Genomic DNA, 56,934 nt, shown 5'->3' with positions numbered 1-56,934 from the left:
GGGCCGCCGGACTCGGGCTCATCCAGAGCCGGGAGGTCGTCCGGTGCGAGGAGGGCGAAGAGGCTGGAGGCGGAGCTCGTCCGGGGGATCCAAGTCTGCGGCGGGCCCGGGAGGACGGCGGTCTGGACCCGTTGATGGGCGAGCAGGGTGTGCAGGGCCTTGATCCCCTCGCGGGTGGGAATGGTCTCGTATCCGCGATCGGCGAAATCGGTGGCCTGCCCCGTCTCGCCCCAAGGACCCCAGTTGACTGCCAGCGTGGGCAGGCCGCCCCGGGTGCGCCAGGTGGCGAAGGCGTCGAGCCAGGCGTTGGCGGCTGCGTACGTTCCCTGTCCGGCGTTGCCGAGCAGGGAGCTCATGGATGAGTACAGGACGAAGAAGTCCAGGGATTGTGCGGCTGTGGCCTGGTGGAGGTTCCAGGCCCCGGTGACCTTGGGGGCCCACACCCGCTTGAGCTGGTAGTCGCTGATGGTGCTCAGGGCGGCGTCGCTGAGGACCATGGCGCAGTGCACAACCCCACGCAGCGGCATACCGCCTTCGGTGGCGGCCTTGACGAGTCGTTCGGCGGTGTCGGACCGGGAGATGTCGCCGAGTACGATCGTGGTACCGGGCAGGTCCATGACGACGCGCGCGGTTTCCAGCGAAGGTGGCCGGCGGCCGTTGAGGACGACCCGGCCCGCTCCCTGCTCCGCGAGCCAGCGTGCCGTGGCCAGCCCGAGACCGCCGAGACCGCCGGTGACGATGTATGCGCTGTCGGGGCGTACGACGGGAGGCCCGTCCGGCAGGATGGCGGTGGTCTCTCCCCGATCGGGGACGGTCAACACCATTTTGCCGATGTGCCGGGCGCCGGCCATCGTGTGGAAGGCATCCGCGGCCAGATCCAGCGGATAGGGGGTGCACAGCAGCGGTTTGAGGCGCCCTGCGGTGATGTGGTCCGCGACCTCCTGCAGAAGCGTGCCGAACAACTTCGGTCGCTGCTGCTGGAGCCCGATGAGGTCGACCGTGGCAAAGGTGATGTTGTGGCGCAGCGGGGCGAGTCTGAGGGCGGCGTCGGCCATGATGTCGCGTACGCCGAGTTCGACGAAGCGGCCGAACGGGCGCAGTGCTTCGAGCCCGGCGCGGACGGCGGGGCCGGCGAGGGAGTTCAGGACGACGTCGACTCCCTCGCCGCCGGTCGCCTGGCGGGTCTGATCGGTGAAGTCCAGGGTGCGGGAGTCCATGACGCAGCGGATTCCGGTGCCGCGCAAGTAGCGTCGTTTCTCCTCGGTGCCGGCTGTGGCCAGGACGTCCGCGCCCAGCAGGCGGGCGACGGCGATGGCGGCCAGGCCGGTGCCGCCGCTGGCCGAGTGCACGAGGACGCGTTCACCGGGGGCCAGCCGTGCGACGTGGTGGAGTGCGTACCAGGCGGTGAGGAATGCCGTGGGCAGTCCTGCTGCCGTCTCGGGGGTGAGGGCGGGCGGGACGGGGACGACGGCGGTGGCGGGAACGGTGATGAAGGAGCCGAAGGTGCCGCCTTGGAGCTGGACGGCAAGGACGGTGTCTCCGGGGCGGACGTGGTCCACGCCCGCTCCCACGGCGGTAACCTCCCCCGCGCACTCGAAACCGATGCGGTAAGGGGTGGCAGGCTCTGAACCGAGCATGCCGAGGGTTGTGAGGACGTCGCGGAAGTTGAGCCCGGAGGCCTGGACGCGCACCTCGACCTCTCCCTCGCCGGGGTGACGACGGCCTGTTACAACCAGTTCGAGGCTGTCGAGATCGCCGAGACGTCCGACGCGTAGGCGGAACCCGTCCTCGCCGTATCGGACGACCCGGGTGGTACTGGCGGTGCGTTCGGCGTGGGTGACGGGGGCCCGGTCGATGCGTGCCACGTATCGGGTGCCGTCCCGCAGTGCGACTTCGTCTTCGGGGGCGTCGGCGAGGAGTTCATCGGCCAGCGCGCGCAGCCCGTGCGCTCCGGGATCGGTGTCGACAAGGGTGGGCCGTAGGCGCGGGTGCTCGATCGCAAGGACACGTGCGACGCCGCGTACGGTGCTGTGGGCGGGGTGACCGGCTTCGTCCGCGGTGACCGCACGGGCGTGCCGGGTGGCGGTGTACAGGCGCCACGTTCCGTTGTGGTCTTCGGCGGCCTGGGCGAAGGCGAGCAGTCGCCTGGCACGTTGCTGTGCGCCGTGAGTGGGGTCGCTGTCGTCGGCGGACGGCGTGCCGCACAACACGACGACGGCGCGCCAGGGTCCCGTTCCGGCGGCCAGGTGGTTGCGGAAGACGTCGGCCAGTGTGGCGAGCCCCTCCCGGCTCAGGGGTGTCTCCCGAACCTCCGCGTGGGCACCGGCGTCCCGCAGGAGTGCCGCCAGGCGTTCGGCCTCGCCGTCGCCCTCACCCACGATGAGCCAGTTCCCGGGCGGTGTCTGCCGGGCGTGGGAGCGGGGCGCTTGGTGCCACCCGAGTTCCATGAACCACTGGTCGACGGCCGTGTCGTGTGCAGGTGCGCGGCGGGCGAAGCGCGCGCCGTCGAGGGCCAGGACCGGTCGGCCGCCGGTGTCCAGGACACGGACCTGTCCGGCCAGGGTCGTCGCGGTGTTCTCTGTGACCCAGGCGTGCGCGTGGACAGCCTGTGAGAGGTCGCCCAGGATCCGCAGAGCGCCGATCTGGACGGGCAGGATGGGCGCGGGTGCGCTGTCGTCGCCGGCTCCGGCGACCAGCAGTTGGAGACACAGGTCGAGCAGGACGGGATGGAAGCTCAGGGCGTGCTCGGGAGTACGGGCGGTGGGTGGAAGTTCGATGCGAGCCCAGAAACTGTTCCTCTGGTTGTTCGTGTGAAGCCTGGTGATGCCGGTGAAGGCCGGTCCGTGTTCGAGGCCGCAGGCACGCAACCCGGCGTAGAGGGCGGCCGGATCCATTGTGACGGGGTGCTTGCGGTCGAGCGCCGGGATTGAGGCCGCACGGGGGGGCTGGGGTGTGGGCACACCGCGGGCAATTGCCGAGGCGTGCAGCTGCCAGGACCCGCCGGGCTCGCGGGAGTGGATTTCGCCGGTGGCCTGCTGGGAGGCGGCAAGGGTGAGCGTAGTGCTGATTTCCGTGTCGTCGGTGAGGCGCAGCAGGTCGTGGAAGGCGATGTCGGTGATCTCGATGTCCGCGACGTCACCGTTGAGTGCGGTCCGGGCCGCGGTGTGCAGAAGGGCGCAGAATGCGGCGCCGGGCAGGACGGCAGTGCCGTGGACGCGGTGGTCGTTGAGCCAGGGCAGATGGCGAGTGGGGGTGCTGGCGCTCCAGGTGTGGCGGGGCGGCTCGCCGGGGATCTCCGTGTGCCGGCCGGGCAGGGCTCCCGCGTCGGTCAGCTGTGGCTCGCCGGAGGTCCAGTGGCGGGTGCGGTCGAAGGTGATGGTGGGAGCGTCTGTCAAGCAGCCATCGCCGCACAGGGGGGTCCAGTCGACGGTGCCGCCATCGCAGTGGACGGCAGCGAGCTGGGTCCGCAAGGTGGCGGTTTCGTCCTGTCCGCGGCGCAGTGAGGGCAGGACCAGCGCCTCCGGGGTCAGTTCGGCCAGGCTCTCCGTGAGGGACTGGGTGATCACGGGATGGGGCGAGATCTCGATGTAGATCTGGTGGCGGTCCTGGGCGGCGGCGGCGACGGCGGCATGGAAGCGGACGGGCTGGCGCAGATTGTTGCACCAATAGGCAGCGTCCAGGAGAGGGCTGTGCCGCGGGTCCTCGGTCACGGTGGAGTAGAAGGGGATGCGGGGCGCACGGGGGCTCAGATCGAGGAGAGCTTCGTGCAGATCGGGCAGGAGAGGGTCGACGTGGGGGCTGTGGGAGGCGACGTCGACCGCGATCGGCAGGGCGAGGATCCCGCGCTTCCCCCATTCCGCGATCAGGCGGGCGATCTGGTCGGCGTCGCCGGAGACGACCGTGGTGCGGGGCGCGGCCAGGACCGCCACGCAGACGGCGTCGGCGCCGGCGTCAGCGAGGTCGGCCTCCACGGTGGCCTGGTCCAGGGCGACGCTGGCCATCGCGCCCGACCCGGTGATCCGCTCCAGCAGTGCCGAGCGGCGGCAGATGACGCGGACCCCGTCGCTGAGTGTGAGCGCTCCGGCCACGACGGCCGCTGCTGCCTCTCCCATGGAGTGCCCGATGACGGCAGCGGGCTGGACGCCATGCGCCTGCCAGGCCGCGGCCAGCGCGATTTGCATGGCGAAGAGCACTGGCTGGATCCGCGGGCCTACGGATACGGGTTCATCCGCGCGGATCAGCTCCAAGACGGAGAACCCCGCCTCCTGCCGGATGAGGGCGTCGACCTCAGTCAGAGCCTTCGCGAAGGGCGCATTACACGCGAGGAGTTGGCGGCCCATTCCGGACCACTGGGAGCCCTGTCCGGAGAAGACCCATACCGGCTGGTGAGGAGCGGTGACATCGGCCGTGCCCGAGACGAGGGCCGGATGGGGCAGGCCCGCGACGAACAGCCGGAGTGCCTCCAGGGTTTCGGCGCGGGTACGGGCCACGACCGCGAGGCGCCCACGTCCGGGGCTGCGGCGCAGGGCCAGGGTGTGGGCCACGTCCCGCAGCGGGACGCGCGCACCGGCTCCTTCCAGCCAGTCGGCCAGGCGACCGGCCGCGGCTGGCAGGGCGCGGTGGGATCCGGCCGCGACCAGGATCACCTCGGGTGGCGCGTTCTCCGGCCGGCGCGGGGCAGGCAGTGCGGCGCGGCGGCTGGGCCGCGGTGGCTGCTGAAGGATCACGTGGGCGTTGGTGCCCGAGAAGCCGAATGAGGAGACCGCAGCCAGCCTGACCGGCTGCCGCCCGGGCCACTGGGTGGGTTCGACCGGGATGAAGAAGCGGGTGGCGTCAGCGGTGATGGCCGGGTGCCAGCCGGTGAAGTGCAGGTTGGGAGGGATGACCCCCTGCTGCAGGCACAGGACGGTCTTGATCAGTCCGGTGATGCCGGCGGCGGGCTCCAGGTGGCCGAGGTTCGTCTTGACCGAGCCAAGGGCGCACGGGGAGAGTCCGTTGCCGTACACGGCTGCCAGGCTGGTGAACTCGACCGGGTCGCCCACCGGGGTGCCCGTACCGTGGGCTTCGATCATTGAGATCTGCGCCGGGTCGACGCTGGCCTGGGCGAGTGCCGTGCGGTAGAGGGCCTGCTGGGCAGTGGGCGAGGGGGCGGCAAGGCCGTCGGAGCGGCCGTCTTGGTTCACGGCGGACCCGCGGACGACGGCGAGAATACGGTCGCCGTCCTTGCGGGCGTCGGCCAGGCGTTTGAGGACGACGGCACCACAGCCCTCGCCGCGGACGAATCCGTCCGCGGCGGCGTCGAAGGTGTGGCAGCGTCCGGTCGGGGACAGCATGCCCATCCTGGCGAAGGACTGGGTGGTGCGTGGGGTGAGCATGAGGTTGACGCCGGCAGCCAGCGCCAGATCGCACTCCTCGCGGAGCAGTGCTTGGCAGGCGAGGTGGAAGGCGACCAGTGAGGACGAGCAGGCGGTGTCCAGGGCGATGCTGGGGCCATGCAGGCCCAGGAGGTAGGAGATGCGCCCTGCGGCCACACAGTGACCGTTCGTCAGGATGGAACCTTCCAGTTCCTGGGGCGAACCGACGAGCTGGTCCATGTAGTCGTTGTAGCTCAGACCGGTGTAAACACCCGTGCGGGAGCCGACGAGCCGGTCGGGAGGCAGACCGGCGTGTTCCAGGGCCTCCCAGACGACCTCCAGCAGGAGCCGGTGTTGGGGGTCGAGGACGTCGGCTTCTCTCCCGGAGACGCCGAAGAAGTCCGCGTCGAACCGCGAAACGTCGGTCAGGTACCCGCCCCGCCGGTGCAGGGCCTGAGCGTCGGCTGACATCCTGGCTGCCGGTGCGGGCGCATCGCGGCCGGGCGGAGGGGCGCCCACCGCCTCACGGCCCTCCATCAGCAGATTCCACAAGGCGGCCGGTGAGTCAATGTCTCCGGGAAGCCGACAGCCCATGCCGATGACGGCGATGGGCCCGTGCGCGGGGCGAGAGGGTTGCTTGTCCATGGCCACCACGGGAGTCTCCTTGTGAGAAGAGCGGATGCATGTGGTTCGAGGAGCTTGGGGAGTTGGAGGAGAAGGAGGTGTGCCACACGGCTGGGCGCGGTGAAAACGCGAGCCCGCAGGCGGAGACGTCCCTCCGGGCCGCGTCTGCGCGGAATCACGGGGAACTGACAGGACCTCGTGCTCCCGCGGGGCCGCCGCCGGCTTCGGATCGGTGACGGGCCCGCGAGCAGCTCAGTGGGTCTGGCCGGGAAGCCCTCAGACCTCGGGACTGCCCAACAGGATGGCGCTCTTCACTCCGCCGACCTGGTAGTTGAAGCTCAGGGCATAGTCGAAGTCGAGGGAACGAGTAGCCGTCCCCGGCACCGGGTCGAACGTGAGGTTGTCCGCAGGTTCCTCGCAGTTGGCGGTGGGACATACCTGGCCGTGGTTCATCATCAGCAGGGTGAGGGCCACCCCGAGGCAGCCCGCGGGTGCACCGTTGTGGCCGAAGCAGCCTTCCTGGGAGGACATGAGCAGATCACGTGACGCGGGACCGTACAGCTCCCTGATGGCGTTGGCCTCGAACGTCGTGACCACCGCGTTGCCGTCGCTGCCGCCGTGGACATAGGGCACCTGGTCGATCTCCCAGGTGTCGCCGAGGCACCGCCGCACCGCGGACACCAGCGCCTTTCCGGTGTCGTCGCAGGCCAGCGGATTGGCCAGCCCGTCCCGGGTGGTTGCCTGAGCAAGGACTTGGCCGTAGAGGCGAGCGTCCCGTGCGAAGGCGTGGTCTCGGCTCTCAAGGACGATGGTCGCGGACCCTTCGCCATGGTTGATGCAGTCGGCGCGCCGGTCGTAAGGACGCATCAGGGATTCGAATGACGGCAGGAGGGCGGGCATGTCCTGGGACCGCATGGCGTCGTACGTCTGCTGGGCTCCGCTCAGCAGACGCTGGATGTTGTGGATGAGGGGAACGCTGAAGACGTCCACCCCGGTCACCACGGCGATCTCGGTCTCACCCGAGGCGATCATGCGTTGGGCATTGCCGATCTGAAGGGCGGAGGACGCGCAGCCACACGACACGGTAAAGTTGGCGCCCTTGGACCGCGTGAGCGCGCCCTGGACCAGAGCCACGTCCGAGGGGGTGACCGACTGCTCCGCCGCGACGAACATCTCCATCGCCTCGGCAACGGGGAGGGTCGCGGGGTCGGCCCGTAGGACGGCGAGGTAGCTGTCGATGTTTGCATCCACACCCCCGCGGCCGACCAGGACGGCGGCCGTTTCGAGATCGCGGTGCACATCAAGCCCCGCGTCCGCACACGCCTGTGCTAGCGACACCAGCCCGAAGCGATGGGCGTTCGTGTAATGGCGGGAGAAGAAGTCGGGAACGCCGACCACTCGTTCCTCAAACGTTTCTTTCGACAGGTTCACGCTGCCGTAGTAGACGCCCTTTTTGACAAGGCACGACGTTCCGGTACTGGCCACCTCCCAGAGTTCGTCGGCGGTGAGGACCGGGGACTGGGTGCCTGGAAGGCAAAGTCCGATTCCGGTGACTACGGCGTCCCGCCCGCGTCGCCTGTTCCGCCTGGTCATGAGTCACTCGCAGGTGACAATGGATTCTTCATCGGGATTCCCCTTCAGGATCAGTCAAGGGCGGCTATGATGGGTCACCGTGCCGGAGCTCGGCCCGTTGATCTTCCTCGCCGGCCAGCCGGCCTATTCGGCCACATAGGTGCGGCAGCACCAGCGGTACACCGGCCGCTGCTCACCTTCACGTCCGGCGCAGGATCCTGAGAACTCGAAATGCTCGTAGGCATTCCCGCACAGGATTTTGACCTTCGGCTCGTCTTCCACTGACTGAACTTCCCAGACCTCGGGAGCCCAGTCCGGCCCTCCGGTAAGCATCACGCTTATCATTTCAGGCATATCCGGCTCCTGTGTCGAGGTGGCGGCCCGGGGTGAACGCACTCCTGCCCGGCTTCTACTGTTGTCGGCTCTGAGCTTCGTGGCCGCACATTCCGCCGCACGTGGCGGCTTCTACTCCTTCATCGCGGACGGAAGAAAGCACGTCCGGGAATCAGGCACCGGGAGACCAGGAAACAGGTCCTGGACAGGGACCTGTAGAAATGGGAAACCAGCATTGTGACCTCGTCGTGTGAGGAAAGGAGCCAAGCGTCGCCCCCGGAACCGAATTCCCCGCGCTCTGTCCGTGGACCGACCGCGGTTGCCTACGCCTCTCGGTACCTCTGGTATGAGGGGCGCGCTCGCCGCGTCGCCCGCGCCGGCCACCCCCGCCCGGGGAGACGGAGACGGCGGGTGGCCGGCTGGAAGGGACGCCTTGTGGTCCGGCGACGGCGGAGTCCCGCCGCCGCCGGGGTGGAGAGGCAGGCCGCCCTGCTCAGTGGTTCCGGCCTGCGATCCGTCAGGTCGCGACAGCCAGCGCCTGGGTGAGCGCGGACGCGGTCGCCTGCTCGGAGGCCAGAGCCGCTCCCGAGGCGCCCAGCAGGTTGTACACGAGGGCGACCGCGTTGCTCGCGGAGGCGGTGAGGACGTTGGCTCCCACCACTGGCGGCTGCCCGGCGCAGTCGCCCATTGCCGCGACGAGCGAGGTGGCGGTGGCCAGGTTGTAGGTGCGGGCGGTCGCCGTGTCGTTGACCTGGTCGGCAGCGATCGCCGCGTCGTTGGTCGCCTGGGCGGCCTCGAGGTCGTTGACACAGGCCGAGGCGGCCGCGGCGGCGGGAGCCGCAGCGGCAAGGGGGGCGATGCCCACCGCGGCAGCCAACGCCATGGCAGCAGTGACAGTAGCGGCGGCAAGGCGGGAACGGTTCATGATGAACTCCCTGGAGGGTGATGAACGCGCCTGATTGCAGGGGCGACCGACGGGAGTGGCACCCCGCTCTGTCCAGAAGCTGCTGTGGGAACTGGAACTCGCCCTGATCGTCCAGCAGTTCACATGCTGGGAATAACGAACGGAACGGGTCGCAACCGAGCTCCCGGAGATGGGATGGGCGACCCGCCGGTTCGCAATTAGTAAGCACCCACGTCGGACGGCATCTCTAGGGGTGCTCCCCCCACATCACCCGAATGGACGCACCGGCAGGCCTCCCACGCAGCAGGTGCACCTGTAGAAACACGTGCAGCACCTTCGTGCCCCGTTCGCGACGTACATGCGGTCACGCTCCGTAGTCCCGGACGGGGGCCGCGTAGGCCCGGTCGGCCCTGGGGTGCCGCTCGAGCCGATGGACGTTGTTTGGTGCTGGCCCGAGCCCCGAGCTCGGGCGAGCACGCCCCAGTAGAGTCGCCGCGATTGCCGTCACCCGCCGTCGGTTGCGACCGCCGTGGGCGTCGCGCTCATGCTTGCGCGCCGCGGCCGCGGGTGGGGCTACAGCGCAGAGTACGTCCGTCGCGACGTCAAGCCGGGCGGACCTGCCCCTGAACGTGGCGGGCGCGGTAGTGGTCGGCCCACGAGGTGGCCGGCCGAGACCGAGCCCCGCAGTTCGACGAGCAGATCGTGGAAGCTGCGGCGTTGCCTCCCGTCCAGCGTCGTACGCAAACCTCGATCACCTCGTCCGCACAGCGGGGGCGCGTCGTGGCGGCGAACGCTACCCGGTGGCACGCGACGAGGTCGGCGCACGCTCGAGCGCGTACCGAGGAGGCACACCTGGACAACGCGTACAGGCGGACGGTGGGGATGGCTATGTCCCCAGCGGGGGCGCCGGGTCAGTGAACTCGACGGACCGGTCGAGCCTCTGGGCTTTCGGGGCTCGAGCCCCGCATAGTGCCCAGGTTCTCTCCCCCTTGTGAGAGGACGACGGACGCTCCAGCGGAATAGAAGGCCCCACGACGTCAGAGCGAGGGGCAGCAACGCCCCGGCCGCCGCACCACCCGATCGGTGTGACGCCGGGTGCGGCACGACCTCACGAGCGCCAACTTCACACCCCGGGTGCTCTTGCCACGCCCGCCTGCGTCGACCCCGCAGCCCCATGGGTATCCGGACAAACAGCCCAACGAGCCGAACTACGCCATCCGGGTGATAGTCGTTTGTCCACTGTTGCGGTCATATGCCAGTCCAGCGGATAACGGAGTGTATCCAACCGGTGGGCCGCCCAGCCTCTCCGGGGGGAGCGGCTGCGCGCGTCGGCCACTGCCGGCCGCTGTGGTGGGCGTGGGCTGCCGCGATGGGTACCCCCTGGGAGAGGGCATTGGATCCGTCAGCCGGTACCGGCCAGCACCGGCTGACGCGGGCCCTTTTGGCTCGACGCGCGACTTCCCCATCACATCGGAGCACGTGCCCGCTCGCGGCACCGTTACCTCGCCGACAGCACACGAGCAGCCTGACATACCACCGCTCACCGAAGACGCAGTGGTTTCGCCGGCTCCCAACCGCGAAGGCGGATCGGAGCAACTCCCCGGCCGGGCCGAACACAACCGGGACTGCCAGGTAGGCGCCGCGCATGAAGAGACCCTGAAAGCAAGGGACCGACCGCCGAGGGCACCGGTGACGCTCACGACGCTCACCCGAGGCTGGCGCGCTCACCTCCGATAGCGATCGGTCGAGCCTGAGCGCCCGGGTGCTCACCTGCGACCCTCACCCTGTCAGCGCGCCACGGCGGTGAAGACGCTCATCAGGCGGACGGCCTCGTATGTGCAGCAAGGACGCGCCTACCGATCACCGCCATGCCCGTATTTGTCGGGCTGCGGAGACGACGGCATCGCCGCGCGTCGCAGCACCCTCCACACAGCGCGCTGGTGATCCCCAGAGCCAGATCACATTTCACCCGGAGCTTTGGCCCGGCCCCACTGGCGTGAAGGACGCCGCGTTCGCCCCGGTCTCCCCCGTTGACAAAGGCCGGGGTGGTCGCGGCAGTCCGCACCACCAAAGATCGAGAGGAGCTGGACGTCATGCACCCGCGCATCCATGTGGTCGACGTCCCCATACACGACACCACCGACCCGGCCCGGCGCGGCTTACACGTCTTCACTGGGGTCGCCGACTCCCCGGCCGCGGCTCTGCGTCGCGCGCAGGAGGTCTACGACGCCGCGCTCGCCGCGCACGCGGCGGGACTCGAGATCCCAGACGCGCAGCCGGACGGCTGGGGAGCACGCGGGCTTCGGCTTGGATGGCAGATGGACTGGCCCGCCGCCAAGGCCGATCTCTGGCGCAACCCCGTCAGCTGGACCCGCCGCAGCGACTTCGCCCTGTAGACCGGCCAGAGACGGCTGCCAACGTCCAACTCAGTCCGCCCGCCCGCCGATCCCGCCATCTCGAGACGCTGGAGGGAGATCACCGTCTGGCCTCCGTTCTGCGCAGACAGGCTGGCACTCGGTCCCGTCCACGCTTGTGTTCAGCGCCGTCCTACCCCTCTGCTGTTGGACTTTGGCGCCGTGCAACTCAGCCGCAATCTTCCGGGCTGCCGTGACGGCGCGCTCTCCGAAGCGGGTCAGCTTCATGGTCGTGCCACGTTGAGCATTGCGGGGAGGTCTGCGGGCCCGGTCGGAGGTGCGGAGAGCGGTGTAGTGGCTGGCTCCGCTGTGGGTATGGGCCCATCGGGCCCTGTTCGCGGTGCTCATGCCGGTCTCCCCGGCGAGGTCGGGCAGGGTTCGGCAGTTCGGCGGCGGTGGACATAATACTCGATCAGCCAGTCCCGTTCGGGGATCCCTCGGTGCCTGTAGTCCTGTTGGGCCGTTTCGGAGGGCGATGCCCCGTGAGCCCACGGTGTCAGCGAGTTTTCCACCAGGGCACCAGCATCGGAGCCCAATCACCCATACGAAGAGCGGCTTGACCTGCCAGTCTCAGATTCGTGTCAGATAGGTCATCGCTTGGCCATCGCTGATGAGATTTGGCCACGAAATTTGAGACCCTAAACGAAAATGTAGGATCTCGCGCTTCGCTGCATACACCGAGGCCGTGACCTGCGGCTTCTCGCGGTGTCTCACGACGCTTCATCTGCGGCTGTCTCAGCGGCTGGTGCATTTCCTCCGGGGCACCGATGCCCCGCCGGACCGGGCAGGCCAGTGACCTGCGGTGTCTCACGGCCCGCTTCATAGAGTGCAGTCGATATGAAGCGGGCGGTGAGATTATGAAGCTGGATTTGAGACGCTACACAAGACTTATTCGGTACTACGGGTCATGTCCCGCAGGCGGGAGTAGTGGAACTGGTGCGCGACAGTGATCGAACAGGTGGGGCCATTGCGATTCTTGGCGAGGATCAGATCGCTCTCCCCTGCGCGGGGACTGTCGGGCTCGTATGCGTCCTCGCGGTGTAGCAGGACGATGCCGCTGGCATCCTGCTCGAGCTGCCCTGAGTCACGCAAGTCGAACACCTGCGGCTTCTTGCCGTCCCGGTGTTCCGAGCCGCGGTTGAGATGGGCGCAGCAGATGATGACAGCACCGGTCTCCTCGGCGATGATCTTCAATTCGCGGCTCACTTCGCTGACACGTTCATAGGGGCTCTGCCGGGTGGTGCGTTGGTCGGTGTACATGAGCTGGACGTAGTCCACAATGACCAGGGGTGCTTGACCCGTCTGCCGGGACAGGGCCTTGATGCGGGTGCGGATCAGGCCTGGGGTGACGCGGGGGGTGTAGTCCATCCACAGCGGCAGTGCCGATAGGCCGGGGAGGCGCAGGGCGATGCGCGTCCAGTCGTCGTCGGTAACGGCCGGCCCGCCCTCCATGAGGCGGTGCAGGTTGACGCGGGCCCGGTTGGCGAGCACCCGGTTGGTGACCTCGTTGCGGCCCATCTCCAGGCTGTGCACGAGGGTGGTCCTACCGGAATGGGAATTGGCCAGCGCGATGCCCAGTGTTATCGCCGATTTGCCCATGGCCGGCCGCCCGGCCACCACGACGATGTTCCCTGGCTGCATCTTGAGGGCCTGGTCGAGTTCGGTGAGTCCGGTGACGGCCGCCGCCTCAATCGCGGTCTCCAGGCTGGTCAGGTGCTGTTGCAGACAGTCGCCGAACCGTTCGAAGAGCCCCTTGTCGACGCTTTGGTCGGCGGCGAGGTGCTCCAGCTCGGCCTGGTGCGCGGTGATCGCGTCGGTTACGGCAGCAGGGTCGGTCTGACGGGCCGTCTGCATTCCGCGCAATAGGGCCTGCTGATAGCGGCGCAGGCGGGCATAGCCGTGGACGAGTTCAGCATAGTGCGCTGCCTCGACAGAAGTGCACGCCTGGGTGGCGATCTCCGACAACCGAACGGCTCCACCGATGCGTTCCAGGTCACCGCTCCGGCGCAACTCGGCCTCGACCATCGGCACACCGGTGGGTTTGCTTTGGCCATGCAGGGCCAGAATCGCCCGCCAGATCGTCTCGTGGTGAGGGTGGTACCAGTCACCGCCGTCACTCAGGACGGATGCGGCGGCCGCCACTGGGTCGTAGGCCGGCGTAGCCGTCAGGCAGGCGCCCAGTACAGCCGTTTCGGCCTCAGTGCTCGCGGCCATGGATCCGTCCGGCTGCCGCGCGGGAACGTCCAGGTCGAAAGCGTTCACCGCAGCTCCTTGATGGTGCCGACCGTGATGCCCGGATGACTGCAACGGCGCATCGGGCCGTCGTCGTCGCCGTCCACGGCCCAGCCGTACTGATCGCATGCCGGGCAGACCGCCCGCAGCCCAGCGAGGTCCTGCGGCGCCGGTCCCGGCTGTGTAGCTGGTGCTGGGGCCGGAGCGCGGTAGCGGCGCAGGTCCGCCACCCACAAGGGCAGACACTTCACCCACGAAGCCGCACCGGTGGTGTTCTTGAAGATCTCGTCCTCCAGCATCCGGCGCTGGCAGTCGTCCATGGCCGTCAGCGCCGGCCAGCCCTGCGCTCGCATCGCCGACAGCAGCTTCGGAGCGCTCTTGCGCGCAGTCGCCAGCCCTGCCTGCCACTGCTGCATCTGCTGCAGGAAGTCCTCAGCAGACCGGATCTCCTCAAGGGAGAACTCCTGCGCTTCCTTCCGCTGCGATGGCAGGGACCCCGCGGTGAGGGGGTAGGGGGGGGAGGAATCCTCCTCCCCCGGGGGGAGTGGGGGGTGGACGTCGAATCGCGGGTTTCCCGCAATCCGCCTCCGAGCAGGCGAAACGCGGGTTTCCAGATCGCGGGTTTTCCGCCATCCGGATCCGGATGGCGGGTTTCCCGTATTCCGCCTCGGAGCAGGCGAAACGCGGGTTTCCAGCGGTTCGGGTTCCGCCTCCGGCCCCGGATCGCTGGTTTCCCGCTTTGCGGCGCTTACCTGCAAGGATACGGTGAGGCCGAGATCGATGTACTGCTGGTTGTTGGCCGGGTTTCGGTAGACCCGAGTGATCCAGGTCGGGCGCTGGGCGACCTCGTCGTACACGGAGATCCGGGCGAGCTGGCCGGCCTTGGTCAGTCGGCCCGCGATCGCGTTGTACCGGTCCTTACCCATCTTCCAGCCCCGGGCTTGGAGGTCCTTGCGGATCGCCTCCATGGTCGATGGAAGACGAGGGTCCCGGAGCAGCAACTCCGCCAGCACGCCAAGATCCTCCGGCTGCAGGCCCGGCGTGCGCACCAACTCACGCCGAAGGATCACGTCTTCCGGGGCCTCCCAGGAGCGCTCCAGATAACTGCTCCCGAAGTCATCATTCACTGGCCACCACCACCCACAGAGCCCAACGAACCCGGAGCTGTGCTGCCGACGGCATGCTAGGGCGTGTAGTTGTGTGTCGTTTCCGCCCCAGAAGACCTATCTGCAGAGACAAAAGGTTTTCGGCCGGGGGCTCTGCTCTTGTAAAGCAGACAGGAATCTTCGAGGGGGTCCCGCTGAGCCGGGCGTGGGCGCCGGTAGGCCAGACCGGGGCGTTCGAGGCCGAGAAGGTGGTCACACCTACAAGTCGACGGCGGAGGCGCGTCTGGTGATGCATCGGGCGGATCTTCCCTGTTAGGGGAGTCGAGAGCAGAGATGTAGCCAGACATGCATGAAAAGTATGTCCTGTGCTGGCTATCCTGACGAGGTTCCCTATCCTGGGGTGGTGACCACGCAAACCCAACGTTCACGGGTGTAACCACAGAGGTCACTTCGCTGTTCACGACTCGGGTTCTTGGAAGGTTCTGCGAGTCGATCGCCAGGGAGCGGTCCCCGTTGTGGCGACGGAGACCGCTCCACGCGTTTACGGCGGCATCTCGACACTCTTATCGGCAGAGGCTGCGAGGGCTGCAGGGTAAAGAGCGGACAGTTCCGCAAGTAGCCGAGCGTACGCCTCGCGACGCTGGCCCCGAGGCTCTGCATCACCCGATTCCCACCGGGTCACCGCGAGTCGCTTCACCTCAAGTGCTTCGGCTAGTTGTGTCTGAGTGAGGCCGTGGGCTTTTCGGAGCCGCCCCCGCACCGCTGGTGGCGGCAAGACGGTACGGGGCGCGCGGAGTAGCACGTCCACTGAGGCCGGTAGGTCGGTCATCGTTACCCCTCCTGTCGCTCAGAAAGTACATGTGAAGATGCATCGGGGCAGGGCTTATCACGACATGTCACCTACAAAGGTTGTATGAACGATTCTGCTCACAGAGGGATCCCGTGTCGTCGTCCTGCACGCATTCACCTTCGTCGTTGTGCGAGGCAGAGGCAGAGGCAGAGGCGGTGCGAAGAGGGGAGTCATGAAGGCGTCGATCTTCAACTCGCGGTACGAAGACCGGGACCCGCAGCCTGATCGAAGCGTTCTGCTGAATACCAGAGAGACTGGCGAGGGCTCGAGTGCCTTAATCGGCTCTGTGCCAGCGAACGAACCGGCACCCCCACATGGGCGAACACTGGCCCCGGCGGGTCTCTTCCGCAGCGCCGGCTCAATCCGCCGCGTGGTCAGCAGCCACCGCCTGCGGCGCACAAACGCGATCCGGACCGGAATCCGGCCGGACCGCCCCGGCCAGTCCCGCGGACGGCTGGTCGTCGCTCATTACCGGGGTCAAGGAAGGGAGTTCGCCACCTGAGTCCCGGCAGCACGTCCAGTGCTGGGCCCCCCGTCACCCGGCGGGGCGCCGCCGTCGTAGGGGCATGGGGCCGGGGGCGGCACGCGCCACCGACATACGCTACGCCATCCGAGCTAACCCGGTCGTCGGCCATAGCGCGGCGTCCCGCCGTTCCCTTCAATCGGTGTTAACGACGGTGGGGTGCCCATCCCCTGTCGGGGGACCATGGACGGCTGTCGGCGTGATGCGCCACTTCGCCGTGCTCTTCAGGGCACCCCCGACAGGTGCGAGCGCTCGGACGGCTCCCTGTCCTCCCGGGTGCAGCAGCTCCCCACGTCCTTCACGGAGCCTTCGAAAGGGGCTGTCCAACATGGCACTCGCTCTCACTCTCACCCCCGCAACCGTCGCGGTGGGCCAGACCTTCACAGCTGCCGTCACCGGTGCCGCACCCGGAGAACTGATCACTTTTACCTACGACGCGGTGGCCCCGCAGACGGCAACCGCAGACGCCCTCGGCGATGCGAGCGTCACTTTCACAGCGACGACAACGGGCCCGGTAATTGCTGCCGGTGCCATAAGCGGCGTCGCCACGGCGACCGTGACCGTCACGGCCGCGGCGGACTGCGTGGTCACCCTGTCGTCCTCGCCGGCCAACCCGGCCGCAGGCCAGCCGGTGACCCTCACCGCCACCATCACCTGCGGCGGTGTTCCGGTCCCGGGCGCGACCGTACTGTTCGCCACCACCAGCGGCTCCCTGGGAGTCGGGGTCACCACCGCAGCGGGCCAGGCCACCGCCACCACCAGTGCGCTGCCCGTCGGCAGCACCGTCGTCACAGCCACCGTGCTCGCCGCGACCACCACCTGCACCTGCATCGGTGTCGCCGCCACGGCGACCGTGACCGTCACGGCCGCGGCGGACTGCGTGGTCACCCTGTCGTCCTCGCCGGCCAACCCGGCCGCAGGCCAGCCGGTGACCCTCACCGCCACCATCACCTGCGGCGGTGTTCCGGTCCCGGGCGCGACCGTACTGTTCGCCACCACCAGCGGCCCGCTCGGCGTCGGCGTCACCACCGCAGCGGGCCAGGCCACCGCCACCACCAGTGCGCTGCCCGTCGGCAGCACCGTCGTCACAGCCACCGTGCTCGCCGCGACCACCACCTGCACCTGCATCGGTGTCGCCGCCACGGCGACCGTGACCGTCACGGCCGCGGCGGACTGCGTGGTCACCCTGTCGTCCTCGCCGGCCAACCCGGCCGCAGGCCAGCCGGTGACCCTCACCGCCACCATCACCTGCGGCGGTGTTCCGGTCCCGGGCGCGACCGTACTGTTCGCCACCACCAGCGGCCCGCTCGGCGTCGGCGTCACCACCGCAGCGGGCCAGGCCACCGCCACCACCAGTGCGCTGCCCGTCGGCAGCACCGTCGTCACAGCCACCGTGCTCGCCGCGACCACCACCTGCACCTGCATCGGTGTCGCCGCCACGACGACCGTGACCGTCACGGCCGCGGCGGACTGCGTGGTCACCCTGTCGTCCTCGCCGGCCAACCCGGCCGCAGGCCAGCCGGTGACCCTCACCGCCACCATCACCTGCGGCGGTGTTCCGGTCCCGGGCGCGACCGTACTGTTCGCCACCACCAGCGGCCCGCTCGGCGTCGGCGTCACCACCGCAGCGGGCCAGGCCACCGCCACCACCAGTGCGCTGCCCGTCGGCAGCACCGTCGTCACAGCCACCGTGCTCGCCGCGACCACCACCTGCACCTGCATCGGTGTCGCCGCCACGACGACCGTGACCGTGGGAGCGGCGACGGGGCTCACAGCACACCCCGCCTGCTACCGGCTCAACATCCCCCCGCTGCCCTGGGCCTTCGCCACCGCCACCTTCAGCGCGAGTGGCGCGACTCCCGGCGCTACGGTCACCTTCCACCTGGACGGCCCCGCTGGCCCTGTGGTGTGCACCGCCGTCGCCAACGCGAGCGGCAATGCCAGCTGCACAGCCACCCTCACCATCGGGCAGGTGCTGTTCTCCGGCTACACCGCGACCAGCGGGGGCGTCTCCTCGTCCAGCACCCTGTCCATCTGCTTCCCCTGAGGCTCGGCTCCGGCTCGCGCACTGCGGCCGCAGAGGTTACGGGACTTCACGTGAACCGGGCTTGCCGGCAGATGAGTTGACGAGCGACCCGGAAGAGCAGTCGTCTCCCGTAGTGCAAGTACGGGAGACGACTGCTGGAGCACAAGGATAGGCGGGGCGGTACGGCGGCACGCCGACCGGCCCGCCGCCCCTCACCGCAGGAGTCACACAAGGAGCGGAACATGGCCTGCAATTGCGGCGGCGGTGCCCGCCCGACCGTCGTCATCTACCAGCTGAACCTGCCCGACGGCACCGTGCGCCAGTACTACACCGGGCAAGAAGCCGACGCGGCCAACCAACGCACGGGCGGCCTTGGCATCACCAATCAGTAGCGACCGTCCGGGTGCCCTCACGGTGACGGGGTGGATCTCATGACCCTTGTGGAGTTTCTCCTTTCCCTCGGCACGACGTGCCGCATCACCAGATTCATCACCAAGGACACACTCGCGGCGGGGTTCCGCTCCTGGGTGGCCGGCCGTTTCGGCGACGATTCCAAACTCGCCAGCTTGGTCGGCTGCAGCTGGTGTTCGAGCATCTGGGTGGCTTCCGCCACGGCCTTGTCTGCCCACTGGGCCGGAGGGACCATCGGATTCCAGATCACCGCGACAGCGTTGTCCCTCTCCTACCTCGCCGGGTTGGCTTCCCGGTGGCTCGATTGAGTCCGGAGTGCCGTGTCCACCATGATCTCGGCGACCTGCGTGGGATCGACCAGCACGACCTCGAGCGGGGTGCGCGACCCCCATGAGGTCGTGAACCGCACGCCCTCCCACGGATGCCCGGGCCATGCCAGCGTCAGCCGCTCGGCCAGGTCGCGCGCCGCATCTGGCCGAAGCTGCGTACTGCGGCCGACCGGCCGCAGCGCCCCGGTCTCGTCGAGGCGGCCCAGCACGAGCGTCTGCGGTCCTCGCACGGTGCCGTAAGGGATGTGCAGCAGCTCCTGGCCGTCGATCTGAAGGATGTCGAAGACGATGAAGTGTGCCGACGCCTCTGCGGCGAGGCGGGCGGCGGTGCGGCCGCCGGAGACCGCTCGCCGTTGGAGAGCCTCGAACGGCATCTGGCCCTCAGCCCACACGATCAGCTCGCCATCGAGGACCGGTCCGTCGGGCAGGTCTGCGGCCGCGGCCACGAGATCAGGGAAGCGGCTGTGCAGGAGGCTGCCGCGGCGGGACTGCACCAGCAGCAGGCCGGGCGCCGGCCACGGTGTGAAGACGATCGCCCGGCAGCCGTCGAACTTCTGCTGGAACCGCAGCTCACCGGGCAGCGCGCCAGGCGCGGGCACCATGTCGCGGGCCTGCGCCAGCATCGGTTCCACCGGCGGCCGAAGCACCTTACGTCCGGTCTACGGGCTGCCCGGTGCCCCCGCGACCTGGCACGGCCAGCGGTGTCGCGGGCGTCATCATGTGATCAGCGCGCACGACCTTGCGCGGTCACATCTCGTTGGGCGGAACATGAAGCTGACGACCGAGCCGGGCCACGTGGAGGTGCTGGCGGAGGAGGCCGTCGTCGCGGCGTGCACGCTGGCCGACGCCGCCGACCCCGTCGCGGTGGAGCGTGGGCGCGGTGGAGGACGTGGCCGCCGCCCTCGGGATCCTGGCCGGTGCGCTCGCCCAGCTCGACCCTGAGTGCGCGGAGATCCTCGCGGTCGTGCCTGTGGCGGCGGCCGCCGTCGTGGAGCGCGCCGAACAGGCCGGGGCCGGAACCAAGCCGGGCGACGCCGCCGGTGGCAGAGCGGCGGCCGGAGCGAGTGCGGCGCTGCGCCAGGCGCCCACTGCCCGTGGTCTGACCCGGCACCGTGTCCACCAGTTCGGGGCCGCCCTGGTGACCGTCACGCTGAACGCGGCTGCCGCCCAGGCCCTCGCCGTGCTCCTCGCCGCCCGCCTCGGACTCCCTCGCCAGGCACCCGCAGCCGAGGACGAACCCGCTGGGGTGCAGGGCCGGCCGAGACGGCCGCGGCCTCACTCGCGGTGGCCCTGGCCGCCTGCGGGCCTGGAACGTACGCCCGGGTCCTCGCCTCCGGACGGGTCACCGTCAGCCTCACCCTGAGGGCCTCCGTGTTGCGCGCTGCGCAGCCGGTTCCTAGGAGCGTTCGCGGATACCACGCAGGCCCTTGGTCGGCCCCTGGAGCTATCTGAGGAGTCCGTTTGCGATCTGCTCCAGGATGACGGCGAGTGAGCTTCGATCCTCGACGGTCAGCGTGCCCCTCATGTCCTCGATGACCGCGTCGACCCCACTGCTGACCTGGAAGTAGCGGAGGATGAACTTGCTGCGTTCAGACGGGGAAAGGCGCTCGACGGCGGCGTCCATCAACGCAGCGCCGCTGTGCCATGGGCCGTCTGATGTCACCCCCGCAGTCGCAACTTCGTGCCCAGCGGGCCGGGGGTCAGGTACGCGGTTCTGGTGCGTCGATTCGTCCGATGCTCGGGGTCCCGCTCCCTCACCGCCTGAGTTGATGGGTGCTGGCTGCGCCGCTACTTGAGGTACGCCTGGGGCGGTACCAGTCGAGACAGTTTTACGGCCGTAAAACTGATCGGCCTCCTGCTCGGTCCCGGCAGGCTTCACGCCGGTCAGCGGCTTGGGAATGGCAGACGCCTTGCTGGCCTTCTTGGCTGCCGATCGTTCGGCAGATGTGGTCGCCCGCTGCTTCTGCTCGTCTTCCCACCATGAGAGCTGCTTCGGGCCGTCCCAGGCGTTGTCTCTGGCCAGCTTGCCCAGCGACCGCGCGGCGTCGAGCGGCATGGCTTTCGTCCGGACCAGGTCTTGGGCTTCGGGGGCCAGGTGGGTGAGGAGTATGCGCTGGGTGACCCAGCCGTCGACCCGTTCGAAGTGCTGGGCTACAGCGCGGTTGGAGCCGAACTCGGCAACCAGGGATTGGACTGCGTATGCCTCTTCTATGGGGTTGAAGTTCTGCCGGTCGACGTTTTCGGAGACCACGGCCTCCATGAACGTCTTGCGGTCTTTGGCCAAGCCGTCGTCGACAACACAGTTCAAGGTGGGGCTGCCGGCGGCCGTGGCTCCACGGTATCGGCGCTCACCGGTGACGAGGACGTAGTCGACGTCACCGATCCGCTCCGCGTGGTCGGACCACAGTTTCAGGTAGGCGCTGCGGCTGACGGCGGGGCATGCCTGGATCTGGCGGCGCAGCAGGCTCTTGCCGAGGTCGATCAGCTCGGCTTCGGTCCCGAAGTCGATACGCGGATTGACCAGGTTGGGGGCAAGCCGGCGGAGGGGGACGCGGAGCAGGCGGCCGTCGGCTCGGGTGTCGACGACTGGGGTGTCATCTTCGTCGCCGAAGAAGTCGTCGAACTCATCGTGCTTGGCCATCACCGGCCTCCTGTGTACTTCTGGCGGCGGAGCTGGTGTTCCAGGGCGAGGGACACGAAGTCCTGCTTGGCCTTGGTGGCGATGTGGTTGGACTCGTACTGGGTGCAGAACCGCCCGTTGGTGATGCCGCGGGTGTGCGGCTTGTAGTGACGGACGGTGGCGTTGAACAGCTCCCAGCCTCTGCGCTGAGCGAGGCTGATGGTGCGGTCGCGGTCTGCGGTGCCGTCTCGGGGGTCCCAGTTGTTGACGACGACCCCATAGGGGATCTGGCGGGGAATGAGGACGCGCTCCACGGTGACCCTGGTCGGGGTGAAGGCGGATCCCTCTGCTTCAAGGGGGACGATGACGTCGTCGGCGACATCGAGGACCGCCCGGAGCGAGTCTCCGGTGGTTCCGTCACCGAGAGGATCGATGGACTCGTCCTCTTCGTCCTCTGCCTTCAGCGGCATGAAGCCGGGGGTGTCGACGATGATGATGTCGGCCTTGGCGCTGCGCAGACGGCGCAGCTTCTCGAGGCTCTGGCTGGCATCGACCACGCGGAAGGGGACGGGCCTGCCGGCCTTCCTCACCTTCTCGGCATGTTCGATGCTGGTGCCCTGGGGGTCTATTGAGACGACCGCTACGGACGGGCCAGCTGCGGTCTCGGCGCCATCGCAGCCGAGGATGTCTGCGTAGACCGCAGCGAGGTTGACCGACAAGAGTGACTTGCCGACCCCGCCCTTACGGTTCAAGAGCACGGTGATGTAGGGCATGTACTTCTCTCCGACTACTTCCCGGGAACCCGGTACTTCGGATGGACGGGAAGCATCCTCTCAGATGATCAGAGAGCATCCATCAGGGCGTGCGGAGCGCCGTGGTTTTACGGCCGTAAAACCTCGTGCGGTGGGCGACGGCCTGACTGCCCCAGGGGGCGGTCGCGCTCGGCGAGTTTTACGGCCGTAAAACATGCGGGGCTCGCCGTCCCAAGGTGACCTCTTCGAATGCGCAGCAAGTCGGGATGCTCATCCCGTCTTTCGCGCGCTCCGGCAGGGGCCCGACTCGTCGTGAAACACATGAAGGCCCGGCTCCCCCGCAGGTGATCACGGAGGAGTCGGGCCTTCATGTCAGGCCGCCCAGGTCGCGGGCGCGCCATGGTCAGGGTTAGGGATGCCGGCGGCGGTCGCCTGTGCGGCGGGGTGCCACAGGGCGGTTACCGGCACAGCCCCGGGTTCGGTTTCGGGTGTCCAGACCATGCGCCAGGTGTCGTCCCACTCGCATCCGCAGCCGTGGTCCGGGTGCGGGTGCCGTAAGAAGACGCCGTGGGTGTGGACCGCGCGGGGAATGAGGGGGATGAGTACGGAGGGGTCGTCGCCGGGGTAGAGGTGAAGGTTCCGCCAGCCGTGGGTCCGGGCCATGTACGCGGCGGCGGCCTCGATGACGTCGGTCCACCGCTGGTGTCCGAGCGCGAGGAACGCGACGGGTAGAGGTGGTCGTCGGTGGGGTTGTCGATCCCGGTGATGCGGAGGTCGCGGTGGGCGATGAACCCGCTGTCGGCTGCGTCGTCGGCGCAGGGAGTCCATATCTGTTCGACGGGGTGCGGGGTGCCGTCGTCGCCCTCGCTGGTCGCGATCTCGTACAGGTCGGTGGTGGTCACTCGCTCACCCCCGCGACGGCGGCGGCGAGGAGCGCGGTGACGTCGGCGCCGTGCGGGTCGGTGTAGCTCTCGTGGTCGCTGACGTCGAACGCGGCGTTCTGCGCGGTGACGGTGAAGCCGGGGATGACGAGGGCGGCGCGGCCTGCCAGTTCGGTGTTGAGGCGGTCGGCGTCGCGGGCCTTCTTGCGCAGGTTCACCTTCGGAGCCGTACCGGCCCCGGTGGTGCCGGGCTTGGGCTTCTTCGTGAGGCTGACCTTCGGCTCCGGCTTACGGATCTCCAGGTCGCCCGAGACCGCGACGCCGTCGACCAGGTCAGCGAGGCCAGTCGCTGTGAGTTTCGCGCGCTGGATGTCGCTGGCACCGTTGGTGACGATGCCGACCGTCCACCCGGACGCTCGCAGATGGGCCAGGCCCTCGAGGACTTCGGGACGGCAGGAGCTGGCAGCCGCCATAAGTCCGACGTACTCCTGCCACAGCTGCGCCGCGGACACCTCCAGGGCGAAGGTCGCTCGCAGTCGGGCGAAGTCGGCGACATTCGCTCGGTCGGCCAGTTCAGTGCGCAGCCATTGCTCCGCGCCCGCAGTAAGGGCATGGGTGCGGCGCAGGCGGGTCACGGCGTCGCTGAGTGCCGACTGCCGGTCGGCCAGCGTGCCGTCCAGATCGAAGAGTGCGAGGCGGGGCATGAGCACGGACCCTACCGGGCCAGCTGCAGAAGCCAGTTCGCGGCAACAGCGCATCCCGAATCTAGATCACGTGGTGTATCTTTTCACGATACGCTGCCTGAGATGGAGGCTGGAATGCCGGATCCGATGCGTCGAATCGATGCCTTGGTGGATGCCGACACGCTTCCCCCTCCTCGCGTGCGACAGCAGCTTCGCGTCGCCGGGGGCCTCACTCAGGCGGAAGTCGCTGAGGCCATCGGTGTCCAGCGTGTCGCCGTCGCACGGTGGGAGGCAGGGCTCACCCAGCCCCACCGCAACAATCGTCTGAAGTACGCCAGTTTCCTTCGTCAGCTGGCCCAAGACCACCCGGCTGCCGTAGAGGAGGCGCCAGGTGAGCACTGACCTCGTGCTCGGTTTCGGGCACGCCGACTCCGCCTTCGGTTTCGAGGGGGTCGGGGTGACGTGACGCCACCGGCCGCGCGCCAGAAGAGCGGACTGACAATCCACTCGGCCTCGCGCGGCCCTTCTCTCCGACCGGGCTTGACACCCCGGATCGGCTGCTCGGTCCCGGCTTGAGACCCGGTTCCGAGCTTCGGCTCATCGAGCCACTTCTCCACTAGCACTACCCCGCCTTTGACAAGCGGGTCGGCCCCTTTGACAAGGGCCACCACCTAGCGAGACCCCGGTCGCTGACAACGGCCGACGTCCTGCCCACGAACCGCGGGGCCCTGTGACAGGGGCTCTGCGGTTCACCAGAACCGAGACGAGAGGACGAATCCCCCCACCACTGGCCTGAGGGCCGTGGTGGTGCCGGTCCTGTGTGCGCCCGCTCCTCACGGAGGGGGCGCGCCCACCCATCTGCTGAGAGAGGTCGCCGTGGGCGGTGGACCAGGTGACGTCCTCGACCTGGTGGCCGGTGAACTCGGGGATGACGCGGCGCAGGTACTCCTCCCGTACGGCCTCGCGGGCCGCCGGCGGCGGGACGCTAGCAAGGGCGCCCAAGGCCGCCGTCATCTCCTTCCACCACACCTCGGGAAGGCCGGGATCCTCATCGAGGACGGGGCGCGGGGAGACGATCGGGTCCGGGGCGAAGCCGTACAGCTCGGCGCGGTAGGCGTAGCCCTCGGTGGTCCAGTCCCGGATGCGGAACAGGTCGGGGCGCGGCACCGACGCGGGGAGGGTGCGGGAGGTGGACGGGCCGTTCCACAGGGTGCCGCCCTCGGTGCCGGCCGCGGCGCAGACCACGCGGAGCCAGTGCGGGCCGGCGGCCGACGACAGGGTCCGGCCCCGGTACCCCCACACCCGGCGGCCGGTGGCGCGCAGGCCGAACTGGTCGGCGGCGTTCCGCTGGGCGGCCAGCATCCGGTCCACGGTGGCGGGGGCGGGGGCCTCGAACATGGCGGGTCCTACCTCGGGTGGGAGACGGGCCGCGTCCTTGGAAACCAGGTTGGTAGCCAGGGCCGCGGCCTGTTTCACGGTGAGGCCCGCCCGTTCGGCCAGGTTCCCGAACGTCAAGCGGGCGCCGGAGGATGTTGGAAGGCCCGTCAGCGAGGGCCTTCTCCCGGGCGTCAGTCCTCGGCGATACCGGTGTGTCCGAGTCCGTCGTCCAGGGTGATGCGGATGGTCTCCCCGGAGCCGGTGGCGCCGGCGAGTTCGGCGGCAATCCGGTTGTAGGCGGTGGTGGCGAGTGCCCAGTCGGCTTCCAGGACGGTGGCTGTGGTCCGGGTGTTCCAGAGTTCGATCAGCACGGCGATGAGGGAGCGTCCCGAGAGGGCGGCCTGGATGCGGCCCTCTTTGACGTCCTCCACGGCGGGCGGGGTACGGAAGTGGCCGTGGTCGACGGCCAGAGCGGAGAGGAACTCCCAGGTGTCGCGGTGCAGGACGAGTTCGGCAGAGGCTACGCCGGCGGCCTTCAGCAGCAGGACGCCGTGTGCGACCTTCGGGTCCTCGGGCTGCGATGCGGAGGTCTGCCCGGAGATGGCGGGCGCAGGTGCGTTTTTGGTGCCCGTGCCGCGGTAGGCGGCCTCGATGGCGGCTTTCAGACCGTCCTCCGCCACCTCGTTGCCGGTCGGCTTCCTTAGATCCTGGCCCTTGGTTTGCTCCATGTTCTCCCCCTGGTCCTCACGTTCGCGCGCGGTCTGCCACTTGGGCGGTTCGGCGGTGTCCTCCTCGCCGTTCTGGCTGGCCTCGGCTGCGCCAGTCTGTCGTGGGTCTGGCTGCTGCGGGACGGCAGCCGGGGCTTCGGCGAAGCCGCGAAGGAGGTCGGCGAGCGCGCGTAGCTGCTGTATCTCCTCCCGTGCTTCCTCCCGGCCCTCCTGGAGGTCGGCGATCATCTTGTCCTGGCGGCGGCGCAGCTCCCGATTTTCCTCGCGTAGACCGGTGACGCCGTTCTGTACGAGTTCCTGGATCTTCATGCGGGCCTGGGAGAGTTCGCCGTGCAACGCTGGGAGACCCACGGTCGGGTCGTCCAGGCGCTCCAGCTGTTTGCGTGTCTCCCTCAGTTGCCCCATCGCTTCATCGAACGCCTGTGTCCACTTCACGCGACTCCTTGACTACGTTCCGTTACGACCGCTCGTATCTCCCCATAAGCGGCTCAACCGACACGGCGTTTTCCGGCCCTTCCCCGGATGGGGAGGCCGAGGCCCCGGGCCCGCTGCTCTGCGCCGGGGCCCGCGCGGAGGGTGCCGGTACCACCCGGGTCATCCCGCAGCTGAGGCGGACAACGTGACACGGGAGGAAGCGGCCCTGGCCTACGTCTTCCCACGGGACTGCGGACGAGAGCCCTGCGCCTGGTCCACACTGGTGAAGTAGACGATGAGGAGGTGAAGGGGACATGAGCATTGCCAGCCTTGCCCAGCACCACGGGCCCTGGACCGTCGACGCGGTCCTGGCCCTGGCCGAAGACCGTTCGCACCGCTACGAACTTGTTGGTGAGTCGCTCGTGATGTCCCCCGCTCCCGGCCTGCGTCACCAGCGGGCGTCCTTCCGTCTCCACGTTGCGATCGACGCGGCGGCCCAGGCCGTCGGCGCTCCGGTGGAGGTGCTGGAGGCAATCAACGTGATCCTGCCGTCCGGGCTGGTCGTGCCGGACATCGTCGTCGCCGACGCCGGCGCGACCGCCGAGGACGGCGTCAGCATCGACGCCGAAGCGGTGCAGCTGATCGTCGAGCTGGTCTCGCCCGGCAACAAAACCATGGACCGCAAGTTCAAGCCCATGCTGTACGCCGAGGCGGGCATCGAGCACTACTGGCGACTCGAGTTCGATCCGGCCCCGCGCCTGATCGTCAACGAGCTCGCCGAAGGCCGGTACGTCGAGAAGACGATCGCCCTCCCCGGTGCCACGACCCGTGTCGAGGCGCCGTTCCCCTTCGAGATCGACCCGGCCGGGCTCACCCAGCCCAAACGGCGAGGCTAGAGGCAGGCCGCTGCCGTTTCCATTGGAAACGGCAGCACTGGAGCAGCTTTCATCGGCAGCACTCGGTCCTCAGTTGTTGCTGTCCTCGCTGGCCTGGTCGGTGGCCCGAGCGGGTGCCTGGTGGAGATCAAGGGGCCTCCGCGGACTGAGAGCACGGTCGGCCGGTCCGTCGTCTTGAGGACCTGGCTGCGATACCCCGGGCCTGTCCCGTACTTCCGGGCCTCTACACCGTGCGGATTCTTGTCCCATTCATCCAAGTGCTGGGCCACGGCGTTCAGGAGGTCCTGCTCCGCCGGGGATGCCTCACGGCTTGTGCTGCTCTCCTGCAGGACGGCGACGATGGTGACGGCCGTGGGTCCTACGTCACCGGTTCGGCGCAGCGCCATCGCGCGGATGAGCGGAAGCAGGCAACCGCAGTTGACGGCCGGCTCATCGCGCGGGCGCTTGCTGGGTGACCGGGGCTGCCTGCTTGTTCGGGCCACGCATCTTCGCCGCGGCCGCCGGAGGCCGACTGCCCGCTCTATCGCCTCGGCGCGTTCGAGGGGACTACGCGTGGTCGGGCTGACGCGTAGCCCTTCGCGCAACAGTGCTGGTCCGGTGCCCACGCGTATTCGTGGACAGTGATCGGCCGGATCCGGCCACTGTTCAGGAAGATCCAGCGGGGTGTGACGGTGGCCGGTAATTTCGGTCCGATTTGAGACCTCCGATCACGGTGGTGGACGGGCTGGGCAGCGCGGGTGAGGGAGCTGTGGGCAATACGGAGCGCGAGCTGAACCAAGAACATCAGGCCTTGCGTCGGACGCTCAGCGAGCGGCACGCGCGGGTGGTCCGGCTGGACCAGGACGACCTCGAGTTCGATGCGGAGTACGAGCAGCTGGTGGCGGAGGCCGCTCGGCTCATCGACTTCGAGAACCAGTTGCCGGCCCGGCTTGCCGAGCCGAAACGCGAGCGTAGCGAGCGGTTCGTGCGGTGGTCGTGGCGCGCGGAGGCGGCGGTGTCCGCCGTCTTGATCGCGGCTGTGTTCCTCCTGGGGGACACGGCGTGGTGGCTGGTGGTCCTTGTTCCGCATCTGCTGGCCACCCTGGGAGGCTGCGCGATCAAGGTCACCGCCGCCCGGCACGCGACCCAGGTCAAGGTCGCGGCCGCTCTGCACGCGCTGTGCCTGCTGGTCGCGCTCGCGAGTCTGGGCGTGCTGTCCGCGTGGTTCATCATCGCCATCCTGGCCGGCTGGTTCGTGATCGGTGTGGCATCGGACGGCACCGAGGCAGCCAAGGGACGGACCCTGTGACCGGCGAATACGACCACCAGATCCGGGACCTGGACCACAGGATCGACTCCCTGGATAGCGACCTGAGCAGCCTCAGCGGGAAGTTCGGCGATACCGAGGATCTCGGCTACGAGCTCCGTGACATCCGCAGCGATGTCAGCAGCGCGGAGACCAAGCTCGAGGAACTCGAAACCGAGCTGCAGGACCACGTCGGGGAAACCGATCGGGCGGTGAAGCGGCTGGTCGGCCAGGTACGGCTCCTGGAGGGACAGCTGCTGGCCGCGGGCGGGGCTCAGCGCGCTGATCTGGATTCGTTCTCCGCTGAGCAGCGGAAGCTGGCCCGGGCGGTCAGCCTCGGCTGGGAGGCCCGCGCTGCTCTGCTCAGTGAGTACGAGCAGTCGGCGTATCGCCAGCGGGTGCAGAGATTCGGGGCTTCGATCGTTCAGCATCAGGAGCATCGTGCGGAGGTGATCGACGCGGTAGGAAGGCTGGTCGGTACCGGTACTGCCCGCGAGCGTGCGGCAGCGGTGACGGAGCTCGGGCAGGCTCTGGGGCAGGAGCGGCGGTTGAGCCAGGACCTGGACCGGCAGGCCGATCCGGCGGCGGAGGCGAAGCGGGCCCTAGCCGCCGATGCGAGGGTCCGTGCGGAGAAGCAGGGCGTGATCGCGGCGGGGGAGAAGGCCGAGCAGAAGCTGATGCTGGCGCTGCGCAGCCGGCTGAGTGACGCGTTCAGCGCGCGGGCTCTGCCGCCGGTGTGGTTCGCGACGGTCCTCGGATCGGTTCCGCCGGCGGCCAGGACCCAGAAGTGGGTGGAGGCGGCGACCGGGGTGCTGCTGTACCGGCTGACCTACGGCATCACGGACTCCGTGGTGGCTCTCGGGAACAAGCCGGCCGGGCGTACGGGGCGGCGTGCGGAGTGGTACAAGCAGCTGGCCCAGGACCTGCGGTACTGGTAGCGAAGGGTCGGAATGTCCGTGCGGAGTGACAGGCGACAGATCCAGACGGCGGTGCTGGACGCCGCGCTCCACCGCATCATCGGCGTCGGCGCCGCCGTGGTCACCACCTGGCTGACAACCGCAGCCGCTGACCAGACCGTTCCGGATACCGGACCGACCTCACCGACGAAGAAGAAGACGATGAGCGCACAGACCCCGGAAGAGCTGATGGAGGCCCTGCGCAAGCAGGCCGAGGCACAGGAAGCCGCCGAGAAGGCGCTCGCCGACACCCTGTTCAAGCTCTCGCAGCAGCCCGAGAACCAGTAGCGCCGCTGCGTGAACGCCTCGGGCACCGTCGAATTTGCTGGCGGCATCAGAAGACGAGCCTTGGATTGATCGTGCGCCTATATCTTATGGGCATCATCGAAATATGGGGGTGTGATGCGGGTTCAGGTCAGCATCGAATCGGGCGATAGCGGCATAGCGGTCACTGATCTGTATCGCTGGCTGCGCCAAGACGACCAACTGCGCCGCGATGCCGAGGTGCGGCTGCTGCCACCGTCGCAGACCAACGGCTCCATGAACGCCGTCGAGATCATCGAACTGGTCATAGGCCAGGCTGTCGCCATGGCCAACTTCGCCGTTGCTTACGCCGCTTGGCGGCAAGGGCGCAGAGCGACAGCGCCTGTCACGATCACGGTCGGCGAGCTGTCGGTCACGGTGACGGACGGTTCGGAGGAAGCGATTCGGCGGATCGTAGACCTCTTGCAGCCCGAGAGCGATCAATGACCCTTCCCGATCCTGCGAGGTCTCGTGCGGTCTTAATCGGGTGCGACCGCTATCGTCACCTGGCAGACCTTCCTGCTGTGGGAAATAACGTCCGCGAGCTCGCCACCTTGCTGATGGAGCCTGGCCTCTGGGGTCTGGACCCGGAGCGTTGTGTGGTGCTGAACAATCCTTCCTCCGTTGACGCCGTACTGAACGCGGTTCACGATGCGGCGGCTCAAGCGTCGGACTGTCTTGTGGTGTACTTCGCAGGCCACGGACTCTTGTCTCCCGACGCCGATCTGCTGCTTGCTCTGCCTGAGTCCGACAACGAGCGGCTGTATCGGAGCATTCCCTACAGCCTGCTCCGCCATGAACTGGTCGACACATGCACGGCTCCTAGCCGCGTGGTCATATTGGACTGCTGCTACAGCGGAATGGCGCTGCAGGGCCACATGGCCACATCAGCCGAAGTGGCGGATCGAGCTGGCGCCGAGGGCACGTACGTGATGACTGCTTCGTCCGAGACCAAGCTGGCCTGGTCCCCAGAGGGCGAGGAATTCACAGCCTTCTCGGGCGAACTGCTGAGGGCGCTGGCCGAAGGAGTGCCCGATGCACCAGACCCACTGGAAATGGGCGCACTGTTCCAGCATGTGCGCAGGGAACTGGTCGCGAAAGGGCGCCCTGTGCCGCAGCAGCGAGCCCGCAACAGCGGACACAACATCGCGCTGACCCGTAACCGCTGGACGACGCCGATACCCGGCGACCCTATAGACGTTCAAATAAAGACAGAATCCCTGCTGCAGGTGGGCATCGCGCTGACGCCAGACGCGTCGGCCGAGTCGGCAGAGCTGGCTGGCTTGGAGCCTGGGCAGGCGGGACTGTCCACGGCTGAAACGGTGTGCTCGTCGCCGATCGAGGAGACAGTGTCCACCAATTCCCTGGAATCGACCCCGTCGCGGTTCTGGGGCTCCCGCCTGGAGATTGCAGTCGTAATTACGTTAATTATCGTCATGCTCGTCATAACGGCTGGAATATCATGGCTGCTCCGTCCGCAGAAGCGCGTCCCCGACGCCCGGGTCAGGCCCCCCACCAGCCCGTGCAACCTACTTACGAATGATCAAGTGAAGTTTATTTTCGGGGGAGCTGCCAACGGGTCCGCAGGCCCCGACGCGAAAGAGGGGTGGGTCGATCACTGCGACTGGGTGTACGACGATCCGGGAATCGAAAATCCCTATCGCCTGGGGATAGATCTGAACGCTTACTCGTCATCGGAATATGCGCATGACGCCTTGTGGAAGGTGCCCTTGGAGGCCACCCCTGCGGCGACACAGCATTGCATCAGTATCGACGCCCATGAATATTGGAACCCCCTTAATGTAGCGGTCGGCGACGGGGGTACCCCAGTCAGGGGCAGGGCTCCGGCATGAAGCAGGTATGACCGTTTTTTGATCACGGAATGGCCAGGATTCGCAGGGGCCGGGTGGCGTCGCGGGCGTTTCCTCTGAGAGCTGTGGCGATGCTGCGGAGACCGGCCAGGCGAAGGGCTCCGATGGCGAGGTTGCGCCAGGTGGCCATGGCGCGGGGCGCGTTGCCGGTCCGCAGCTGTGAGGCGTCCTCGGCAAAGGTCGTGTCCCTCACGTGATGGAGCGCCTCTACCGACCAGTGGCCGCGGATCAAGGACGCGAGCTGGGCCGGATTGGCCTGCTCGGCGGTCAGGCTGGTGACCGCGTACACGGTCTTGGTGCTGACCTTGCCGGTCTTGCGGTTGACTCGGCGCCGCTTGAGTTCGATGGCCTGGGCGGCGCCGGGGAAGAGCAGGCCGGCGACAGTGCAGACCTTGATCCGGCGGATCTCGCTGCGGCCGTGGCCGGTCCCGACGGTGCGGTTCTGGAGTGGGATCTGCTTCCAGGGAAGGGACTTCATCTGCTTGCGGAGCTTCTTCTGGTTTCCCTTGACGATGACGATGTAGTGGGCGCCCCGGCCTCCCAGGTACTCGGCGTGCTCGCGTTGGGTATGCATCGCGTCGCTGGTCACGACCGCTCCGGTCAGGTCGATGGCATCCAGTAGTGGCTGGAAGCAGGTGATTTCATTCGTCTTTGTCTCAACGTCGACCTGGCCCAGGACGGCGGAAGTGGCGTGGTCGACGGCCGCCAGCAGGTGGATCTTCAGGTCGTGCGCGCGGGCGGCGCCGCGCAGGGATTTGCCGTCCACCGCGATCGCCCGCAGCAACCGCTCGCTGGGTTGCGGGCATCGGGCGGACAGCCAGCTGCCGACGGCTCGGTCGAGTACGTCACCGTCGACCTGGGCGAGTACCCGGCGGATGGTGGCCTCACCAGGGGCGTGGTGTTGGCCGGTGAAGGGGTCGCAGCTGGCACCGAGCCGGGCCAGGACCGACTGCGAGGCGTCAGCCGCCCACTCACTGATCGCCAGCAGAGAGGTCGCGCCGGTCAGGACCGCAGCGGCGCAGATGGCGAGCACGCCGACCAGGGGGTGAAGCCGGCCCCGTGGGTCACGGGGGTCCGTCACCGTCGCAAGGCAGGTCAACAGGCCCGGGCACTCCTCAACCGACAGAGACGATGCGGTGGCGAGTTGGTCAAGCGAGGCGGGCATGAGGGATGATTCGGCAACGGCAGGCACGGTCTTCCAGCAGGATCATGGGACGTAGACACTCACATGATCGCCGGTGACCGTGCCTGCCACATTTCGTCACGAACCCTCCCAGCAAGGCAAGTTGGGGTGAACACCCTCAAGTCACCTTCGTGCCGATGCCCTGCCCCGCAGACGAGGAAGCGGCATGGCCAAGCGGACCGACTGTGACCTATGCGGCCATGCCGGCGCAGACGTCATGGACCACCCACCCCGGTGACCCGCGGCGGCAACCCGCGCACGGCGCGGTCCAGGCTGCCACGCGAAAAGTCTTACGGACCGTGCCGTCGGCCATCGCATGCCGCTGTGCCGCCCTGACGCGAACCGGGGCTACTCGACTCCTGACCGCAGGTGCCTTGCCGATCTCGCGACGGGCTGCACCCAGGACGTGCTGCGATTCCCCCGCGTACCGGTGCCTCGGCTGGGACCATCTATGCACATCCCAACCGCTGGGGCATTGGAGAGATGTGGCTGTTTCGAATCGGCTCCGCTTCGAGGTCCTGCGCCGGGACCGGTACACCTGTCGCTACTGCGGGGGGTCCGCTCCGGACGTAACGCTCCGTGTGGATCATGTGGTTCCCGTGGCGCTCGGAGGTTCTGATACCCCGGACAATCTCGTGGCAGCCTGCGAGCCCTGCAACAGCGGCAAGAGCAGCATGACAGCTGACTCCGAGATAGTTAAGAACGTCTCGCGGGACGCTCTTAGGTGGGCCGAGGCAATGCGGCGGGCGGCCGCAGATATGACTGCACAGCACGAGGTGGGCGAGACCTTCAGAAGCACTTTCTTCGAATCTTGGAACTCATGGACACATGCAACTTCAGGAGAAGATGGCGCAATAGCACTGCCTACGGATTGGAAGAATAGCCTGGATGGATTTCGGGAAGCCGGGCTGCCAGTTGAAGCCATACCCGGGATCGTCGAGAAGGCGATGCGCAAGGGTGGCGTGAAAACGGAGAATCGATTTCGATACTTTTGCGGCATCACCTGGCGGATGATTGGTGAACTACAGGAGCGGGCTCGCGCATACGTGTCCGACGGCGAGGGGAGTCGAAAACCATTGAGCTTCACCCCTTGGATCAGGCAGCTGTTGAGACATGGAAGGCCAGTTGGACGGAGGACCATGAGGAGTCGCCCACTCATCAGTAGGTCTCAACCTTCGCCGAAAGCCTGAGCCTGCTCAGGGGGGCCGAGCGGTGGGTGGATCCCATCCGCACCATCACAGCTGCCGTCCACGGTGCCGGCGAACGTTGCGGCACCATCCAGGAACCCCTTGAATCGCTGAGCAAGCAAGAGCGTGCCGACATAGTCATGGAGTGGGTAGATGCTTGGTACTTCCTGACGGGGGACGCACCGGACAACTTCTTTCTCTCCGTGGTCCAGGATCAAGTAGACAAGGTATCGAATATCTCCCCTTCTTCGCACCGCATGAAGATCGCAGCTTGCATAGCCGCCTACCATCGATCCTGGAACCTTCACCATGGATTGACACCCAACGAGCTGGCGGCACTTAATCACAGCGCAGATCGACAGAACGCGATCGACATATGGACTCGCTGCTTCTACGAGGCCGGGCGGCGATGGCCCAGCGATGACGAAGTGACAGCATATCTACGAGAACTTGACACGGTAGGGGGCCGTCCTGCCGGTGAGGTCTTTTCTGCAGCTGCGCGGGCTGGAACCAGTTTGGCCACGGCGCTTCGCGAATTCCTAGCGGAGCAGCCAACCGCAGAGGGGGCGTCACGCGGCTCAGAACAGGGAAGCGAGGGCTCGGTTCTCGCGTTCCGCCCCCGCGCCAAGCGCTGGCAGGCGGATGGCGAGGGCGAGCGATAGCGGTGCCAGCGCACCCACTGGTTTGGCGAGCAGCCGGATAGGCCAGGACGGGTACGGGTACGTACCCGTACCCTAGAGGCATGGGAAGGAGCACCACGATGTCCGATGCCAACGTAAGAATCCCCGAGGAAGCCAAGGACCGCCTCGCGGCGATCGCAGCCGCCGAGGGGCTGTCCCTGCGCGCCTACCTGGCTCGGCTGGCCGAAACGATGCTGACGCCGGCCGAGCGCGCCGAGCGGGCGGAGAAGGCGCAGGCCGCGTTGCGGTCCTGGAACGGGTACGCCCCGACCGCCGCCGAGCAGAGCGAGCTCGACGACGAACTCGACCGACGGCTCGCGCAGGTGCAGCGCCCGTGAGCGAAGCGATGCACATCGTGCTGGACGAGACGGCAATGGCCGCGGCCGGACAGGGCAACGTACTGGCCTCCCGGCTGATCCACCGCGCGCACGCCGAGACGGGCTGGTTCCTCTACGCGCCCTCGTGCGCGCTCGTCGAGGCCGACCGGGCCCGGCCCGGTACCGCCGAGCACTTGGCGGCACTGCCGGGTATCACCGTCTTGGATCTGGACCTGCCCGCAGCGCTTGCCGTGGCGCAGCAGGAGACCTGGGCGGCTGCCCATAGCCAGCACGCGGCGCAGCCGACGGCGGACCGGCCGGAAGGGGCGATCGTGGCCACCACCATGCCGAAGCGGTGGGAGGGTCTGCCGGTCCGGGTCCTGGACCTGACCCCGTGAGCGGCCAGGCCCGGCTGTCGGGGGATACCTACTGCGAGGGCATCGCGGCTGGTCTGACGGCAGTTCGTCGAGGACTCGTTGGCTTGGAGCAGGCGGTAGATGGCCTTGGGGGCCGCGTTGAAGCGCTCGACGAGAAGATCGACCGAAATCAGGCCCAGATCATCGAGCTGCTCACCCAGCTCGTGGGGCAGCGCCCCGACGCCAGCTGATTTCTCCGGGCCCGGCGCCCGGCCTGTCCATGGCGACGGCTCCGACCACGCACTCTGGTCGGAGCCGTCGCGCGTCCAGGCTCAGTTTCCGGCGAGCAGGTGTTCCTGCCGGGTCTGGACGAGGCCGCGCCACGCGCCGCGGACGTCGTCTTCGCTCGTGGTCCAGCGGATGGTCGACGGCCCCGGCAGGGGCAGGGCGCCCATGAAGTGAGCGATGTCGGTGAAGTAGGCGAAGTCGCCGGTCGCGGTCAGCACGCGCAGCCGGTCGATGGTGGCGGCCAGGCCCTGGTCCTCGCCGCGGACGGCATGGTGGAAGGCGAGGGCGAGCTCCACGAACCGGTGGAGGAAGGGAAGCCCCGCGGCCTCGATCTCGGGTCTCCGGGGCAGCGCCCCCTTTGAGGTGTGGATACTGAGCCCGGCGCCATCGGGTGGCGTGCATGAAGCAGAGCCGCTCCGGACTCCAGGAAGGAGTATGGCGACAGATCCGGCAGGCCGGCGGCGTAATCCAGGACGCCTGCTTCAACGGCGCGGCGGTGCGAAGGAACTCGGCGACACTGACGCCTTCCCGACGTTGCCGACCCCAGTCACGTAGATGGATGTGGCAGAACTCGGTGCCCGGGTTCACAGCTCGCTCGCACCGCGGGACGCCGCATTCCCAGGCGTAGACGTGATGGTCACCGGGCAGGTCGATCACGTCCGTGCGGAAGGCGGCGTCGAACGTCGGCGCGTTGAGCAGGGCCGTCAGCAGCTCCAGGCGGTCGCCGGTGGTGCGGCTCGAGGTCGTGGACGGTGACAGGACGGGCAGCAGTCGGCGGACCGGGGTGCTCATTCCTCCTCACCCCAGACGGCCTTCAGAGCGGCCACGAACTCCGGCGAGTGCTGGTCGGGGTGGCCGTAGACCTCGTCGACCATCTTCATAGAGGCCCAGTTGCCCGCCTCCTTGGCCACCAGCGGGTCGTTGCCTGACGCGTCGAGGATCTTGCCCATCGTGCTGTGCCGGAACTGATGCGGCTTGATACGGCCGGGCAGGCCGGCCCGTCTCCCGGCCCGCCGCAGCATGCCGCGGGCCGCGTCCGCCGTCCACGGCTCACCGATGTTCGACCCGTGCAGCTGGATCAGCAGCATCCCGTGCCCGGTGGCGTACTTCGTGTACTCGGTGGTCATGTAGATGAAGTAGGTGCTGATCATCGCCGGGCTCACCCGGTAGATCTCCCCACCGGTGATCACACCGTCCTGCAGCCGCCACTGGGGCTTCTTCTTCGCCGCCGCCCGGTTCGGGTTGGCTCCGCGGTGACACACGTGAACGTGCGGACTCTTGCACTCGCCGCAGGCCGCGTTCTCCCGCAGGTGCAGGTCGACCACATGCAGCCCGGTCAGCCCGCCGATCCGCAGCGTCGTGTCGGACAACCAGGTCACCACCATGGCGTCCCGAGCCGTGTTGACCTCGCTCAGCAGCTCGGGCCTCGCCCCGTCCGGGAGCATCTTCGGGTGCCGGCGGTGCGAACGGCCGGGCGGCGTCAGCGGGTTGGCCGACATCGAGGTCACCAAGTGCCCCAGCAGCGTCCGGTCCCGGTCCGGCTGAGTCGGCAGCCGCCGGACATCCAAGGCCGCCTTGAGCTCGGGGTTCACCCCCTGCCGGGCGCATTGATGCAGGTAGAAGCCCTTCAAGCAGGCGGACGTGACCTTGAGGGCGCCGGGGCCGTACGGACGTTTCGGCGGCAGCCGCCACGGCTCGCCGAACGGCATCGACACCCGTGCCCCGACCGCCCCCATGTACCGCTGCAGATCGGACAGTGAGATCTTCGCCGTCGTCAGCCCTTCACGCACCCGCCACCGAAGGTGATCGACGAGGGTGTACGCATACGTCTTCTGTGTCCCCGAGCCCTCGTACTGGCAGAGGAAGCAGTCCGCCTCCTCGTCCACGGTCAGGTCGGGCCACACGATGGTGTACGACCGGCTTCCGTCCCCTCGGACAATCTCCTGGACCCGAATGTCATCCAGGACAATCACACTCCGCACGTGCCCCTCCCGCCGCATCCCGACACGACGAACAGCCTTGCCGAGATCGGTAAACGAGAACGCGAAGGCCCTACAGACCACTCCGACGAGTGACCCCGACACTCACAGCACAGTCGGTAAAGTCCCCGATCAGATACTGCCGGGCGCCGGAGCCGGCTGCCCGCGGCTGCGGGACCGTCAGGGAGGCGGAGGAGGCCGCCAGGCCGGGCCATGCGGCGGGGCCGGTCCAGTCGAGCTGGCCGTGCAGCGCGGGGTCCGCCCACGGCAGCCGGCTGCGGCCGCCGATGACGAAGAAGGTGCCGGGCATGAGCCACACCAGACGCTGCAGCAGACGCTCGAAGTCCCGGTGCCGGTCTGCGGTGTCCTCGAAGGTATCCAGCAGAACCACCGGGACGATGCGCTTCTTCGCGGGCAGCCGGCTCAGGTCCCAGGCCAGCAGGTGCGGGTAGTAGGACAGCGCCTCCAGCAGTGGAGCACCGAGGCCGCCGAACAGGCCGTACACGTTGTGACCAGCTGGTACACCGAGCAGATCAGGAAGCGGCAACGCTACGGGGAGGGCCCGGAGGTGCTCCAGGCCCTGAAGGAGGGCCTGGCTGTATGCGCCGCCGACCTGGAAACGCTCCAGGAAGGCGGGGAGGAAGCGGCTGAGATCGGGGCCCGTTACGCGGCTCTCGCCCAGGAGCTGGAGGGCCTGTAGCGAGAGCCCGTCCGGACGGGCAGCTGGGCCGGGGTGATCGTGGAGGCGAGGGTACGCGGCTGGAGGTGAGCGGGCATCAGCGGCCAGGCCATCGCGGCGATCTCGACGAGGTCCGCCCAGTACTGCGGCAGCTCGCCTTTCAGGCGCTGGAGGGTGGCCAGGAGGTGGGCGGCTTCGGCGGGCGTGTAGGGGCGGTGCTGCTCGGCCTCCAGGACGTCCCCGCCTCGCGCCGGCTTCCTCCAGGCACCGTCCGGGGTCCGTTCGTTGCGGTACAGCGCGGTCAGGTCCCGGCGGATCACAGAGACGCAGTGCACGTACGGCGAGGCTTCGGCCGCGCGGACCACGGCGGGCACGATGCCGAAGGTTCTGGTGTGGGCGGCGGCCGCGGTGAAGCGGGGCGCAACGCCCATGCGGGCCACTTCGGCGCACCGGGTCGCGGTCCCCAGCCGGCTGTCTGCGGCCCGCGCCCCGATCACGACCAGCTCCACACGGCGGCCCGCCCGGTGGTCGCGGCGCGCGCTGTTGAGGAAGTGGTCGATGCTGTCCGGAGCGATCTCGACCAGCATGTCCCCACGGCGGGCCCGTACGTGGGCTTCTGCCATCTCCTGCCAGGCCCGGTAGTCGGCCCGGATCCGCGCCGACGCCGTACGTGGCTCCTCCTGGAGGAGCTGGCGGTAGTCGGGGTGCAACGACTTGAACGTGCCGCCCTCGATCCGGGTGGGCCGGCGCACTCTCAGCGCACGGCGCAGGGCACGCGCGGTGTGGGACTTCCCTGACCCTTGCGGACCCATCACGTAGAGGGTGACCGGGTCGTCCTGCGGCGTGATGGTTCCCAGGAACATGGGGACGATCAGCTCGTCGAAGACCCACCGGTGCTCGTTGGCGGACAGGCGGTGGTAGTCGACCCCGGGCGGCACGGTGAGCGGCTGGGCGATCCGGCGCACCGGCTCGGCCAGTGCGAAGGCGCGCTCCAGCCCTCCGGCGATCGCGAGGCGACGCTCCGGGGCGAGGACCGTCGGGTGTAAGCGCTGCTCCGTGCTGGCCAGGCGGCGCCGGAACTGCCAGGTCTCCGGCGCGGTCCATGGCCGGCCCCACTCCGCCGTCAGCGCCTCGGGAGCGGCCTCCTCCTCGCGCCAGGAGGTTCCCTCCGCGGTGAGCTCGTTGCGGTACAGGACATAAAGACCGCGGCGGACCACCATGACCTGGTCCGCGAGGCGTTCGGCCTCGACGGCCTCCAGGAACAGGGGCAGGTTGCGCGTGCACTGCTCGAGGTTGCCCCAGGACACGGACCGGCCCACACCCTGCTCGTCGACCTGCGTCAGGTAACGGTCCAGCGCGCTGAGCTGCGCCTCGGCCTCCGACGTGGCCAGCGCCACCACCTCGACGCGGTAGCCCGCCGTACGCCAGATTTGAGTCGTCGCGATGGCCTGGGCCAGGTCGGCGATGGGCGCTTCCAGCACCGCGTCGAAGCGTTCTCGGCGTACGTGCGCCTCGACCTCCGCCTGCCACCGCAGGACGTCGGGGCGCACCCGGACGCCGGCCGTGAGGTCGTCTTCACGCATGAGGGCGTCGTACTGGGGGTGGGCCTTCTTGTAGAGGTCGCGGCCGATCAGCACCGCCCCGCCCCGCCGGGCGAGAACCGCCAGTAGGAGGTCGCATAGCCGGGACTTCCCGCTGCCCGCCGGTCCCGCGACGACGATGACCACCGGCTGGTCCTGCGGGACGGCGTTCCTGGTCCAGGTCGGCAGGATCTCCGTCACCAGGATCTCCTCGTGCTCACGCTCGGCCAGCACGACCGGAACGACGTTCTCGTCTCTCAACGCACCTCTCCACAGTTGCGTACGCATTTCGTACGTCAAACGTACGGCATTCGTTCGCTCCATGTGCTAGAATCGACGAAAGGAGGTGTTGCATGTCCGAGTTGTTCGACGCGGTCGACGCCTTGATCGCGTCCCGCGCCACGCTTCCGCCGCCGGCGGAGCGCAAGCGGCTGCGTGCCGCGCACGGCCTGACGATCGACGAGGTGGCCATCGCACTGAAGGTGCGCCGCGCCACGGTGTCCGGCTGGGAGTCGGGCAAGACCGAGCCCCGCCCGCCGGAACGGGACGCGTACGCGCGACTGCTGAAGCAGCTCGCCGAGCTCTACCCCGCGCCCGAGGAGCCGGGCGCCCCGGTGCCCGCCACGTTCACCGGGGCGCCCGCCCCGGCCGAAGCGCCGACTCTGTCCACAGGCCCGGCCTCCGAGGCTGCGGCCATGACTGAAACCGACAACACCCAGACCCCCGCGCCTGGTCCCGTCGCCGCTGCTGCTCCGGCCGCCGAGACCCGCCCGGCGAGCACCACCAGGACGTCGTCGACGTCGCGCCGCCCGGCGGCGAAGAAGGCCGCCCCGGCGAACACCCCGGCGGGCGGCACCGACCCGCGGTTCGAGAACGGCCCGCTGGCGGTCCTGGACGTCGAGGACGGGAAGGTGCTGGCGTACTGCACCGGCGGCCTGGTCCTGGACGTGCCCGCCAAGTCCCTGCCGTCCCTGGTGGACTGGACCCTCAAGGAGGCCAAGCTCGGGCAGCCGAAGCTCGTCGGTCCCGGCAAGGACGCCGACCCGCTGATCATCCTCACCGCGGCCGCACTGGAGCGCTACGGCCTGCCGGCCACCCTCACGCCGGAGGAGCGGGCCGCCGGGCGCATCCCGGAGGGCCACAAGGTCATCCGCCAGCTGACCCGCGCCGACTGGCAGCTCACCAAGCGCGGCTTCGGGCCCTGGGCCCGGATTTACAGGCCCGCCAAGGGCTCCGACCGGCAGTGCGTCCAGCTGTGCATCCCCTCGTGGAACGCGCTGGACACCCGTCACTGGGGCGCGGCGGGACAGCTGGCGCCGGCGGAACTCGCCCGGCTCCTGGGCGTGTACGCGACCCGGGTGATGACGCCGCGCGGCTCCTCCGCCGTCACCGGCCTGGAGCTGATGACCGCCCTGCACCCGCCGACCTACGCCGTGCGGGACGAGGAGACCGGCGCCCTGCGCCAGGCCGACGAGAAGACCCCCGGCTCCCTGGGCAAGGACCCTGTCGATCCGGCGCCGTGCGAGGCCCCGGACGGGCACCCGCTGCTCAAGGACCTGGGGCGCTTCCACGTCCGCGGCCCCGCCGAGAAGCTCTTCGAGGAGGCGTACGACTGGGCCCGGCCCATGACCGACGCCGAGTGCACCCTGCGCCACCTCGTCGGCCTGGACGTCAACATGGCCTTCGCCGCAGGCGCCAACGGCCTCCCCGTCGGCCTGGGCGCACCCACGCACGTCAAGAACCCGGTCTTCGACCCGAAGCTGCCCGGATCGTGGCTGGTGGACCTGAGCCACGTCGACATGTCGAAGGTGAAGGTCGGCAAGGACTGGGTGCAGCTGGACGGCAGCCTGCTGCCCTCCCCGTTCACTCCGAAGGGGGAGCGTCCGACGGGGCCGGCCTGGTACGCGACGCCGACGGTGGCGTACGCGGTGGAGCTCGGCTACGACGTCGCGCCGACCGAGGCGTACGTCCGGGACGACAACGGCCGCTACCTGGACGGCTGGTACAACCGCCTGCGCGACGCCTACCTCGCGACCATGGCCGACCTCGGCGTCGACGCAGACCTCGCCCCGGCCGACTTCCTGGAGGCGATGAACGGCTACAAGGCACGCGACCCTCAGATGGCGATTGTCGCCTCGGCCATCAAGGCGACCGTGAAGGGCGGCCTGGGCAAGCTGCGCGAGCGGCCGCGTGGCGAGGGCTGGCGGCCGGGCGAGCCGTGGCGCGCGCTGGCCCGTCCGACGTGGCGGCCGGACATCCGCGCGGCGGTCATCTCGCGCACCCGGATCAACCTGCACCGCAAGATCGTCAAGCACGCGGCGTTCACCGGGCAGTACCCGATCGCGATCCTGTCCGACTGCGTCGTCTACGCCGCAGGCGGCGAGACCCCGCTGGACTTCCTGCCCTACCGGGAGGGCAAGCCGCTCCCGGGCGGGTTCAAGCTCGGGGTGAACCCCGGCCTGGTCAAGTGGGAGGGCACCCAGAGCGTGCTGTGGGGCGAGGAGGTCCGCGAGCGGTTCAACGCCCCGGAGCTCAACCTCGCCCGTTACATCAAGGACGGCACCGTCACCGACGACGACAACGGCGAGTAGGGGAGCAGACAGGCGATGGCCAAGGAGTTCGGGGACGGCCTGGACCAGGCGGTGCAGAAGGCGTTCACCCGCCCCGCGCCCAAGGGCGCGGGCACGCAGATGCGGTACCTGGTCAAGCAGCTAAAGGGGACGAAGTCGGCCGCCGAAGCACTCGGGATCTCCCAGCGGCAGGTGGAGCGGTACGTCGCGGGCAAGGCCAAGAAGCCGCGCGCCGGCCTCGCCGCGCGCCTGGAGCGCGAGGTGAAGAAGCGCTGGCAGCCGCAGATCCGGGCCAAGGCCCGGGAGAAGGCGGCGACCACCGGCGGCATCGTCATCGACGTCCACGCCCGCCTCGGGTACGCCGGGGCGCCGATCGACACGACGGACGAGGACCGTATCCGGCACCTCACCGTCGCCCTGCCCCCGCAGCACGCCGCCCGGCTCTTCGACGCCCAGCAGCAGGGAGCCAGTGAGAACACCCTGCGCCAGCTCACGGCCGAAGCCCTCAAGGAGGTCTACTTCCAGGATGGCGGCCGACGTGCCGGGTCCCTCGAGGAAGTCGAGATCAACGACGTACTGGACCTGGAGTTCGACCTGTAGGGCCGTACCCCGAACGAGAGCGAGCCCGGACCGACGGTCCGGGCTCGCTCCGTTTCCCGCAGTCACGCAGGGGACGGCGTGTCCGATGCCGCGCGCGGGGCCGGCACCACGGCGGTCGGCTGCGCGGCCGCGAGCGCCTGGTCGACGAACTCCCGCACCAGCATCGCGGCCTCCACCACCGTCACGGTCTTCGTCCAACGTGCGTCGTGCCACCAGCAGGACAGCTCGAAGCGGTACGCGCCGCGGTCGAGTTCGACGCCCTCGATCCACGGCTCGCGCCTGCAGCGGCGGGAACGGATGACGTGGCGCTCGGTCGCCTCCAGATGCATCCGGGCGAGGGCGGCGTGGTAGCGGCCGGGCAGGGTACGCCCCTCCAGGCAGCCGCGGCACTCCAGCAGATGCAGCGCGGAGCCTTCCTTGTCCCGCAAGAAGGAGTGCGCCGAGCTCTTCCCTTCGAAGGTGTTGCAGCTGGCGCACAGCGGGCCGCGCACGTAGCCGTGGTCGTGGCAGTGGTCCCAGACCGATGCCCGGGTCTCCGCGCACATGCGGCACAGGTATCCGTCGGCGCGGGTGCTGCGCGTGCGGGCCGACGCGTAGAGCACGCCGTGGAGGTGACCGGTGTACCGCTGGAAGGTGGCGCCCGAGCATGGCGGGCACAGGGTGACGTAGCCGTGCGGGCTCGGCGTGCGCCAGGCGCCCCACCGGGGGCCTGGGGCGCGGCAGCGGCTGCAGGTCTGGGCCCGGCCGACGAGTTCCTCTGTCACCTGTTCCCAGCGGTCGAGCAGGTCGGCGTAGGCCCTCGGCAGGAAGAGGCCGCTGTCCGAGCGAGTCATCAGCTCCAGCGGCCTGGTGTTGCCGATGCTCCGCCGGCTGCCGATGGACGCCGCGAGGAACTCCTCCCAGGTCAATTCGCCCGGCAGCCCGCTGGCGCCGATGCGCTGCCAGCTGTCGTCCCGCTCGTCGTACGGTCGCTCCCGCTGGTGCGTGTGCCGGGCGTGCCAGTACATCCAAGAGGCGATCCGCTCACGCCAGTCAGACCGGCCTCGTTCTTCCGGATCCTGGTCGCCGTGCTCGCGGTAGGGCGGCAGCTGGACCTCGACGACGTCGCTGGGGTCCAGGCGGAAGTCGGCGAACACCTGGGCGGCGCGGCGGATGTCGCGTTCGTCGTAGGTCCACTTCGACCTGAACTTGTAGCAGCGGAGCGCGACGTGGCCGAGGACGACGTGGCCGTGCTGGCGCAGCCGCACCATGCTCACGAGGTCGTCCACGTCGAGCGGGACGGCGGATCCGGCGGCGATCTCCGCGAAGTACGTGCGGGCGAGCCTGGGGCTGATCTGGGCCATGCCCGGATGGTGACAGCGGGCTCTGACAGCGCCAGCCCAGTTCCCGCACAACTGCACGGATCGTCGTACGACCGTTTGAGGGCGAGGCACGGCATGTTCACCGATGCCGTCCCGGCGGGCAGGCAAATGGGTGATGATGACGCGGTGAGTCTGGATCTGAGCAACTACGAGCTGACCTGGCCCGTATCCCTGTTCGTGTCCGAAGGTGAGCGCATCATTGCGTCGACCGGATCATCCTGGACGGACCGCGCTGAATGGCTCATGACCGAGGCCCTGTCGGGGTCGACGGCCGTGGCGGACTTCGACGAGATGCCGAACCACAACGAGGTCGATCCCTGGGGCGGCACCGTCTCCGGATGGGGCCGGTCCGCGCCCGCGGTGATGACGAAGCACGAATGGTTCGCCGAGCTCATCAGCCGTGCCTCGGAGATCCGGCCCGCGGCCGCGCCCAGGCCGTACTGGCCGCAGAGGCAGGGCCGGGGCCTTTCCATCGACGGCAGCACCGCGCGCGATGCCCGACGCGACTTCGCGAGGATCATCGGCGACCTCGAGGACAACGGCTACCTGGCGGAGCACTTCGGGCAGGAGTGCGTCGACGCCCCGGACTCACTGCCCGACGCCTCCGCGCTGATCGAGCGACGCCTGGGCATCCCCGGCCTGTGGCCCCTGGCCCCGGAGACCTGGGACGAAGACACTTTCTACGGCCTGATCGAGGTCCTCCACGACCTCATCAGCCGCCCCCGGATGCGGCGCTACCACGACTTCTGCAACTGCGGCTGGCATCACTCGGAGTTCCACAACGCGCCGGCCCGCACCCTGTACCGGGCGAAGGTCAACGAGCTCCTCCGCGCAGCCGGCATCCACTACGAGCTCGCCATGGAGGGGGAAGACCTCGGGCGCCTGGTCGCCGTCACCGACGACGCCCGCAGCGAACTCGTGCACCGCGCCATCAACGACAGCCCACCCGACGTCACCGCCGACGTCCGCCACGCCATCGCGCTCTACCGGAGCCGGGACGCCTCCCCCGAGAGCAAGCGGTCGGCCATCTTCAACCTGGGCCGCGTCCTCGAAGAGCGCCGCGCCCTGATCAAGGACCAGCTCGGCAAGGACGAGGGCGCCCTCTTCGAGATCGCCAACCGCTTCGACCTCCGCCACCGCCGGGCCGACCAGCGCGGCGAGTACGACGAAGCGTTCCTCGACTGGATCTTCTGGTGGTACCTGGGCACCGTGGAGCTCACCAACGAGCTGATCAGGGCAAAGAGCCGCGCAGATGGCTGACGGTTCAGACTCGGACCAGGACGTCACCTACCGGGCGCCTGTCGGCTGCGTGGACCTTCGGGCATTCGACGACGAAGGCAACGCGTACGAGATCTATGCATGCCACGACTGCCTGCCGTGGCACGCAGAGGTCGTGATCGTCGACGGCGAGATCCTCGTCAGGGAGTGGCACGCCGTCGGCTGCCCGCAGTTCAAGGCACTGATCGAAGACTAGACAGGGCGAGCCTGCCGCCACACGCCGTTGTACGCGCGGCCCCGACTCGGGCATCAGCCCTCGCCGTCGAAGCCACGGTCGAAGCCCTTGAGGACCGGGTCGAGTTCGGCCGCAGCTCCGCACAGCGAACACAGCCTCGTTCCCGGGTGCTGCGCCACGTCCAGGGCGTGCTCCAGGGTGAGCACCGGCGCCCCGGCCGGCGCCTCCGCGCAATCGACGGCATGGACGGTGCCCCGGCCGGGCCCGCGGCCGCCGGCCTTCGCCAGCACCCAGCCAGACGGGCGGCGCGGCCCCAGCTCCCGCTCCACGACCGACGGCTGCTCCAGGTACTCGACGGGCACGTCGTCGTACGAGACGCCGTCCAGGGGCCGTACGTGCTGCGGCGCGCGCACCCAGACCCGGTACTCGGCCGGCTCCTCCGTGTCCCCGTACTGGTGGAGAGGCAGTACTTCGACTGTGCGCTATTCCCCAGCCTGTGGCTGTGGCAGGGCCTCGATGGGTTCGGCTGGACGATCCAGGTAGGCTGCGGTCAAAACGGGGGTGGAAGATCTTGAACTTCGATGTGCCCGGCCCGGAAGCCGACTGGCTAGAGGCGCCCGTCTCAGCGTGCCCAAACCCGAACCCTGCGTGGCAGACGAGTATGTGGTGGTACATCGCAGGCCTGTTCCGCGAAGTTGCCTGCCTCGCGCCTCCGCTGGAGGCCTTGGCGCACCGTCTGAGGCTGTCGATCGAGCACGGCTGGGAAGAGCTTTCCGACATCGATGTGGCCATGGTCCAGATCAGAGGGATCCACTTCGCTCTCTACCGGCTGAACACCAGCCCTTTGAAGGACACCATCGTGTCCGTCATCAAGGACACTGAGGACGACGAAGCCGCGATCAACACCCTGCTCACCGCCCTGGGGATCGGCCCCGACGCAGTGACGTACCGGGGAAATGTACGAAGCGACGAGGCCCAGTGACGTCTGCATGACATCCGATTAAGAGTCAGGACCCCGGCACGTCTTGGTCCCGAGCCGCCAGGTAGTGGGTCCAGCTGTCGTTGGCGTAGCCGGCCCAGCGGTTGGCAGTGCTGGGGTGCAGGCCGAACAGGTCGGCGACGATGATCGGCGGCAGGTCGGTGACGGCTTCGATCATTGCGGTATTGCGTGCGGTGAGAACGGGGAGGCCGTGTGAGCGCAAGAGGGCGCCGGCGCCGAGGGGGTTGCGGGCGCGGCCCGGAGCCTGGCCGGGCAGCAGGTAGTGCATCTCGTCGTCGAGCTGGCGGCGGAAGTATCCCGTGCCAGGGTCTTCCATCTGTTCCTCGATCAGGAGGGCGAGGCGGGGTGGGAGGAGCACGGGGTGGCGGCCCAGCGTGAGGAACGCTCCATCCGGCGTACGCCGGAACTGGGTGGTCGTGAGCTCCGAGATCCGGCTGAGCGGCAGGGCATAGAGGAGGACGAGGGCGCCCATGATCCGCACTTCGCGTGGCAGCCTGCCGTCGGTCAGGCAGCGGCGTAGGTGGTGGGTGTAGTCGCGTTCGGCAAGGAAGCTGCCCGCGAACTGGCGGGGGCGCTTCGGGGTCGTCAGCGCAGTGTTGAGGCCTCGTGCCCTGATCCAGCGGATGAAGCTGGTCAGTTTCCGGACGTGGGTGCGGTGTTCAGTCATCCATCGTTCGAAGAGGAGCTGATCGGCGTCGGCGAGGCTTGTCTGGTGGGAGTCGAGCCAGGTCAGAAAGGCGATGGCGGTCCGGATTTCGGTGATGTCGGCTTTGGCGGCGCCGACGGAGTAGCGATTGCGGGTAGTGCGGCGGCGGGCGTCACGCAGGACGTGCCATTCGGCAAAAGGCCTGATCACCGACGTGTGGTGAGGTTCGAGGAGCGCGGGCATGGTGTGGGTGATCCAGTGTTCGAGGTGAGCCAGGTGTTCGTGGCGCCGGGGCAGGACGCGCGCGGTAATCAGCAGGCCTCGGACATGGCGAGTCGGGGCATTCTGAGGCAGGTTGTCGAGCAGTTCGTGGGAGATGGGGCTGTCCTGGCCCGCGAGGTGGGCCAGCAGGCGGGCGGCCTGGCTGCGGTGGAGCCAGGACAGTACGGGGTAGGGGTTCTCGGCGCCCGTGAGGACGCCGGCCAGCCCCGTCAGCTGGTTGGGAACCGCACCGCGGTCGCCGGTGAGGAGATCGTGGACCCGGCCGGCGAGGGTGCAGCGGGCGCACCGCCCGCCGCCCAGAAGGTCGGCGGGCTCCCGGCAAGCGGGGCACCGCCCGGTGTCTCCGCAGCAGCCAGCACACAGTCCGGAGCCGTCGGGAGCGGTGCCGACCATCACCCTCTGCTGATCGCAGGAGCCGCAGGGCCGTGGGGTTCTGCGGCGCAGGCTGTGGCATGCGGAGCAGACCGGGCCGAGAGGCCAGAGGCTGTGGGTGCGAGCGTGGCGGTGGCAGATGCCGCATTCGCGGATGGGCCGGGGCCAGCAGGAACGGCAGTGGAAGGCGCCGCCGCGCTGGCTGACGGCGCCGCCGTGGCGGATCCGGCCGCAGACGGCGCATTCGCCTTTGGGGCCTCGGTAGCAGCGGATACAGATGTCGGGGCTGCCGTCGGCGGCTCGGGCTTGGATCGGGCGGACCTCTCCGCACAGGCCACACAGACGAGCTGGGGCCCGGTAGCAGGCCCCGCAGACTGGTCCGGCCTCGGTGTTCGCATTGACCCTCTTCGTCCGGCCGCAACCGGAGCACGGGCGGGGTGGCCTGGGAGTGCAGTTGGTGCACAGCGGACCCTGCGGGGTTCGGTGGCCGGGGGCGCGTAGCCGGCCGCAGCCGATGCACGGTTCCACCACCGACGGGTCGGTGCGGTAGCAGGCGCGGCAGATGGGCACGTCGTCGCGGGTGGTGACGATCTGATCCACACGCCCGCAGCGGCCACACTGCCGGAAGCGAGTGCGGGCGTAGCACCAGCCGCAACAGCGGCCCTGCTCCGTAGTCTCCAGCGGCAGCGGGTCGGTACGCCCGCATACAACGCACGCCAGCTTGGTCACCACGCGACCGTGGCCGGCTGCGTGGAGGAGGCCGAGCAGACGCACGAGCGAGGCAGGGGCGTAGGCCGACGGGCCGGTCAGGGCGTCCGGATGGTCGGCCAGATGCGCGGCCAGCACCCGAACCGGCTGCGGACTCCACCCCTTTGCCTCCTCCACCAGCCGCTGAGCAGCCACTGCGTCCAGCGCGGGACCGAGGCGCTCGGTGAAGAACGCGACCACTTCTGTCCGAACCTGCTGGAGTTCTTCGTGCGCCTGCCGCTGGCGTGGTGAGAGGTAGGTCATGGCTGTCCGGGCCGTCGGATGACGGTACGGCGGTCAGGCAGCGGTACCGCCGCGGGCGTGCCGTCGGCCGTCTTGCGCAGTACTGCGTTGACGACTTCCGGTTTGATCAGGTCGTTGGGAGTGCACTGGAGGATGTCACAGAGCGCGACGAAGGTGTCCATGCTCAGGCGCTGCGGGGGCTGGGTCACCAGCCGGTAGACCTGCTCCCGCGACAAGGTGATGCCCCGCTCTGCCAGCAGGGGTACCAAGTCGGAGGTCTGGTACATCTCCCGCTCGGCCATCAGCCGACGCAACAGCCACTGGTAGCCCATCTTCTTGATCACGACACCACGTCCCAGTCCTCGCCCAGCCGCTTGCGCATCGACGCCTCCAGCAACGTCGTGCGGTACTCGTTCGACACGCCCATGTAGATCGCGGTCGTAGCCGCATGCGAGTGTCCGACCTGCTCCTGCACGAACCGCGCTGGATACCCGAACTCCGTCAGATGCGTGATGTAGCTGTGCCGCAGGCAGTGCAGGTCCAGCGACTCGTCCAGGCCCGCGTCCTGCCGGGCGGCGACGAACGCCTCGTTGATCGATCGCGGCGAGAGCCGGCCCACGCGCTCGCTCACCCACAGCGCCGGATGAGCGCCAGGCGACAACTGTGGCCGTACCTGGGTGATGTAGTCGTCCAGGACGTCGACGACCCAGTCCATCTCCGGAACCAGCAGCACCGTCCGCCGCTTGGGCGGAGCCCCCTTCGACGACTTCCCGAAGCGGACCATCATGGACCCGTACCCGCCGAACCGCGGCGCCTTCCGGTTCCGTCGAAGGTCCACCAAGTCCACCCGAGACGACTCCGTCCGCCGCGTCCCGAATGCGTAGATCGTCTTCAGCACCGCAGCATCCCGCAGAGAGGTCAGCACCCCCTTGCGGCCCTGGCCACGGATCCGCTGCGGGCGTGCGTCCGCCGCGTCGAAGAGCGCCTGCACCTCGTCGTACGTCAGCGGCCGGCGCCGGGGGTCGCCTTCGTACTCCACGGTGTGCAGTACCGAGTTCCCCTCGTGGAACACCGCGCGGGGCGTGTCACCGAACCGGCTCAGGCACTCCTCCACCCAGCCGTAACGGCGGTCCAGGAGGTACTCCATGAACAGGGTGATGATCACCTCGTAGCCGCGGGCGGTCGACATCAGCACCGGGCTGCTGCCACCACGCAACTCGGCGATGAACGCCTCGCCCTCGGCTGCAGTCCACTGCCACGGATACAAGCCGGTGAACTCGAACATCCGCTGCACCACACGCAGCCGCGGGCCGATCGTCGAGACCCGCAGGAAACGGGCAGCCTGTTGCCTGGCCCACCCATCCTTCATCGCCTCGAACACCGCTGGTGCGGGGTCGAGGTGAACGACATTACGCGCGAGAACAAGGCGCGCCGATCCAGGCGCTTCAAGAGCCACAAACGGTGTTGTATCAGCCGCAACAATGTGAGATCAGTCGTTCTCGTGGCAGGTCAGCCCTTCGAGTGACCTTCTCCCCTCTGCGGACCCGAGGCCCCTGACCGGCGAGAACGACAGCAGGCAGCACGTGCGGAGTGTTGCAACTGATGCAATTCCTCCTGTTTGGACTGTTCCGGTACGCGGGCAGGCCCACCTCGTACAGCCAGCCGTCGCGGACCTGGCGCTTGGACCACAGGCGTCCGACGACGTCCTGGTCCCCAGGCAGCAGAACCCGGATAGGGACCGGAACCGGCTCGGAGGGGGCGGAGGACGACGTCATGCCTCCACCCTAGGCGCCGACCCCGACAGGACCCGCACTGACCTGCACGAACGCGGACTCTGTCCACAGGCCCGGTCCCACACCCTGCGGTTATGACGATCAATGACGCACAGCAGCCGGCCCCGGGCCGCGGCATGGTCCTGGCGGCCCTCGCGCGGGCGGAGCGGAAGGTCTTCACCCGGCCCGCGCCGAAATCCGCAAAGGCCCAGATCAAATTCCTCCTCACGCGGGCGAAGGGCTCGACCAGGACCCTGGCGGAGCGTCTGGGCGTCTCCCGCCGCACGGTGGAGCGCTACCGCGCCGGGACCCTGACGACCCCGCAGAAGAGGCTCCAGGCCGCCCTGGTGGAGGAGACCGAATCCGAGTGGCAACCGCAGGTCAGGGCCCAGGTCCGCGAACAGGCGTCCACCACCAGCGGCATGATGGTGGACGTCACGGCGTACTTCGGATTCGTCGGCAAGGGCAGCTCGGACGACGGCCGCGAGCGCTCCATCACCACGGACATCTCACCCACCTACGCCAAGCAGATCCTGGAGCTCCAGGCAGCCGGAGCGACGGAGGAGGACCTCCATCCGCTCGTCGCCGAGGCCATCACCGAGTCCTATTTCACGGAATGGGGCACCCGAGCCAAGGGCCTGCGTGCGGATTTCACACACGTTGTGTCCATAGAATTCCGGTTCTGACACGACCGAATTCCGGGGCTGCTATAAACCGTATTTGGCGGGCCGTCGAACAACGCTCTGGCGGCGGCCCGCTCCCTTCCGCACGACGATTGCGAGGCCGATGATGACCACGCCCTGGCCGACCCGGCGCACCGCGCGCCGTCCGCTCCCCCCACGCGTCGCTGCGCCCCGCGAGCCGGTCGACCCGGCCCGCATCGGCCGCCGCGTCGTACGGCGCCGGGCGAAGGGCATGGACGCCGGCGCCGTCGCGGCGGCCCTCGAGGACGCGCGGTTCGACGCGCGGCAGGCGTCCCGGTACGAGGACCTGGCCGACGATGTCCGCGGCCCGGCGGAGCTCGTGGAGTGGGCGCGCATCGCCCAGCTGCTCGCCGCCGCCGGGCCGGGCACCGTCTACGACCCGGACGTCGACGACGTCGTCCAGGCCGAGCTCGCCGCCGACGCCGCGGCGGCGGCCGCCCGGGAGGCCGAGCTGCGCGAAGCCGTCCGAATCGCGGCCCGCGCCAACCACCTCCAGGTGCTGCGCGACCTCGGCACCCTGGACCAGGCCGAGCCGGCCGAAGGCGACGAAGCCGTACGGGACGAGCTCACCCGCCGCGCGGGCGGGTACGTCCAGGCCGACGTCGACAGCTGGCTCGCCCACGCCCTAGCCACGCACCGCGGGCACTACCGCGACCCGGCCGCCCGCGAGGCCGCCGCCGGCCTTCTGACCCCGCCGGTCCTCGCGCACGCCGCCCTGCTCGGCGAGCTCCTCCGACTGGTCCCCGGCGCCGGCGCCGACGAGCTGGCGTTTGCGGCCACGCTCGCCACCACCGAGCCCGAAGCCGTCGGCTCGCTCGCCGGGTTCCTCGCCCGCGCCCGCCCAGAGGGCCCCTGATCCGGGGCGCCAGCCGGTGTCACGCTGACGGAGGGTGAGCGTGACACCGGCTGTCACGCTCACCCGGAAAGTGTCACGCCACCCCGAATACGTCCATCTATGTCCGTTTCGGTGAGCCCGAAGGGCACTCCAGGTGGGGGCTGGGGGCGGCCGAGGGGCGGCCGTGACACATAAAAGTTGACCTCCCGGATGCCGGTGATCCGTACGGAACGTGATCGCGAAGCCGGGTTCGGCCGGAGTGGTCCCGGGCCCTTCCACCCGGCGATACCGTGGTGAGACCCGCCAGTTACGCGCCCTGGAGCCCTCGATGAGCGAACAGCCGGCCCCCGCCGACACCGCCCGGCAGCAGCTGGAGCCCGCGGCCGCCGACGCGGTCCGCGCGTACGCGGCCCGCACCCGCGAGAACGCCGACCAGTTCGCCGCCGTCCTGGAGGACATCGCCGCCAACGGCTTGCCGTCGGTGGAGGACTGCACGCCGTGGGAGGAACTGCGCGAGGCCCACCTCGCCCGGCTCGCAGCCCAGCGCCCGGCCGTCGCCTGATGGCCCCGCAGCACAGCCCACGCCGCGCACGGATCGCCTTCTCCGACTCCGCCGCCAAGCAGTTGGAGAACATCACCAGCGAGGCGGAGATCCACGCCCTGGACCGCGCCCTGGTCGTCGTCTCCGTCGACCCCGACGTCGGCGAGGCCCTTCCCGGCGACACCGCCGGCCCCCAGCTGCGCCAGTACACCGACGACATCGAGCGCGTCCGGCTTCTGTACTGGGTCACGGCGCTGCGCACCGTGGTCGTCGTCGCCTACATCGAGGTCTGACCCGCGAAGGAGCCACCGTGCCGTCGATCGTCCAGGAGCTCTCCGGCCACCGTGACCTCGGCGGGCTGCGCAGGGTGGTGGAGTGCCCGGTCACGGCCACCGTGCTCCGCGAAGGCCCGGCGCAGGACTCCGGGCCGGGCGCGGCCTGGCTCGCGTACCTGTGCCCCGCGCACACCGTGGATCTCGACGGCTGGCCCGGCCCTGCGGAACACCCGGACACCGGCACGATGCCGTGCGGCACCGTGCTCGACTACCGCTCCGGCGAGCAGCAGCTCCAGTCGCACGCGGACCTGTGGCTCACGCCCCTGACCGGAGTGGACCCGGCGGCGTACGGCGGCGCCTGGGCCGACGTCCTGGACCAGGCCGACCGCGTGCTGCTCGCCCGGGTTGCCGAGTCCGCGGCCGCCGACGAGGACAGCCCGCTCCAGAACATGCTGGCGCTGATGGACGTGGCCAAGCGGGCCGCAGCCAGAGGCAACCTCCGTGTGGCGGCGACATCCCTCGCGTACTGCGAGACCTTCGCCCAGGGTCTGTGACCTTGCTCGACCCGGCCTTGCACCCTTGCACCCATAGCTCGGGAAGCCTGCAACAGGCATTGCAACACTCAGGTGCAACAGAGTCCGCGTTGCGGTCCTGACCTGCGGCAACAGCCCGCACAGCAGGATCCGGGCGCGTGTTGCACCCCGCGTTGCAAGCCCGGCGGAGCCCACATCAGCTCCCCGGCTCAGCACGGTGATCCTGCCCGTCACCTGCCGACGACGGCCCCCGCGCCGCCCACATGATCCTTCCCGGCGCTGTGCGGCCGCCTGAGGCTCCCTGAGGCCCTTCGGGTAACCGCTCGCGCCGATCATGAGGCTGACAGGCGCTCACAGCGGCGTACAGCGCCTCGCACGCCCGTGGGGCGCCGCCGACCGGGAAGAGCCGGCACCGGCGGACCAGAGGTCCGGCGCCTTCTCGCCGCCAGCCTTCTCGTCGTTCCCGGCTCCGAGCTCTGCTCTCAGGGGGGAGATCTACAACCCGCACATAGGTACTACAAGTACCTACCTACATTGGGGTGCAAGACGACCCCCGCGACCGGACCCGACCTGGAGCCTCGGCAGCAGTCCGGTGCAGCGCGGCCGTGCTGCTCGCTGCTGCTTCTGAAGGTGAAGGGTGCAAGGCGTTCCTGCTGCACCCCTGCTGCTGTCCAGCTGGGGTGCAGCAGGAGGTTCGCCACGGTGCGGCGCAGCATTCGCACGACCCGGGCGGCACACGGCTGCTGCTCGGGTAGCAAGGCGGACCTCACCGGTGCAGCGGGCGGCCGCTGCACCGGGGCCGGCTACCGACTCGCGGCTGCTGCCACCGTCGTGCTGCTCGGCCGAGTGCTGCTGCGCGCGCAGACCCGCAGCACGCAGCAGCTGCCTCCCCGGCGACGGCTGGCTTGTTCTGGAGGAGCAGAACAAGCCGGTTCACCTGGTGCTACCGACAGCAGTCCCGTGTCGGAGGGAGTCAGAGCCTGCTGGTTGTTCTGCTGTTCCAGAACAACCCGGTTTAGCTAGTGCTACCGGCTAGATCGCGGGCATGAAGAAGGCGCCGCACCCGGAGGTGCAGCGCCTGGTGGCTTCGCGGGCCGGATCCGCCTGCGGCCTGTCAGCCGGTGGCGGCGAGGTTGGCGACCTGGGCGGCGTACCGGGCCCGCCGCTGCTCGGTGAAGCGCTCGGGTTCGGCGGCCTTGATCTCCGGGATCGGCATGGGGTAGGCCACCTTGCCGCCGCTCAGCAGCGGGTGGAGCTGGTAGAGGCCGTCTTCCAGGCTCCAGGCGAGTCCGCACTCGCGGAGCTCCTTGAAACCGCGGTTCACGGTCGGCTTGCTGGCGCCCAGCTCGCGAGCCATCTCGTTCTGGCTGATCGTGGCGGTGCCGGTGTCCGGGTCGCTCAGGTACATCAGCTCGTCCAGGACGCGGCGGCCGGCGGTGGTGATGTCGACCAGGGCCAGGATGCGCAGAACGGCGCGGGGGATCTGCACGGGCGCCTCTGTGGGAGGGCTGGGGACGTAAGAGCTGCTCACGGAGCCTCACCACTTCCGATCAGGACGACGCTGCAACAACAAGGGTATGCCGCGCGAGATCACGCGCTCGCCTTGCGCACGGGGCGCCGCTGGCGGAGCGTCACGACCTTCTCCTTGCGGCGGGCGGCCTCGGCGGCCTTCTTCTCGGCCTCCCGCTCCTGGCGCCACTCGGTGGGGTAGTCGGGGTGCGGGATGATGCAGGCCGGGCCCTCAGCGGCGTTCCAGAGCTTCTGCCACTTCTCCTGTTCGCCGGAGGTGCCGGCCACCGTCAGCCACGGGTTCAGCTGGAGCATGCCGCGCTTGGCGGTGCGCATCCAGCCGATGTGCGCGAAGAACTGGCTGGCCTCGTTCACGGAGGCCGCCGACAGGTTGCACCGGGCCTGAAGGTCACGCTGGTTGGTCTTCACGAAGCCGCGGGGGACCGCGCGGTCCTTGTCGTCGGCGCGGTTCGCGTTCTGGAGCGCCATGAGCTTGCACCAGACCTGGAACCAGCTCCCGGGCGCCTTCAGACTGCCGAGCACGTCCAAGAGCAGCCGGGCATCCAGGACGTAGCCGCTGAGCTCGGCGCTCGCGGCGAACTCCCGGCCCTGGATCTTCTCCACGCCCAGGATCAAGCCACCCTTACCGTCCGACCGCGCGACCACGCGCTCGCCGGGGCGGACGATCGGCAGCTGTTCCATCAGCACAGTCCTCCAGGGATGATCAACAGTTCGGTGAGCACGGTAGCACTAGGTAAACCGGCTTGTTCTGGAGGGGCAGAACAAGCGGTGCCTCACAGTCACCTAACGACCCGTCAGGTTCCGGGTGACTTTGTTCTAGATCTCCAGAACACTCGGGAGCCGTTTGTTCTGGAAACCTAGAACAAACGGTTTCGCATCGCCGCAGGTCAGAGCCGTTTTCGGCGTGGATCCCTCTTAGGTGTCTTTAGACACCAACCACCACCCCAACCCCGGCTGCCACGCCCCGCACCGCGCGGCAAAAACCGCTGGTCACAGCGGGCGTGTCGGCGCTGACAGCTACCGGATTGGGGGAGCCGGCCTCCGTGGCTGAGCTCGCTTCGCGTGCGGCACCGTCCCCGGGTGCGGGTCGGGGACAGCAGTAGCGGCTCTGAGTCTCGGGTGGTACCAGCCGTGACGATCAAAAGCATGGAAGCGTGGCTGGTCCCGGTGGGCGGTTCCGCCGCCCGGCCCTGGGGGCCGTTCGGCTCCGGTACCTCCGCACGCCGGAATTCCGGCTTTCCGATATCCGAGGTGCCGTTCTGTGGCTGAGGTCGGACCCTTCCCAATTCGTGATTCCTTGCCTAAGTGTTGGGCTGAAAACGAGGGCTGATGCAGGCTCAAAATCTGCACCTCACCGGGGTGGTTGGGTGGTGTCTCGTGTTTCCGCCAACGGTACATGCTGCATCAACCCGATGCACCCGCTACACTAGAACCCAACACGAACGAGCGACCCCACCCCCTCGTAGCCAGCCAGGCCCACGCAGTGGGCCCCAACGGTTCTGGAGGCGCAGCCGGAAGGACCGTCAGGCGGGGGAGCGCAGCGGACCCGCCCAGGAGGGCACAGCCCTCCCTCACTCCCTCCAACTCCCCTACAGGAGGCCCCACCAGCCGCACCGTCAGACCCTGATTGGCCCGGCCGCGCATCGCGCGGCCCGCCGGGCGCGCAGCGGCCGGCCCCACTGGCTCCCGAAGCGCAGCGCAGGGAGCCGCCCACATCGCGTGGGCGGGGGGAGCGCAGCGACCCGCGCCGCTGTCCCATCGCGCAGCGATGGGGTAC

At 68.8% G+C, this 56,934-nt stretch carries 53 protein-coding genes and 1 pseudogene (1 of these 54 only partly in view); 29 read left to right on the top strand and 25 right to left on the bottom strand.

Going from position 1 to position 56,934, the window contains the following annotated elements; genetic code table 11:
- The 4 genes from OG332_RS47285 to OG332_RS47270 all read right to left on the bottom strand — a co-directional run.
- On the bottom strand, positions 1 to 5,999 hold the 5' portion of the coding sequence (locus OG332_RS47285; RefSeq protein WP_327419651.1) for a type I polyketide synthase. The gene continues 316 nt to the left of window position 1, outside the view; the window shows 5,999 of its 6,315 coding nt (coding positions 1–5,999); the start codon lies at positions 5,997 to 5,999; its stop codon lies off the left edge, out of view.
- Between the two features lie 255 nt (positions 6,000 to 6,254).
- A complete protein-coding gene (locus OG332_RS47280; RefSeq protein ID WP_327419643.1) occupies positions 6,255 to 7,571 on the bottom strand; it encodes a beta-ketoacyl synthase N-terminal-like domain-containing protein in 1,317 nt (438 codons plus the stop codon).
- A 123-nt stretch (positions 7,572 to 7,694) separates the two neighbouring features.
- On the bottom strand, positions 7,695 to 7,904 hold the full coding sequence (locus OG332_RS47275) for a DUF5988 family protein (RefSeq protein ID WP_327419642.1): 210 nt from the start codon (positions 7,902 to 7,904) through the stop codon (positions 7,695 to 7,697).
- A gap of 496 nt (positions 7,905 to 8,400) precedes the next feature.
- The gene (locus OG332_RS47270; RefSeq protein WP_327419641.1) at positions 8,401 to 8,808 is read right to left on the bottom strand and encodes a hypothetical protein; all 408 of its coding nucleotides are present in this window, start codon (positions 8,806 to 8,808) and stop codon (positions 8,401 to 8,403) included.
- Between the two features lie 2,024 nt (positions 8,809 to 10,832).
- Between OG332_RS47270 and OG332_RS47265 the strand changes: the two genes are divergently transcribed.
- Positions 10,833 to 11,183: a hypothetical protein gene (locus tag OG332_RS47265; protein ID WP_442816417.1), complete on the top strand. Its 351-nt coding sequence runs from the start codon at positions 10,833 to 10,835 to the stop codon at positions 11,181 to 11,183.
- Between the two features lie 906 nt (positions 11,184 to 12,089).
- On the opposite strand, the gene OG332_RS47260 is transcribed toward OG332_RS47265, so the two are convergent.
- From OG332_RS47260 to OG332_RS47250, 3 genes are all read right to left on the bottom strand, one after another.
- Positions 12,090 to 13,463 (bottom strand): replicative DNA helicase, encoded by a 1,374-nt coding sequence (locus OG332_RS47260; protein ID WP_327419640.1) that lies wholly within the window; start codon positions 13,461 to 13,463, stop codon positions 12,090 to 12,092.
- Positions 13,460 to 14,560, bottom strand: coding sequence for a hypothetical protein (locus tag OG332_RS47255; protein ID WP_327419639.1), 1,101 nt, complete (start codon positions 14,558 to 14,560; stop codon positions 13,460 to 13,462). The genes OG332_RS47260 and OG332_RS47255 overlap by 4 nt, the downstream gene beginning before the upstream one ends.
- Before the next feature lie 520 nt (positions 14,561 to 15,080).
- Positions 15,081 to 15,368: a helix-turn-helix domain-containing protein gene (locus tag OG332_RS47250; RefSeq protein WP_327419638.1), complete on the bottom strand. Its 288-nt coding sequence runs from the start codon at positions 15,366 to 15,368 to the stop codon at positions 15,081 to 15,083.
- A gap of 872 nt (positions 15,369 to 16,240) precedes the next feature.
- Here OG332_RS47250 and OG332_RS47245 point away from each other — a divergent pair.
- The 3 genes from OG332_RS47245 to OG332_RS47235 all read left to right on the top strand — a co-directional run bounded on the left by OG332_RS47245 (position 16,241) and on the right by OG332_RS47235 (position 18,657).
- The gene (locus OG332_RS47245) at positions 16,241 to 17,959 is read left to right on the top strand and encodes an Ig-like domain repeat protein (RefSeq protein ID WP_327419637.1); all 1,719 of its coding nucleotides are present in this window, start codon (positions 16,241 to 16,243) and stop codon (positions 17,957 to 17,959) included.
- Between the two features lie 221 nt (positions 17,960 to 18,180).
- On the top strand, positions 18,181 to 18,330 hold the full coding sequence (locus OG332_RS47240) for a DUF7196 family protein (protein WP_327419636.1): 150 nt from the start codon (positions 18,181 to 18,183) through the stop codon (positions 18,328 to 18,330).
- A 39-nt stretch (positions 18,331 to 18,369) separates the two neighbouring features.
- A complete protein-coding gene (locus tag OG332_RS47235; protein ID WP_327419649.1) occupies positions 18,370 to 18,657 on the top strand; it encodes a hypothetical protein in 288 nt (95 codons plus the stop codon).
- On the opposite strand, the gene OG332_RS47230 is transcribed toward OG332_RS47235, so the two are convergent.
- Positions 18,621 to 19,301, bottom strand: coding sequence for an ATP-dependent DNA ligase (locus OG332_RS47230; protein ID WP_327419635.1), 681 nt, complete (start codon positions 19,299 to 19,301; stop codon positions 18,621 to 18,623). The two genes, OG332_RS47235 and OG332_RS47230, sit on opposite strands and share 37 nt — an antisense overlap.
- 257 nt (positions 19,302 to 19,558) lie before the next feature.
- Here OG332_RS47230 and OG332_RS47225 point away from each other — a divergent pair, with 257 nt between their 5' ends.
- A complete protein-coding gene (locus OG332_RS47225) occupies positions 19,559 to 20,041 on the top strand; it encodes a hypothetical protein (RefSeq protein WP_327419634.1) in 483 nt (160 codons plus the stop codon).
- An 81-nt stretch (positions 20,042 to 20,122) separates the two neighbouring features.
- On the opposite strand, the gene OG332_RS47220 is transcribed toward OG332_RS47225, so the two are convergent.
- The 3 genes from OG332_RS47220 to OG332_RS47210 form a co-directional block, all read right to left on the bottom strand.
- On the bottom strand, positions 20,123 to 21,319 hold the full coding sequence (locus tag OG332_RS47220) for a ParB/RepB/Spo0J family partition protein (protein WP_327419633.1): 1,197 nt from the start codon (positions 21,317 to 21,319) through the stop codon (positions 20,123 to 20,125).
- A complete protein-coding gene (locus OG332_RS47215; protein ID WP_327419632.1) occupies positions 21,319 to 22,071 on the bottom strand; it encodes a ParA family protein in 753 nt (250 codons plus the stop codon). The genes OG332_RS47220 and OG332_RS47215 overlap by 1 nt, the downstream gene beginning before the upstream one ends.
- Before the next feature lie 877 nt (positions 22,072 to 22,948).
- Positions 22,949 to 23,635, bottom strand: coding sequence for an HAD family hydrolase (locus OG332_RS47210; RefSeq protein WP_327419631.1), 687 nt, complete (start codon positions 23,633 to 23,635; stop codon positions 22,949 to 22,951).
- Here OG332_RS47210 and OG332_RS47205 point away from each other — a divergent pair.
- Positions 23,543 to 24,016: a helix-turn-helix transcriptional regulator gene (locus OG332_RS47205; protein ID WP_327419630.1), complete on the top strand. Its 474-nt coding sequence runs from the start codon at positions 23,543 to 23,545 to the stop codon at positions 24,014 to 24,016. The two genes, OG332_RS47210 and OG332_RS47205, sit on opposite strands and share 93 nt — an antisense overlap.
- Before the next feature lie 195 nt (positions 24,017 to 24,211).
- Here OG332_RS47205 and OG332_RS47200 read toward each other — a convergent pair whose 3' ends face one another.
- Together OG332_RS47200 and OG332_RS47195 are read right to left on the bottom strand one after the other, a co-directional pair.
- Positions 24,212 to 25,129, bottom strand: coding sequence for a hypothetical protein (locus OG332_RS47200; RefSeq protein WP_327419629.1), 918 nt, complete (start codon positions 25,127 to 25,129; stop codon positions 24,212 to 24,214).
- Positions 25,130 to 25,182: 53 nt separating this feature from the next.
- Positions 25,183 to 26,154 (bottom strand): hypothetical protein, encoded by a 972-nt coding sequence (locus OG332_RS47195; protein WP_327419628.1) that lies wholly within the window; start codon positions 26,152 to 26,154, stop codon positions 25,183 to 25,185.
- A gap of 293 nt (positions 26,155 to 26,447) precedes the next feature.
- Between OG332_RS47195 and OG332_RS47190 the strand changes: the two genes are divergently transcribed.
- The 6 genes from OG332_RS47190 (at position 26,448) to OG332_RS47165 (ending at position 31,426) form a co-directional block, all read left to right on the top strand.
- A complete protein-coding gene (locus tag OG332_RS47190) occupies positions 26,448 to 27,029 on the top strand; it encodes a Uma2 family endonuclease (protein WP_327419627.1) in 582 nt (193 codons plus the stop codon).
- Positions 27,030 to 27,777: 748 nt separating this feature from the next.
- Positions 27,778 to 28,317 (top strand): hypothetical protein, encoded by a 540-nt coding sequence (locus OG332_RS47185; RefSeq protein ID WP_327419626.1) that lies wholly within the window; start codon positions 27,778 to 27,780, stop codon positions 28,315 to 28,317.
- Positions 28,314 to 29,252 (top strand): hypothetical protein, encoded by a 939-nt coding sequence (locus OG332_RS47180; protein WP_327419625.1) that lies wholly within the window; start codon positions 28,314 to 28,316, stop codon positions 29,250 to 29,252. Before OG332_RS47185 ends, OG332_RS47180 begins: the two co-directional genes overlap by 4 nt.
- Before the next feature lie 12 nt (positions 29,253 to 29,264).
- On the top strand, positions 29,265 to 29,558 hold the full coding sequence (locus tag OG332_RS47175) for a hypothetical protein (RefSeq protein WP_327419624.1): 294 nt from the start codon (positions 29,265 to 29,267) through the stop codon (positions 29,556 to 29,558).
- Between the two features lie 114 nt (positions 29,559 to 29,672).
- Entirely contained in the window at positions 29,673 to 30,020 is a 348-nt protein-coding gene (locus OG332_RS47170) for an effector-associated constant component EACC1 (protein WP_327419623.1), read from the top strand.
- The gene (locus OG332_RS47165) at positions 30,017 to 31,426 is read left to right on the top strand and encodes a caspase family protein (protein WP_327419622.1); all 1,410 of its coding nucleotides are present in this window, start codon (positions 30,017 to 30,019) and stop codon (positions 31,424 to 31,426) included. Before OG332_RS47170 ends, OG332_RS47165 begins: the two co-directional genes overlap by 4 nt.
- 22 nt (positions 31,427 to 31,448) lie before the next feature.
- Here OG332_RS47165 and OG332_RS47160 read toward each other — a convergent pair whose 3' ends face one another.
- Entirely contained in the window at positions 31,449 to 32,609 is a 1,161-nt protein-coding gene (locus OG332_RS47160; protein WP_442816416.1) for an ISAs1 family transposase, read from the bottom strand.
- A gap of 155 nt (positions 32,610 to 32,764) precedes the next feature.
- Between OG332_RS47160 and OG332_RS47155 the strand changes: the two genes are divergently transcribed.
- From OG332_RS47155 to OG332_RS47135, 5 genes are all read left to right on the top strand, one after another.
- Positions 32,765 to 33,817 carry an HNH endonuclease gene (locus OG332_RS47155; protein WP_327419620.1) on the top strand — a complete coding sequence of 351 codons (1,053 nt, stop codon included), beginning with the start codon at positions 32,765 to 32,767 and terminating at the stop codon, positions 33,815 to 33,817.
- Positions 33,818 to 33,843: 26 nt separating this feature from the next.
- A complete protein-coding gene (locus OG332_RS47150) occupies positions 33,844 to 34,476 on the top strand; it encodes a hypothetical protein (RefSeq protein WP_327419619.1) in 633 nt (210 codons plus the stop codon).
- A gap of 98 nt (positions 34,477 to 34,574) precedes the next feature.
- The gene (locus tag OG332_RS47145; RefSeq protein WP_327419618.1) at positions 34,575 to 34,832 is read left to right on the top strand and encodes a hypothetical protein; all 258 of its coding nucleotides are present in this window, start codon (positions 34,575 to 34,577) and stop codon (positions 34,830 to 34,832) included.
- Positions 34,829 to 35,209: a hypothetical protein gene (locus tag OG332_RS47140; RefSeq protein WP_327419617.1), complete on the top strand. Its 381-nt coding sequence runs from the start codon at positions 34,829 to 34,831 to the stop codon at positions 35,207 to 35,209. Before OG332_RS47145 ends, OG332_RS47140 begins: the two co-directional genes overlap by 4 nt.
- Positions 35,206 to 35,418 carry a hypothetical protein gene (locus OG332_RS47135; protein ID WP_327419616.1) on the top strand — a complete coding sequence of 71 codons (213 nt, stop codon included), beginning with the start codon at positions 35,206 to 35,208 and terminating at the stop codon, positions 35,416 to 35,418. The genes OG332_RS47140 and OG332_RS47135 overlap by 4 nt, the downstream gene beginning before the upstream one ends.
- A gap of 81 nt (positions 35,419 to 35,499) precedes the next feature.
- On the opposite strand, the gene OG332_RS47130 is transcribed toward OG332_RS47135, so the two are convergent.
- The 3 genes from OG332_RS47130 to OG332_RS47120 form a co-directional block, all read right to left on the bottom strand.
- Positions 35,500 to 35,751, bottom strand: a complete 252-nt coding sequence (locus tag OG332_RS47130; protein WP_327419615.1) for a hypothetical protein — start codon at positions 35,749 to 35,751, stop codon at positions 35,500 to 35,502.
- Between the two features lie 492 nt (positions 35,752 to 36,243).
- Positions 36,244 to 37,437: a tyrosine-type recombinase/integrase gene (locus OG332_RS47125; protein ID WP_327419614.1), complete on the bottom strand. Its 1,194-nt coding sequence runs from the start codon at positions 37,435 to 37,437 to the stop codon at positions 36,244 to 36,246.
- Positions 37,438 to 37,507: 70 nt separating this feature from the next.
- Complete coding sequence (locus tag OG332_RS47120) at positions 37,508 to 37,939, bottom strand: hypothetical protein (protein WP_327419613.1); 432 nt, start codon at positions 37,937 to 37,939, stop codon at positions 37,508 to 37,510.
- 3 nt (positions 37,940 to 37,942) lie between these two features.
- On the opposite strand from OG332_RS47120, the gene OG332_RS47115 reads away from it, so the two are divergent.
- Positions 37,943 to 38,134: a hypothetical protein gene (locus OG332_RS47115; protein WP_327419612.1), complete on the top strand. Its 192-nt coding sequence runs from the start codon at positions 37,943 to 37,945 to the stop codon at positions 38,132 to 38,134.
- Here the strand turns inward: OG332_RS47115 and OG332_RS47110 are convergent.
- The gene (locus tag OG332_RS47110; protein WP_327419611.1) at positions 38,098 to 39,954 is read right to left on the bottom strand and encodes a zeta toxin family protein; all 1,857 of its coding nucleotides are present in this window, start codon (positions 39,952 to 39,954) and stop codon (positions 38,098 to 38,100) included. The genes OG332_RS47115 and OG332_RS47110 overlap by 37 nt on opposite strands.
- A gap of 92 nt (positions 39,955 to 40,046) precedes the next feature.
- Between OG332_RS47110 and tap the strand changes: the two genes are divergently transcribed.
- Both tap and tpg (OG332_RS47100) read left to right on the top strand, forming a co-directional pair.
- The gene (tap, locus tag OG332_RS47105) at positions 40,047 to 42,284 is read left to right on the top strand and encodes a telomere-associated protein Tap (protein WP_327419610.1); all 2,238 of its coding nucleotides are present in this window, start codon (positions 40,047 to 40,049) and stop codon (positions 42,282 to 42,284) included.
- Between the two features lie 15 nt (positions 42,285 to 42,299).
- Complete coding sequence (tpg, locus tag OG332_RS47100; protein WP_327419609.1) at positions 42,300 to 42,863, top strand: telomere-protecting terminal protein Tpg; 564 nt, start codon at positions 42,300 to 42,302, stop codon at positions 42,861 to 42,863.
- A gap of 62 nt (positions 42,864 to 42,925) precedes the next feature.
- Here tpg (OG332_RS47100) and OG332_RS47095 read toward each other — a convergent pair whose 3' ends face one another.
- Positions 42,926 to 44,206 carry an endonuclease domain-containing protein gene (locus OG332_RS47095; RefSeq protein WP_327419608.1) on the bottom strand — a complete coding sequence of 427 codons (1,281 nt, stop codon included), beginning with the start codon at positions 44,204 to 44,206 and terminating at the stop codon, positions 42,926 to 42,928.
- Positions 44,207 to 44,350: 144 nt separating this feature from the next.
- Between OG332_RS47095 and OG332_RS47090 the strand changes: the two genes are divergently transcribed.
- A complete protein-coding gene (locus tag OG332_RS47090; RefSeq protein ID WP_327419607.1) occupies positions 44,351 to 45,484 on the top strand; it encodes a hypothetical protein in 1,134 nt (377 codons plus the stop codon).
- Positions 45,477 to 45,698: a hypothetical protein gene (locus tag OG332_RS47085; protein ID WP_327419606.1), complete on the top strand. Its 222-nt coding sequence runs from the start codon at positions 45,477 to 45,479 to the stop codon at positions 45,696 to 45,698. The genes OG332_RS47090 and OG332_RS47085 overlap by 8 nt, the downstream gene beginning before the upstream one ends.
- Positions 45,699 to 45,751: 53 nt before the next feature.
- Here the strand turns inward: OG332_RS47085 and OG332_RS47080 are convergent.
- Positions 45,752 to 46,114: pseudogene (locus tag OG332_RS47080) on the bottom strand (DUF6233 domain-containing protein); the annotation flags it as partial.
- 134 nt (positions 46,115 to 46,248) lie between these two features.
- Between OG332_RS47080 and OG332_RS47075 the strand changes: the two are divergent.
- A complete protein-coding gene (locus OG332_RS47075) occupies positions 46,249 to 46,659 on the top strand; it encodes a hypothetical protein (RefSeq protein ID WP_327419605.1) in 411 nt (136 codons plus the stop codon).
- 25 nt (positions 46,660 to 46,684) lie between these two features.
- Here the strand turns inward: OG332_RS47075 and OG332_RS47070 are convergent, their stop codons facing one another.
- Positions 46,685 to 47,998 (bottom strand): hypothetical protein, encoded by a 1,314-nt coding sequence (locus tag OG332_RS47070; RefSeq protein WP_327419604.1) that lies wholly within the window; start codon positions 47,996 to 47,998, stop codon positions 46,685 to 46,687.
- A gap of 717 nt (positions 47,999 to 48,715) precedes the next feature.
- Here OG332_RS47070 and OG332_RS47065 point away from each other — a divergent pair.
- Positions 48,716 to 48,976 carry a hypothetical protein gene (locus OG332_RS47065; protein WP_327419603.1) on the top strand — a complete coding sequence of 87 codons (261 nt, stop codon included), beginning with the start codon at positions 48,716 to 48,718 and terminating at the stop codon, positions 48,974 to 48,976.
- 8 nt (positions 48,977 to 48,984) lie between these two features.
- Here OG332_RS47065 and OG332_RS47060 read toward each other — a convergent pair whose 3' ends face one another.
- Both OG332_RS47060 and OG332_RS47055 read right to left on the bottom strand, forming a co-directional pair.
- Positions 48,985 to 49,311, bottom strand: coding sequence for a helix-turn-helix domain-containing protein (locus OG332_RS47060; protein ID WP_327419602.1), 327 nt, complete (start codon positions 49,309 to 49,311; stop codon positions 48,985 to 48,987).
- Positions 49,308 to 50,336, bottom strand: coding sequence for a tyrosine-type recombinase/integrase (locus OG332_RS47055; protein ID WP_327419601.1), 1,029 nt, complete (start codon positions 50,334 to 50,336; stop codon positions 49,308 to 49,310). The genes OG332_RS47060 and OG332_RS47055 overlap by 4 nt, the downstream gene beginning before the upstream one ends.
- Positions 50,337 to 50,834: 498 nt before the next feature.
- Here OG332_RS47055 and tpg (OG332_RS47050) point away from each other — a divergent pair, with 498 nt between their 5' ends.
- The 5 genes from tpg (OG332_RS47050) to OG332_RS47030 all read left to right on the top strand — a co-directional run bounded on the left by tpg (OG332_RS47050) (position 50,835) and on the right by OG332_RS47030 (position 53,648).
- Positions 50,835 to 51,425 carry a telomere-protecting terminal protein Tpg gene (tpg, locus tag OG332_RS47050; protein ID WP_327419600.1) on the top strand — a complete coding sequence of 197 codons (591 nt, stop codon included), beginning with the start codon at positions 50,835 to 50,837 and terminating at the stop codon, positions 51,423 to 51,425.
- 103 nt (positions 51,426 to 51,528) lie between these two features.
- Complete coding sequence (locus OG332_RS47045; protein ID WP_327419648.1) at positions 51,529 to 52,299, top strand: hypothetical protein; 771 nt, start codon at positions 51,529 to 51,531, stop codon at positions 52,297 to 52,299.
- Between the two features lie 307 nt (positions 52,300 to 52,606).
- The gene (locus OG332_RS47040; RefSeq protein WP_327419599.1) at positions 52,607 to 52,840 is read left to right on the top strand and encodes a hypothetical protein; all 234 of its coding nucleotides are present in this window, start codon (positions 52,607 to 52,609) and stop codon (positions 52,838 to 52,840) included.
- A complete protein-coding gene (locus OG332_RS47035; RefSeq protein WP_327419598.1) occupies positions 52,840 to 53,112 on the top strand; it encodes a hypothetical protein in 273 nt (90 codons plus the stop codon). Before OG332_RS47040 ends, OG332_RS47035 begins: the two co-directional genes overlap by 1 nt.
- 17 nt (positions 53,113 to 53,129) lie before the next feature.
- A complete protein-coding gene (locus OG332_RS47030; protein ID WP_327419597.1) occupies positions 53,130 to 53,648 on the top strand; it encodes a hypothetical protein in 519 nt (172 codons plus the stop codon).
- 1,093 nt (positions 53,649 to 54,741) lie between these two features.
- On the opposite strand, the gene OG332_RS47025 is transcribed toward OG332_RS47030, so the two are convergent.
- Together OG332_RS47025 and OG332_RS47020 are read right to left on the bottom strand one after the other, a co-directional pair.
- Positions 54,742 to 55,158, bottom strand: a complete 417-nt coding sequence (locus OG332_RS47025; RefSeq protein WP_327419596.1) for a helix-turn-helix domain-containing protein — start codon at positions 55,156 to 55,158, stop codon at positions 54,742 to 54,744.
- A gap of 59 nt (positions 55,159 to 55,217) precedes the next feature.
- Complete coding sequence (locus OG332_RS47020; RefSeq protein ID WP_327419595.1) at positions 55,218 to 55,838, bottom strand: hypothetical protein; 621 nt, start codon at positions 55,836 to 55,838, stop codon at positions 55,218 to 55,220.
- Between the last annotated feature and the right edge of the window lie 1,096 nt (positions 55,839 to 56,934).

Origin of the sequence: Streptomyces sp. NBC_01233 (assembly GCF_035989305.1) — a bacterium.
GTDB lineage: Bacteria > Actinomycetota > Actinomycetes > Streptomycetales > Streptomycetaceae > Streptomyces.
This window is presented reverse-complemented; position numbering and strand designations above follow the sequence as displayed.

Coding starts and splice junctions, on each gene's coding strand:
- OG332_RS47280 (WP_327419643.1), bottom strand. CDS start 7,571: ATGACCAGGCGGAACAGGCGACGCGGGCGGGACGCCGTAGTCACCGGA.
- OG332_RS47275 (WP_327419642.1), bottom strand. CDS start 7,904: ATGCCTGAAATGATAAGCGTGATGCTTACCGGAGGGCCGGACTGGGCT.
- OG332_RS47270 (WP_327419641.1), bottom strand. CDS start 8,808: ATGAACCGTTCCCGCCTTGCCGCCGCTACTGTCACTGCTGCCATGGCG.
- OG332_RS47250 (WP_327419638.1), bottom strand. CDS start 15,368: ATGACCGACCTACCGGCCTCAGTGGACGTGCTACTCCGCGCGCCCCGT.
- OG332_RS47245 (WP_327419637.1), top strand. CDS start 16,241: ATGGCACTCGCTCTCACTCTCACCCCCGCAACCGTCGCGGTGGGCCAG.
- OG332_RS47240 (WP_327419636.1), top strand. CDS start 18,181: ATGGCCTGCAATTGCGGCGGCGGTGCCCGCCCGACCGTCGTCATCTAC.
- OG332_RS47235 (WP_327419649.1), top strand. CDS start 18,370: ATGACCCTTGTGGAGTTTCTCCTTTCCCTCGGCACGACGTGCCGCATC.
- OG332_RS47230 (WP_327419635.1), bottom strand. CDS start 19,301: ATGCTGGCGCAGGCCCGCGACATGGTGCCCGCGCCTGGCGCGCTGCCC.
- OG332_RS47220 (WP_327419633.1), bottom strand. CDS start 21,319: ATGGCCAAGCACGATGAGTTCGACGACTTCTTCGGCGACGAAGATGAC.
- OG332_RS47215 (WP_327419632.1), bottom strand. CDS start 22,071: ATGCCCTACATCACCGTGCTCTTGAACCGTAAGGGCGGGGTCGGCAAG.
- OG332_RS47205 (WP_327419630.1), top strand. CDS start 23,543: ATGGGTGCGGCGCAGGCGGGTCACGGCGTCGCTGAGTGCCGACTGCCG.
- OG332_RS47210 (WP_327419631.1), bottom strand. CDS start 23,635: ATGCCCCGCCTCGCACTCTTCGATCTGGACGGCACGCTGGCCGACCGG.
- OG332_RS47190 (WP_327419627.1), top strand. CDS start 26,448: ATGAGCATTGCCAGCCTTGCCCAGCACCACGGGCCCTGGACCGTCGAC.
- OG332_RS47175 (WP_327419624.1), top strand. CDS start 29,265: ATGTCCGTGCGGAGTGACAGGCGACAGATCCAGACGGCGGTGCTGGAC.
- OG332_RS47170 (WP_327419623.1), top strand. CDS start 29,673: ATGCGGGTTCAGGTCAGCATCGAATCGGGCGATAGCGGCATAGCGGTC.
- OG332_RS47165 (WP_327419622.1), top strand. CDS start 30,017: ATGACCCTTCCCGATCCTGCGAGGTCTCGTGCGGTCTTAATCGGGTGC.
- OG332_RS47160 (WP_442816416.1), bottom strand. CDS start 32,609: ATGCCCGCCTCGCTTGACCAACTCGCCACCGCATCGTCTCTGTCGGTT.
- OG332_RS47155 (WP_327419620.1), top strand. CDS start 32,765: ATGCCCTGCCCCGCAGACGAGGAAGCGGCATGGCCAAGCGGACCGACT.
- OG332_RS47145 (WP_327419618.1), top strand. CDS start 34,575: ATGTCCGATGCCAACGTAAGAATCCCCGAGGAAGCCAAGGACCGCCTC.
- tap (WP_327419610.1), top strand. CDS start 40,047: ATGTCCGAGTTGTTCGACGCGGTCGACGCCTTGATCGCGTCCCGCGCC.
- tpg (WP_327419609.1), top strand. CDS start 42,300: ATGGCCAAGGAGTTCGGGGACGGCCTGGACCAGGCGGTGCAGAAGGCG.
- OG332_RS47095 (WP_327419608.1), bottom strand. CDS start 44,206: ATGGCCCAGATCAGCCCCAGGCTCGCCCGCACGTACTTCGCGGAGATC.
- OG332_RS47085 (WP_327419606.1), top strand. CDS start 45,477: ATGGCTGACGGTTCAGACTCGGACCAGGACGTCACCTACCGGGCGCCT.
- OG332_RS47070 (WP_327419604.1), bottom strand. CDS start 47,998: ATGGTCGGCACCGCTCCCGACGGCTCCGGACTGTGTGCTGGCTGCTGC.
- OG332_RS47055 (WP_327419601.1), bottom strand. CDS start 50,336: ATGAAGGATGGGTGGGCCAGGCAACAGGCTGCCCGTTTCCTGCGGGTC.
- tpg (WP_327419600.1), top strand. CDS start 50,835: ATGACGATCAATGACGCACAGCAGCCGGCCCCGGGCCGCGGCATGGTC.
- OG332_RS47045 (WP_327419648.1), top strand. CDS start 51,529: ATGACCACGCCCTGGCCGACCCGGCGCACCGCGCGCCGTCCGCTCCCC.
- OG332_RS47040 (WP_327419599.1), top strand. CDS start 52,607: ATGAGCGAACAGCCGGCCCCCGCCGACACCGCCCGGCAGCAGCTGGAG.
- OG332_RS47035 (WP_327419598.1), top strand. CDS start 52,840: ATGGCCCCGCAGCACAGCCCACGCCGCGCACGGATCGCCTTCTCCGAC.
- OG332_RS47020 (WP_327419595.1), bottom strand. CDS start 55,838: ATGGAACAGCTGCCGATCGTCCGCCCCGGCGAGCGCGTGGTCGCGCGG.